The following is a 57,671-nucleotide window of genomic DNA, read 5'->3' as shown; positions in this document are numbered from 1 at the left end:
TGGTCGTCCTCGGCGCCGGGCTGGACACCCGCGCCTACCTGCTGAACCGGCGGGTCCGAATGCCGGTCTTCGAAGTGGACCTGCCGGTCAACATCGCCCGCAAGGCCAAGACCCTGCGGCGGGTTCTGGGCGGGCCACCACTCTCGGTTCGCTTGGTGGCCTTGGATTTTGAGCGCGATGACCTGCTCACCGCCCTGGCTGAGCACGGCTATCGCACCGACTACCGGGCCTTCTTCGTCTGCGAAGGCGTGACACAGTACCTCACCGAAGAGGGCGTGCGGCGAACGCTCGACGGATTGCGCGCCGCCGCTTCGGGCAGCCGGCTGGTGTTCACCTACGTCCGCCGCGACTTCATCGACGGGACGAATCGCTACGGCACCCGCACGTTGTATCGCACCGTGCGCCAGCGCAAACAACTTTGGCATTTCGGCCTGGAGCCCGACGAGGTCGCCGACTTCATCGCCGAATACGGCTGGCGGCTGGTCGAGCAGGCCGGACCCGACGAACTGGTCGCGCGTTACGTCGCACCCACCGGCCGCAAACTCAAAGCGTCACAACTGGAATGGTCGGCCTACGCCGAGAAGGTCTAACGCGTTTCGACGTGATCAGCGATCCAGAAGCTGTCGGTCGATACTCTTGCCCGCTTCGTCGTCGGCGCTTCCGTAAACGGCCTTCGCGGTGCGCAGCTTGCCGGCAAGCCCGGTCGACGCCTTGCTCATCGCGTCGGCCGTCTTCTTGCGCGCGGCAGCGGCTTTGGTGAAGGCAACGTTGGAGACCCCGCTGACGACACCGTGGGTGACCCACACGGCAACTTCTACATTGGAGCCCGCAGACCCCGCGATAGAGGCCTGGGTAGCCGCTTGGTCTTGCTTGGTCGCCAGTTTGTCGAGGTGTTCTGGTGTGACGGCTAGATCAGTCATGGTTACTTCTCCTTGAATCCTGATGAATCACGTTGGGCTGCAACGAATCACGCGCTGCGCTGGGACGGGCTCGGCACCTCCGCTGGTGCGGTAGCCGCGGGTGTCGCCCCGATCGGTGCGCGCTCGGTTCCCTGGGCCGCCCGACTCGCGCCCGCACCCTCGTCGGTGTGGACCTCGTTGACGGGCACCGCGGCGTCTTCCTGTGGGTCTTGCTGGGCAAGCTGGCGCACCTGCGCCCTGGCCTGGTTGGCCAGACTTTCGGGCTGGGACACCCGACCGGACAGGTTCGTGCCGGACATTGCGGCGGCCTGAACAAGCGTGGGCATGGTGCCCGTTGGCACGGACGCGGAGGCGTAAGCGGGCGCTGCCGGTGCCGCTGGCGCGGCGGGTGCCGCGGGTGCAGCCGGTGCCGCGACGTCACGCTGCACGCGTTGTTGCGCGCGATCGTCGGCCGCGCGGGCCGGCGGCGCGACTGCGGGCGCGGCGGCGCTGGCGGACGGCCCGGACAGGCCGGCCGAGATGGCCTCGAAGCTCGACACCGCGGAGTTGGACTGGCCGGCGACGGTCACCTTCGGCTGAGCGACCGAATCGTTTTGAACGATCCCTGCGACCAGCGCCGCGTAGCTTTCGGCCAACGCATCCGCCTTCTTGCCATTCTCGATCGAATAGCCGAGCAAAGTCCCCAGGAAGCCCACGGCGGCCGAAATCCCCAAACTCGCAACCGTGATCGCGAAGATCTTCGCCACGGCGGGGCCGGCCGGCGCCGGCACCGCCACCGTGAGAATCAGCTCGATGATCAGGGCCGTGGTGAGGAGACCGTTCAATATGCTGAAGGCCAATTGCATATGGGTGACCCACTCGCCCTGGTTTTTCACCAGGGCCGCCAGCTGGCCGTCGAGGTCGGCCATTTGCTGCGCCGCAGCCTGCAGCGCCTTGTCCAGGTCGGCATAGGCTTGCGACGCATCGCCCTGCCACTCGGTGTCGGGAAGTGCGGAATTGAGCTGCCCGGCGAGCGAGGTGAATTGTTGCGAACCGGTTTGCAGGGACGCGCCGTCATAAGGCGTTCCGAATCCGGTCGTCAGCTGCAAAAGCTGGACGGTGGTGATGGTCCAGGAGATGATGCTGGCCGCTTTGGCGAAGTCGTTAACGCCCTTTTGCCCGCCCATCCGGGCCTGCAGCTGGATCAGATCACCCTGAGACATGTTCTTGATGGACTGAGACATCACCTTGCCGCCGATAGCGGCCCCAATCGAGCCCAGGTCGGCCGCGGTGTTGGTCGCTGTCGTCGCATAGCCTTCAGCGCCCGGCGTAGAGCCGCTCCAGCCACTGAAATCGAGGCCGAGGCCGGCGCCTTGCTGACCCAGGTTGGCCAGGCTGGCGATGCACCTGGCGGCAGAAGCAAAGATGGACATCCGAGATTCCCTTCGTTTGAACGGCAACGTTGCACCTAGGCAACAGTTGCGCATACGAAACGTAACACGGCTCCGGGTGGGGTCAGCGCACCAATTTTCGGCGCATCGATTGCAATTGAAAATCAGATTCAGTCAAATAAATACCCGGTAAACATGTGCATTCGGAACGGAAAAGCCGATTTAAACTTGAGGAGATACTGGATCGAAGGCGTGACCAGTTCAGCCCCCGAAAATACTGTTCCTGACCAGGGAAGGACGGCAATGATGACCGCCCCCATGCACCCGCAGGTCGCTGACGCACTGCAATTAGCACAGCAGTTTCAGTCGATTCTCGACGACCATATCCATCGAACGAACACCGATACCTTCACGGTCTCCGATGAAACCGAAACCGTCAAAGTGACCGTCGACGCGCACCTGGTACTGACTCACCTCAGCATCGAGCCGGGCCTGCTCAGGCTGGGCGCCGAGGCGGTCGAGGAGCGCATCAACGACGCGCTGCGCAAAGCAGAGGCCGCCGCGACCGCGGCCGGCGACGCCGACGACGAGCGCCTGGTCGCGTCACTCGCTGACGTTACCGGTTCGCTGCATAGCATTTTGGGCTTGGCCTGACCGGCGCTGAAACCGGAAAGTATTGCGCCAGATTATCTTTCGCGTAGCCGCGTCACACTTCGATGACGGTCGGCACGATCATCGGCTGGCGGCGATAGGTTTCGCCCACCCACTTGCCGACGGTGCGCCGTACGCCTTGCGCGATCCGGATCGGGTCGGTGACGTTGTCGGTGACCAACGCTTCGAGCTCTTCGGTGACCTTGCGCACCGCGGGCTCGAGCGCCTTGGGATCCTCGGAGAATCCGCGCGAGTATAGGTGCGGCGGCGCCACCGGCCGTCCGGTGCCACGGGTTACCACCACGGTCACCGCGATGAAGCCTTCGGACAGAATCAGTCGCTCGCCCAAGGTGATATCGCCGACGTCGCCGGTGATCAGCCCGTCGACGAACATCTTGCCGACCGGCACCGCACCGGCGATCGACGCCCTGCCGCCGACCAGATCGACGCTGACGCCGTTCTCGGCCAACAGGATTGACTCCTCCGGCACCCCGGTGGAGGCGGCCAGCTTGGCGTTGGCGCGCAACATGCGCCAGGTGCCGTGCACCGGCATCACATTGCGCGGCCGCACCCCGTTGTAGAGGAAGAGCAGTTCGCCGGCGTAGGCGTGGCCCGAAACATGCACCCGGGCTTGGGCATTGGTGACCACTCGGGCACCGACCTTGGCCAGCGCGTCGATCACGCCGTAGACGGCCTCCTCGTTGCCCGGGATCAGCGACGACGACAGCACGACCAGGTCCCCCGCGGTCAGCGTGATACTGCGATGCTCGCCGCGCGACATCCGGGACAACGCCGCCATCGGCTCGCCCTGGGTGCCGGTGGTGATCAGCACCACCCGCTCGGGCGCCATCATCTCGGCCGCCCCGATGTCGATCAGGTCGGAGTCGTTGACCCGCAGGAATCCCAGGTCCCGGGCGATGCTCATGTTGCGTACCATCGACCGCCCGACGAACGACACTCGCCGGCCCAAAGCCACTGCGGCATCGATGATTTGCTGTACCCGGTCGACGTTGGAGGCAAAGCATGCCACGATCACGCGGCCTTCGGCACCCCGGATCAGCCGGTGCAGCGTCGGGCCCACCTCGCTCTCCGACGGCCCGACGCCGGGGATCTCGGAGTTGGTCGAGTCACACAGGAACAGATCCACACCGGCGCCGCCGAGCCGCGACATGCCGGGGAGGTCGGTGGGCCGGCCGTCCAGCGGTAGTTGGTCGAGCTTGATATCGCCGGTGTGCAAAACCGTTCCCGCGCCGGTGTACACCGCGATGGCCAGCGCGTCCGGGATGGAGTGGTTCACCGCGAAGTATTCGCACTCGAACACGCCGTGGCGGCTGCTCTGTCCCTCTTTGACTTCGACGAACACCGGCTTGATTCGGTGCTCGCGGCACTTCGCGGCAACCATCGCCAGGGTGAACTTGGAGCCGACGACCGGGATGTCGGGCCGCAGCCGCAGCAGGAACGGGATCGCGCCGATGTGGTCCTCGTGCGCATGGGTCAGGACCAGCGCCTCGATGTCGTCGAGCCGGTCTTCGATGTGGCGCAGGTCGGGCAGGATCAGGTCGACACCGGGCTCGTCGTGGGTGGGAAACATCACCCCGCAGTCGATGATCAGCAGCCGGCCCAGATGCTCGAAAACCGTCATATTGCGGCCGATTTCGCTGATGCCGCCGAGCGCAGTCACCCGCAACCCACCTGTGGTCAACGGACCTGGCGGGCTGAGGTCTACATCCACTTTCAGACCACCCTTTGGGTCACCGCAGTACCGAGGCCGCGCGCATGTCGGCGGCCAGCGCGTCGATCTGCTCCGGCGTCGCCGGCACCTGCGGCAGCCGGGGATCGCCGACGTCAATGCCCTGCAGGCGCAGACCCGCCTTGGACAGCGTCACTCCGCCCAGGCGGCCCATCGCGTTGCACAGCGGCGCGACCTCGACGTTGATCTTGCGGGCGGTCGCGATGTCCCCGGAACCGAAGGCGGACAACAACTCCCGAAGCTGGCTCGGGGCGAGGTGAGAAATCACGCTGATGAAGCCCGTCGCACCCATCGCCAGCCAGGGCAGGTTGAGCGCGTCGTCTCCGGAGTAGTAGGCCAAACCGGTTTCGGCGATGATCTGGCCGCCGCTGTGCAGATCGGCCTTGGCGTCCTTGATCCCGACGATGTTCGGGTGCGACGCCAGGACGCGGATCGTGTCGGACTCGATGGGGATCACCGACCGCGGCGGGATGTCATACAGCAGCACCGGCAGGTCCGTGGCGTCGGCGACGGCGGTGAAGTGCGCGATCAGCCCGCGCTGCGGCGGCCGCGAGTAGTACGGCGTGACCACCAGCAGCCCGTGTGCGCCCTCGGCCGCGCTGGCCTTGGCCAGCTTGATGCTGTGCGCGGTGTCGTAGGTGCCCGCTCCGGCGATGACACGCGCGCGGTCGCCCACGGCTTCCAGGACCGCGCGCAGCAGCTCGAGCTTCTCGTCGTCGGTGGTGGTGGGCGATTCACCAGTGGTTCCCGAGACGACCAGGCCGTCGCAACCGGCGTCCACCAGGTGGTTTGCCACGCGCGCCGCGGCGGCGGTGTCAAGCGAACCGTCGGCGCCAAACGGCGTCACCATTGCGGTCAGCAAGGTTCCCAGACGCGCGGGGGCGTCGAATCCGACAGAACTCACGGGTCCAAGATTACCTGGCGGTGCCAACCCGATTTCGCCGCCGCGCGGCTCGGGCTCCGGTGGCGGGCCCTCGATTGTGCGCTGGGGGTTTCGAGTGTGCGTTCGGGGCGGCGACACGCCGGACGATGCCGCCCGGGACGCGCACTCGACGGCGCGGGCGCCTCAGGCTTCGGTGGCCAGCGGACTGGTCGCGACCTCGGTGCCATCGGCCAGGGTAGAGATCTCGAAATCGGCGAACACCGCCGGCGCGACGTCGACGAGCTGACGCAGGCATTCGATGGCCAGCCGCCGGATCTCCACGTCGGCGTGCTCGCTGGCGCGCATCGCGACGAAGTGGCGCCAGGCCCGGTAGTTCCCAGTCACGACGATGCGGGTTTCGGTGGCGTTCGGTAGCACCGCGCGGGCCGCCTGGCGCGCCTGCTTGCGACGCAGTGCTCCCATTTTCTCGATGGGCTGGCCCGTTGCGAACTTGGCCTCGAGCTTGGCCAGCAGTTCGGTGTAGGTGGCGCGGCTGGCGTCGGCGGCCGCCGCCAGGATCTCCCGCAATTCGGGGTCGTCCGCCATGCCCGGCGGCACGACGATCTGCGACTGGACCTCAGGCACGTAGCGCTGCGAAAGCTGCGAGTAGGAGAAATGGCGGTGCCGGATCAGTTCGTGCGTGCACGACCGCGAGATCCCGGTGATGTAGAACGACACATTCGCGTGCTCGAGCACCGAAAAGTGACCGACGTCGATGATGTGTTTGATGTAACCGGCGTTGGTGGCGGTCTTGGGGTTGGGTTTCGACCAGCTCTGGTAGCAGGCGCGCCCGGCGAACTCGACCAGCGCCGGCCCGCCCTCGGCGTCGGTGGTCCACGGCACGTCCGGGGGCGCCAAGAACTCGGTCTTGGCGATCAGTTGCACGCGCAGCGGCGCGGTCTCGGCCACGGCGCCTACCTTAGCTGGGCCTTGCCCGACATCAGCAACGGCAGCAGGGCGTCGCGGAAACCGGCCAGCCGCAGGGATTCATTGCGCCGGGCATGACACAGCGCACCCGCAGCGGTGATCGTCTGTGCCGCATCGGCGGTCAGACGCCGGGTGTCGCGCACCTCGACATCCAACAGGTCTCGCGGCTGGATGCGCTGGCGGCTGGTCGAGGTTCCGGCGGCCTGCTGCTGCAGTCGCTGCGAGACGTCGGGTTGCCCTACCGCGGCCCACAGCGCCGAGGTATCGACGCCCTTGGGTGTGAGTACGGCGAATTCCGTACTCGCCACAGCCATTTCGCAGGGCAGTTGCGCGACATTCCAGATACGCGGAATCCGCGGGTTGAGCTTGGCGAACAGCACGCACGGTTGCGACAGCTCGAACTTGCCGCTTTTCACGGTCGCCCGCTCGACGAGCCGCGCGGTGGCGCCGTCGTCGAACGCCGGAAGACTGAAATGCGCGACGACGCCGTCGAATTGCCGCGGTTTGCGAACGGCCGTGGAGAGTCGCGCCAGGCTCGACAGCGGTACGTGGTCGCGGATCGGCTCGACGAGGCCCAGCATCAGCCGCTCGGCGGCCTCGATCACGCGTTGGTTGGCCGCCACCTTGTCGTCGAACGCGCCGAGTAGTGCGGCAATCCGTTGCCGCTGGCGTCCCGGGACGGTCCGCACCGAAACGTCGCGCAGAATCGCCTGATTGAGCAGCGGTTGGCCCGAGCCGGCCCGGTGATCGCCCAGCCGGCAGGTTTGCAGTGCGTAATACCAATAGCGGGTCTCGGCAGGATCTTTGGCCCGGCACACCAGCGCGTTGTCGGTGACCCACACATCGGAATCGCAGTAACGCAGGCTGCCGCAATACGATCCGACGCGACCGAGCACGATCAGCGGGCCACTCGCATTGGACTGTGCCGCATACCCGATCGCGCCGTTGGCACCATAGACGGGAAACCGCCCATCGGGCACCCGGGCCGGCGCACCACTTCCGGTGCGGAAGTCGAGGTACTCTCCCAGCGTTGCCGTCAGCACAACCGATGCACCTGCTCTCGCACCACCGCTTCCATTCGCGCGGATTCATCCAGCGCCGTCAGCAGGTCGGCGGTCAGCCGTGCGATCTTCTCGTCGGCCGGCTCCGCGTCCTGGGCGGCTGCCGGAGTACCGACGTAGCGCCCCGGTGTGAGCAGGTAACCGGCGGCGGCGATGTCATCCAACGATGCGGACTTACAGAACCCCGGAATGTCCTCATAGACAATACTTTTCGCCGACAGTGACCCGCACCAGGCGTGGTAGGTGTCGCTGATCCGGATGACCTCCTCGTCGGTCAGCGCGCGTTGCGCCCGATCGACGAGATAGCCCAGCCCGCGGGCGTCGATGAACAGCACCTGCCCCGAGCGATCGCCTTTATCCATCGCAAATAACCACAGGCACACCGGTATTCCGGTGCTGCGAAACAGCTGGGCGGGCAGTGCGATCATGCAGGAAACCAGGTCCGCGTCGACGATCCGGGCGCGAATGTCGCCCTCCCCGATCGCATTCGACGACATCGAGCCGTTGGCCATCACCACCCCGGCCCGACCGCCCGGTGCCAGCTTGGCCAGGATGTGCTGAATCCAGGCGAAGTTGGCGTTGCCGGCCGCGGGAGCACCGAAGCGCCAGCGTGGATCGTGCTCGTCGCGGGCCCAATCCTTGATGTTGAAAGGCGGATTGGCCATCACGTAGTCCATGCACACGCCCGAGTGCAGGTCGTCGACGAACGTGTCACCGTGGGCCACGCCCGCGTTGTCGATGCCGTGAATAGCGAGGTTCAGCTTCGCCATCCGCCAGGTCTGCTCGACGCCCTCCTGACCATAGATGCGGATGTCGTTGGGGTCGCCGTCGCGGGCGGCGATGAAATTCTCGGTCTGCACGAACATGCCGCCGGAGCCGCAGCACGGGTCGTACACCCGCCCGCGCGCCGGTTCCAGCACCTCCACGATCAGCCGCACCACGCTGGGCGGGGTGAAGAACTCACCGCCCCGTCTCCCTTCTGCGCGCGCGAAATTGCCGAGGAAGTACTCGTAGACCTCCCCCATCAGGTCCCGGGGGCCCGGCCCACCGAATCGCACGTTCTCCAACAACTCGACCAGTTCACCGAGCCGGCGCTGGTCGAGGTCTTCGTAGATCCGCGGCAGCAGTCCGGCCAGGGCCGGGTTTGCCCCCATCACCGCGCCCATCGCGTCGTCGACGAGCCGGCCGACGCCAGGGGATTTTGCGTTGTGCACCAAGGTATTCCAGTGCGACTCGGAGATGTACTTGAGGAACACCAGCCCGAGCACGACGTCCTTGTACTGACCTGCCGACAGGGATCCGCGCAACTTGTCGGCCGCTTTCCACAGCGTTGCTTTGAGCTCCTTGGACGGCGTCATCGGCCGACCCGCTTGGCGGCAGTGCGCAATTCCGTGGCCAAGTCGCCGCGGCCGGAGACGGTAACCCCGCCCAGGCCAAGCCATGACGCCATCGACTCCAGCTCGCCGGCCAGCGCGGCGGCCACCCGTGAGCGCGGCACTCGATCGGCTTCGGAGGGCTCGCCGAACGCGCCCACCACCCGCAGCGTGTCGGCCGCACGGTCGGCCTTGAGATCGACCCGCGCCACCAGCTGGCCGTCCACCAGCAGCGGCCACACGTAATAGCCGTACTGCCGGTTGGCCGCGGGGGTGTAGATCTCGATGCGGTAGTGGAAATTGAACAGCCGCTGCACCCGAGGCCGGAAAAAGATCAACGGGTCGAACGGACACAGCAGCGCGGTGCCTCGATCCAGCCGGGGCACGGTGCGTCCGGCGTGCAGATACGCGGGCGCGGACCACCCGTCGACTTGTACCCGCTCGATCTCGCCGGCCGCGACCAGCTCGGCGATCGCCGGTTTGACCTGCCGCGCGGACAACCGGAAGTAGTCGCGGATATCGGCCTCGGTGGCCACGCCCAGTGCGGTCGCCGCGCGCAGGCTGAGCTCGCGGATGGCTTCGGCGTCGTCGACCTCGCGGGCCAGCACGCTGGCCGGTAGCACCCGTTCCACCAGGTCGTAGTGGCGGGCGAACCCGACCCGGGTGGCCGTGGTGAGCACCCCGGCGGCGAACAGCGCCTCGGCCACCCATTTGGTGTCGCTGCGGCTGCCCCACCAGCTTCCCCGGGGCCCGGATGTTTCGGCCTCGAGATGGGCCTCGATTTGTCCGGCGGTGCTGGGCCCGAGTTCACCGACCGCGTCGACGATCTTGTCGGCGAGCTTCGGGTTGGCCTTGACGATGTGGGTGCCCCACCGGCCGTGCCGGTACTGGCGCATCCGCCAGCGCAGCAGCGGCCAGTCGTCGACGGCCATCAGCGCGGCCTCGTGCGCCCAGTACTCGGCCAGCAGCCGCGACGAGCGTGGGCCCCACGCGGCGCGGTCCAGCACGTCGCGGTCATAGGGACCGAGCCGGCTGAACACCGGAGCGTAGTGCGCCCGCACCGCCACGGAGACTGAATCCAGTTGCAGCACTTGAATTCTCGAAATCAACCGGCGCAGGTGGGCGCGGGTGATCCCGCCGCGGGGTCGCGGCTCGGTAAACCCTTGGGCCGCAACGGCTATCCGCCGGGCCTGCGCGGCGGTCAGCCTGCTGGTCGACACGCGCCGAGAATACCGGTCAACCGGTCCGCCTCAGCGAAGGCTCACCCCGCGCTGACCTTCTCCTCCGCCGGTGCCGCGGCGTCGGCCTTCGGCGGATTCTTCTGTTCGTGGTACGCCGCCTCGAGTGCGGCCGGAACCGTTCCCAGGTCGCGGTAGACGCCCATCAGTTGTTCCAGCACCTTGATCCGCTGGTCGCACGCGGCGTTCACGGCGCGCCGGGCCTGCTCGCGATCCCGGTCGGCTCGCTCCCTGGCGTCGGCAAGCAGCTGCTCACGCGCCTTCTGGGCGTCGTCGCGCATCCTGGCCAGGTCGGCCTCGAGCTTTTCCCTGGTTTCGCGGTACTCGGCTTCCATGGCCTTTTGCTGCGATGCCAAATCCGCCAACACCTCGCGGTGTTTTCGTTGCTCGGCCTCGATTTCCGCTTCGGCCGCGGCGATCAGCGCCTCCGCCTCGGCCCGTGCCTCGGCCTGCATCTCGGAAATCTCCTCGACGGCGCGGCTCAGCATCTTTGCCATCCGCTGTTGCATCGCGTGCGGCGCGGGTGAGGTGTCGGTGAGCGCCGCGACCTCCTTGCGCAGCGCGGCCGCTTGTTCGCCGGCGTCCTTCAGCCGGGCCCGCAGGCTCTCGACGTCGTTGAGCAGCAGATTCTGCTTGGTGGTCAACATCTCGATGTGCGCATCGACCGCGGCCGAGTCATAGCCCATCCACTTGCGGGTGAATGCCGTTGTGGGTTCGGTGATCACTGCCAATTTCCCCTCCCTGGAAACTCCGGAAACCGCCTGGCGCCGACCCCACCAACCCCGTCGAGTATGTCAGGTCCGGCCACTGGCGCAGCCACGGCGCCGAGGCGAACGCTCAGGACCGACGATAGCTGTGAAACCGATACCGCAGGCCCGAGCGGCTGACCTGCCATTCGCCCGTCTGGCCGGCCCACGTCTCGTCGAGCACCGGCGCCAGCGCGTCCTCGTCCTCGCGGATCAGGTCGATCTCGATCTCGGTGACCTCGCATCGCGCGGCGTGGGGCAGCGCGAGCTGGTAGACCTGGGCACCGCCGATCACCCAGGCTTCGGGGTCGGTCAGGGCCTTGTCCAGGGAGTCGACCACTTCGGCTCCGTCGGCGACGAAGTCGCTGCGGCGGGACAGCACGATATTGCGGCGGCCGGGCAGCGGCCGCACCCTGGCCGGCAACGAGTCCCAGGTCAGCCGGCCCATCACGACGGTGTGGCCCACGGTTACCTGCTTGAAGCGGGCCAGGTCTTCGGGCACGTTCCAGGGGATGTCGCCATTGCGGCCGATGACACCGGATGTGGACTGAGCCCACACCAAACCGAGGTGCGTCATACAGCGACGGGAGCTTTGATCGCCGGGTGCGGATCGTAGTTCTTCACGACGACGTCGTCGTAGGTGTAGTCGAAGATCGAATCCCGTTGGGCCAAAACAAGTTCCGGATACGGCCGCGGATCGCGACTGAGCTGCGTGCGCACCTGCTCGACGTGGTTGTCATAGATGTGGCAGTCGCCGCCGGTCCAGACGAACTCGCCGACACCCAGGCCGGACTGGGCCGCCATCATGTGGGTCAGCAGCGCATAGCTGGCGATGTTGAACGGCACGCCCAGGAACAGATCCGCGCTGCGCTGATAGAGCTGGCAACTGAGCCTGCCGTCGGCCACGTAGAACTGGAAGAACGCGTGACACGGCGGCAGGGCCATCTGCGGGATTTCGCCGACGTTCCAGGCCGAGACGATGTTGCGCCGGGAGTTCGGATCGGTGCGCAGCAATTCCAGCGCGGCACTGATCTGGTCGATGTGCTCACCCGACGGGGTCGGCCAGGATCGCCACTGCACGCCGTAGATGGGGCCGAGATCGCCTGTGTCGCTGGCCCATTCATCCCAGATCGTGACGCCGTGCTGCTGTAGCCAGCCGACATTGGAGTCGCCGCGCAGGAACCACAGCAACTCGTAGACCACCGATTTGAGGTGCACCTTCTTGGTGGTCAGCAGCGGGAAGCCGGACGACAGGTCGTAGCGCAACTGATGGCCGAACAGGCTGCGGGTGCCGGTGCCGGTGCGGTCCGGTTTGACCGAACCCGTCTCGAGGACCAGCCGCAGTAAGTCCTCGTAGGGCGTGGGGATCGGCACGCGAAAAGCTTAGCGGCGATCGTGAGCGCGGCGAAGGCGGGCGCGGCGGGCGACGCGAATTAATTTGCTCTTGGTCCCAGGAGTAGAACGGGTGCCATGCCGAACATCACCGACACCATCACCACCGCGGACGGGACCTGCACGGTCCATTTGTTCACCCCCGGAGGTCCGGACACCCAAGCCCCCCACCCCGGCGTGATCATGTATCCCGACGCCGGCGGCGTGCGCGACACCTTTCAGCAAATGGCGGCCAAACTGGCCGGATTCGGTTACACGGTGCTGCTGCCGGACGTGTACTACCGCAACCCCGGCTGGGCCCCGTTCGACATGGCCAACGTGTTCGGTGACGAACAGGAACGCAAGCGCCTGTTTTCGATGATCGGCAGCCTGACGCCGGACAAGATCACCAGCGACGGCCGCGCGTTCTTCGACTACCTGGCGGACCGCCCCGAGGTGTCCGGTGAACGCTTCGGCGTGTGCGGCTACTGCATGGGCGGGCGAATCTCGCTGATGGTGGCCGGCCGGATTCCCGACCGCGTCGCGGCGGCGGCGTCCTTCCACGGCGGCGGCCTGGTCTCAGACACCCCGGACAGCCCGCACCTGCTGGCCGAGAAGATGACCGCCACGGTCTACGTCGGCGGCGCCGAGAACGATGCGTCGTTCACCACCGACCACGCCGAACAGCTCGACAAGGCACTGACGGCGGCCGGCGTGCGGCACACCATCGAGTGGTACTCCGCGGCCCACGGCTTCGCGGTCCCGGACAACGCGCCCTATGACGAGGCCGCCGCCGAGCGGCACTGGCAGGCGATGACGGAGGTCTTCGCGTCGGCGCTGCCGCGCTAAGGCTTTCCCTGACTCACCGCGTCGAGCAACAACTTTGCGGCCACCGCCGCGCCGTCAGCGCGGGTCATGGCCGCCACCGCGTTCGCCCGGGCGCGAGTCTCGTCGGTCAGGACCATCTCGAGCGCGGCCGGCAGCGAGCCCGGGGGCGGAGTCGGGCCGTCGCACGCGGTACCGATGCCCAGCTCCGCCACCCGGCAGGCCCAGTACACCTGGTCGGCCCCCTGCGGCACGACGAGCTGGGGCACGCCGGCGCGTGCTGCCGTCGTCGTCGTGCCCGCGCCGCCGTGGTGCACGACGGCGGCCACCCGCCCGAACAGCGCTTGCTGGTTGACCTCACCGACGGCCATGCAGTCGTCGCGGTCGTCGATGGGGACCAGCTCGGCCCAGCCGTGCGACAGCAGCACGCGCCTGCCCTGGGCTCGGATGGCCTCGATCGCCATCGGGACGACGTCCTTGGAACCCCACAGCGGCATGCTGCCGAAGCCCAGATACACCGGCGGCGTGCCGGCGTCCAAGAAATCCTCCAGCTCGGCCGACAGGGGGCGTTCGTCGGGCAGCACCCAGGCGCCGGTCTGCACGACGTGCAGGTCCGCGAGCGGCTGCCACGGGCCCAGTGTCGGGTCGGCCGCCAGCCACGGCCGGTTGGTGTAGGCGTAGCCGCGCACGTCGTCCACCGGGGCCAGACCGATCGCCGCGCGGTGACTGTTGAGCGTCGGACCGAACAACATATTGGCGTTGTGGGCGTTGTGGTTCCACATCATCCGGTGGTCGATCTCGCTCGTCCCCATTCCCCGGCCGACATACTCCGGCGGCGGGTGATAAGGCGACGGCAGGTGGGTCGGGTGATAGCTGCCGTAGACGTAGTGGATGCCGAGTTTCTCGGCTACCGAGCGTGCGCCGGCCGCGGTCCAGACCAGGGCGGTCGCCACTATCGCGTCGCACCCCTGCGCCGCGGCAGCGACCGTGTCGAACTGCGCGGCGAGCAGACCCAGCACATGCGCGCGCACGTCCGCCTCCGAAGACTGCGCCGCCGCGGTCGTCATCGCGCGCACCGACGGACCGAATCCCACCAGCGCAATCCCGAAAGCGGCTGCCCGCTCACTGAATTCGTCGTCGGGCGGTGCGCACACCACGGCCTGTGCGCCGAGTGCCTGCAGCTGCACCGCGACTGCCAGCAGTGGTTCGACGCCACCGCGAGTGTCGTACGTCGACAACAGCACACGCATGGCGGTTACGAGACCGGCAAGTCGACCAGGGCGCCCAGCCGGGCCCGATGACGGTAGGCGGTGCCGAAGGCCAACTGATCGCTCTTGGCCCGCTTGAGGTACAGGTGGGCCGGATACTCCCACGTCATGCCGATGCCACCGTGCAGCTGCACGCACTCCTCGGCCGCGTGCACCGCGATACCGCTGCAGTAGGCCTGCGCCACGGCCACGGCGATGCTCGCGTCGGGATCTTCCCGGGCGCAGGTATCCGCGGCGTAGCGCGCCGCGGCCGTCGCCGACCCGACCTCGAACCACAGATCCGCCAACCGGTGTTTGATCGCCTGGTATGACCCGATCGCACGGCCGAATTGCTTGCGCTGCTTGGTATAAGCCAGGGTGGTCTCGAAACACCACTGCGCCAACCCGAGTTGCTCGGACGCCAACAGCGCGGCACCGGCTTCCAGCGCCGCGGTTACCGCCTCGCCCGCCGGCCCGACGCGGATTGACGACGCCGCCGAAAAATGGACATTTGCAAGGGGTCTCGTCATATCCAAGGCCAGCAGCGGTGACACTTCGACCCCGGCGGCGCTATTGCGGACGGTGTGCAACTCGAGGCCGCCGCTGCCCGCGACCGGCACCACCAACACATCGGCCTCGGCGGCGCCGGCCACGCTGCTGACCGTCCCGGTCAATCCGTCGGCGCCGGCGCTCACCCCCGCGATCGGATCGCCGGGAGCCGCGGACAGCGGGACCACCAGCGCGGCGGTCTGCTCGCCCTGGGCCAGCGCGGACAGCGTTTCGGTGTCGCCGGCACGCAAGAGCGCAACCGTGGCGAGCACCGCGCTGGACAGAAACGGCACCGGCGCGACCGCGCGGCCGATCTCCTCCATCACCACCGCGGCCTCGCGGGCACTGGCGCCCGCACCGCCGAGCGACTCCGGCACTAGCAGGCCCGCTACCCCCAGCTCACCGGCCAGCCGCCGCCACACATCGGAAAAGTCCTGTGGCGCTGGACCATAGGCCCGGGCCACCATCTCGGGTGGGCACCGGTCGGCGAACAGGTGACGAACGCTATCCCGCAGGGCGTCCTCGGTGTCGGAGTACAGCAGATCGCCGATGCTCATCGACTCAAATCCTGCCAAGCGACATCCTTGTCGACGCGGTGTTCGCCGGGCAGGCCGAGAATTCGCTCGGAGATGGTGTTGCGCAAGATCTCTGATGTGCCGCCCTCGATCGAGTTGCCCCGCGCGCGCAGATACCGGTAACCGGGTTCGCGACCGACCAGGTCGACCGTCTCGGGTCTGCGCATGGTCCAGTCGTCGTACTGCAGTCCCGCCTCGCCGTGCAGTTCGATCTCGAAGCCCGAGATCGCCTGCGCCAGCGTCGCAAAGGCGATCTTCATGCCCGCCCCCTCCGGCCCGGGCTGGCCGGTGCTGGCCTGCTGTCCCAACCGTTCGCCGGCGAGCCGCAGCACCTCCGCCTCGACCCACAGTCGCATCAGCTCGTCGTGCATCGCGGGATCACGCAGTGCGGGCTCGTTTCGCCACGCTGTGGCGACCTTGCCGATGTGGCCGCTTTCCCGTGGCACCCCGGAACGAGAGCCGATCGCGACCCGCTCGTTGTTCAGCGTTGTGGTCGCGACCCGCCAGCCACCGCCCACCGGGCCGAGCCGATTCGCGTCGGGCACCCGGACATCGGTCAGGAACACCTCGTTGAACTCGGCCTCACCGGTGATCTGGCGCAACGGCCTGATGTCGACGCCGGGTTGGGTCACGTCGCACAGAAAGTAAGTCAGGCCAGCGTGTTTGGGTACCGACGGGTCGGTGCGGGCGACCAGGATGGCCATCTGGGCGTTCTGCGCCTGCGACGTCCACACCTTCTGCCCGTTGACAATCCAGTCGTCCCCGTCGCGGACCGCGCGGGTGGCCACCCCGGCCAGGTCCGATCCGGCACCGGGCTCGCTGAACAACTGGCAATAGATCTGTTCACCGGTGAACAACGGACGCAAGAACTTTCGCTTCTGCTCGTCGGTGCCGAAGGCCGCGATCGTGGGCGCGGCCATGCCCATCCCGATGTAGTTCTTCACCGTGCCGCCCACCGGTGCACCGGCTGCGGCCAGCTTCGTGTCGACGTACTCCTGGGCCTTGCGTGGCAGGTCCAGGCCGCCGAAACCCTCCGGCAGGTGGACCCAGGCCAGCCCGGCATCGAATTGCGCGCCCAGGAAATCGCGCGGGTCGGTGGTCGCCGGGTCGTGCTCGTCCAACAGTGCCTTTACCCGTGCGTCCAGATCTTCGATACTCATTGGTTGTCCTCGGGCCGCATTTGGAAGCCCTGCGCGCCGCCCAGCAGTAGACCCCCGTCGATCACCATCGTCTCGCCGGTGATCCAGCTCGCCGCGTCGGAAACCAGGAACGCGACCGCGTTGGCCACGTCGACGGGCTCGCCGATGCGGCCGAGCGCGATCTGCGACGCCAGCGGATCCTCGTGGTCCTTCCACAGTGCCTCGGCCAATTTGGTGCGAACGACGCCCGGAGCGATGGCGTTGACTCGCACCCGCGGCGACAGCTCCAGGGCCAGTTGTTTGGTGACGTGGATCAGCGCTGCCTTGGTGGCGTTGTACATCCCCATCGCCGGCGATTGATGCAGCCCGCCGATGGACGCGGTGTTGACGATGGCGCCGCCGTGCTCGCCCATCCATGCCTTGACCACCAGCGATGTCCACAGCAACGGAGCCCAGAGATTGACGTCGAAGATCTTGCTGAACCGCGCGTGATCCTGGTCGATCAGCGGGCCGTAAGCCGGATTGGTACCCGCGTTGTTGATCAAAACGTCGACGCTGCCGAACTTTTCCAGGGTGAGCTGCACGCAGTTGCGCGCGGCGTCCTCGTCGACAGCGTGAGCGCCGACGCCCAACGCCCGTTCCCCCACTTCAGCCGCGGCCGCATCCGCCGCTTCCTGTTTGCGCGCGGTCAACACCACATTGGCGCCCGCGGCCGCCAGCTGCTGCGCAATAGCCAACCCGATTCCGCGCGAGGCCCCCGTGACAATCGCAGTACGGCCGGTCAGATCCAGTGTGGTCATCGTTGTACACCTTTTGTTTCGTGGGGCCCGGGTTCACCAGCGAAGAACGCCGATTGCGATCAATCTTTCGTAGAGAGGTTTTGTCCGCGCGCGTGCGTGGTATGCGAGTCGCATGTTAGCGAAATTGACCCTCCTGAAACCACTAGTCATCGGCGGCGCAGTTGCTGCTGCGATCGCCGCTGCACCGATGGCCGCGGCGGATAGTTTTGCGACCGCCCCGGCAATGACCAGCCCGGCCCCCACCCACGTCGTCTTCAAGGATGACCCGGGTGGCGGCGGTTGCGACGCCAACGGCAACTGCGGTTCCGGCGGCCAGAACAGCGGTCCGGGTGGCGGCCCGGGCGGCACCGGCTGCATCCCGGGTGTCGGCTGCGGCTCCGGTGGCCAGAACGCGGGCCCGGGTGGTGTTCCGGGCGGCACTGGCTGTCTGCCCGGCGTGGGCTGCGGATCCGGCCACGCCTGATTCCCCAATCCAGACACGACCCTTCAGACTTCCGCGAGCCTGGTGATCCAGGCCCGGGAGTCTGAAGGGTCGATTACGTCGTCCAGCTCGAACGTCGTGGCGGCCCGCAGTGCCTTGCCGTGTTGATAGGCCGCCGCCACCAGCTTTTCGAATAGTTGCTCACGCTCACCCGCATCGGCCGCCGCGGCCAGCTCCTTGCTGAAGCCCAGGCGCACCGCGCCTTCCAGGCCCATGCCGCCGATCTCCCCCGTCGGCCAGGCGACGGTGAATTGCGGGGCGTGAAAAGAACCGCCGGCCATCGCCATTGCGCCCAATCCATACCCCTTGCGCAAGATGATCATTCCGAGCGGCACGGTCAGCCGGGCACCCAGCACGAACATCCGGCCGAACCGGCGAACCGCGGCCTGCTTTTCCGCGTCCGGCCCGACCATGAACCCCGGTGTGTCGCATAACGAAATCACCGGCAGCCGAAACGATTCGCACAACGTGAGAAAGTCGCCGGCCTTGTCGGCGGCCTCGGCATCGATCGCGCCGCCCAGGTGATGACTGCTGTTGGCCAGCAGTCCATATGCCACACCCTGGACCCGGACGAGTGCGGTGACGATGCCGACGCCGTAGTCGGGGCGCAGCTCGAGGACAGAGCCGACGTCGACGATGGATTCGATCGCGCGCCGTACGTCGTAGGCGCGTAACCGGTTCTCCGGCACCACATGTCGGGCCAGGCGTGGCTCGGGGGCTGCCCAGTCGCCGATGCTGCCCTGAAAGTACGACAGATACTGCTTGGCCAGCGACACCGCGTGCGCCTCGTCCCGCGCGACCAGGCTCACCACCCCGTTGTGGCGCTGCACGTCGATCGGGCCGATCGCCTCGGGCGGGTACACGCCGAGCCCGCCGCCCTCGATCATCGCCGGCCCGCCCATTCCGATGTTGGCGTCCGGGGTCGCGATGATCACATCGCACACCCCTGCCAGTGCGGCGTTGCCGGCGAAGCAACGCCCGGACACGATGGACACCAACGGCACCCGACCACGCAACCCGGCGAGCACTCGAAACGTCGGCACGTCCAGCCCGGCCGCCCCACCGACGTCGGTGTCTCCGGGCCGCCCGCCGCCACCCTCGGCAAACAGCACCACTGGCAACCCTTTTCGAGAGGCCACATCGAACACCCGGTCCGTCTTGGCGTGGTTGCGCATGCCCTGCGTCCCGGCCAGCACGGTGTAGTCGTAGGACACCACGACCGCCTCGGCGGCAGCCCGCCCGAATCGGTCGGCACCGATGGTCGCCAAGCCGGCAACCAGACCGTCGGCCGGGGTGTTGGCAATCAGATCCTCGTCCGTGCGCCGGCTGCGTTGCGCGGCGATGGCCAGCGCGCCGTACTCGATGAAGCTGCCGTCGTCGATCAGGTCGACGATGTTCTCCCGGGCGGTGCGACGACCCTGCTTGTGCCGCTTGGCGACCGCCGGTTGGCGGCCCTCGTCAAGAGTGACGACGTGGCGCCGCCGGACCTCGTCCAGGTCGGCACGGGTCCGGTCGAGATCGACTGCGGCGCTGACAGTTTCGCTGCCCAGGCTCTCCCCGGTGGGTGCGACGACCACCAGTGGATCGCCGGTTCCGACGACCTGGCCGGGTGCCACGAGATTGCGGACTGTGCGCAGCGCATCCGGCGCGACGAGCACATGCTGCATTTTCATCGCTTCCAGCACGACCAGTTGATCACCGGGCGACGCCTCGGTGCCCTCGGGCGCCACCTCCACCACGGTGCCGGCCAGCTGGGCGCGCAGCGCTTCTTCACCGGGATACAGCTCGACGGAGGCCACCCGGGTGTCATGCTCGTGGATCAGCGCCGCGGCCGCCAGCTCGGATAGCTTCGCGTCGAGGAAGCTCGTCGCCACCACACCCGACTCAATCTGGCTGTCGGACAACAGCTCTTGCAGGAAATTGACGTTCGTCCGGACACCCTCGACCTCGAACTCGGCCAGCGCGGTCCGCGACTTACGCAGCGCCGCAGCGAACGAGGATCCGCGGACATGGGTGACGACCTTGGCCAGCAGCGAGTCGTATCGCGTGCTCAATTCCAAGCCGGTACGGCCGAAGGTATCCACCCGCACTCCCGGACCGCTCGGCGGCGAAAACACTGTCAAGACGCCCGCCGCGGGCACCACGACTCCGTCCGCCGTCAGGGTTTCCATATTGACCCGGGCTTGTATCGCGATGCCGCGCCGGGCAGCGGGCTCGCCGATGACTTCCTCACCGTCAGAGGCGATCCCGGACGGCAACCCCAACTGGTAGTAGGAGGCGCCGCCGGCGATGGCGAGCTGGGCGGCAACCAGATCCACCCCGGTGGTTTCCTCGGTGATCGTGTGTTCGACCTGAATGCGGGGGTTGATCTCGAGGAAGACGAATTCTTCACCGGCGACCAGGAATTCGACGGTGGCCAGGCCGCGCAGACCGGCCCGCCCGCACAACCGGGCCGCGGCCAGATGCAGCTCGCGGCGTAGCGCATCCGAAACCCCTTGTGCAGGAGCTATTTCAACGATCTTTTGGTAGCGCCGTTGGATGCTGCAATCACGGTCGCCCAGCGCAAGCGCATGCGTTCTCGGCCCGGCCGGCGCGGCGACGATCTGCACCTCGATATGCCGGGCGTCGTCGAGAAGCGCCTCGGCGAACACGGCCGGATCGCCGAATCCCAGTTGCGCCTCTGCCGCACACTGGCGGTAGGCATTGTCGATCTGATCCGCACTGTCCACGCGGCGCATCCCGCGTCCACCCCCGCCGGCCACCGCCTTGATCATGACCGCCCCGCCTCGACCGGCGAAGAATGCCCGGACATCCTCGACGCTGCTGGGCCCATTGGTCGCCGGCAGCACCGGCACACCCGCGGCCGTGGCGGCGGCGCGGGCCGAGGATTTATTGCCGACCGTCTCGAGCACATCGGCATCGGGACCCACGAACGTGCAACCGGCGGCCGCGCAGGCACGAGCGAAATCGGCGTTCTCGGCAAGGAAGCCATAACCCGGATGAATCAGCTGCGCGCCGGCGCTTTTCGCCACCGCCAGCATCGATGACTGGTCCAGATACGCGTCGGGCCCGCTGCCCGGCAGACCGATCGCTTCGTCGGCCGCATGCACGTGCGGGCTCTCGGCGTCGTCGGTGGCGTAGACCGCAACCGTCGGCATGCCCAATTCGGTTGCGGTGCGGATGATCCGAAGGGCGATCTCACCGCGGTTGGCGATCAGCAACGTCGCATTCATCGCAGCGGCTCGCCCCATTGCATCTCAGCGCGAAGCTTGGTTTTGAGCACCTTCCCACCGGCATTGCGTGGCAACGCTTCTGAGGCAATCGTGACGTACTGCGGGACCTTGAAGTCGGCGAGTTGTGCCCGGCAATGCTCGAGCACTGCCGACACGTCAATCTGCGCCTCGCCGCCGAACAGTACGGCTCCGACCTTTTCTCCCATCACCTCGTCGGGCACCGCCAGCACGCAGGCATCGGCGACGTTGGGTGCGGCCAGCAGCACCCCCTCAACCTCCACGCTGGAGATGTTCTCGCCGCCGCGGTTGATGATGTCCTTGAGCCGATCGATGATGTGCACGCGGCCCGCGGCATCGACCCGGACCACGTCGCCGGTGTGCAGCCACCCGTCGACGATGGTGGCCTCGGTGGCCTGCGGCCGGTTCCAGTAGCCGGCCGTGATGTTGGCCCCGCGCACCACCAATTCACCGACACCAGGATCGTCACCGCGGGGGATCACGCCGAGAGCCACCGACGGGACCGCGTAGCCGACCGAGTCGGCGTGCTCGATCGCGTACGAGTCGGGCAGCACGGTCATCAGCGAGGCCGACTCGGTCATGCCGTAGCCGTTGAACACCGTCGCCCGCGGGAACGCGTCCTTAATCGACCGCACCATTGAAGGCGCGGTGGGTGCACCACCGTAGCCCACCCAGCGGACGCCGGACACATCTGTATTGTCAAATTGCTTGTGCCGCAACATTAGAGAGTAGATAGCGGGAACAGTTACCATCTGTGAAATGCGCTCGGCGGCCACGGTGGCGATCAATTCGTCCAGGTTCAGCGCCGGCAAGATCACCGACGTTCCCCCCGCCCGGGTGGATACCAAAAGCTGTGTGTTGCAGCCGGTCACATGAAACAGCGGAACCGAGATCAGGGTGCGCATCGCCTCGCCGAGGTCCGGTGGAATTCCCGAGCACCGGATCGCATTCTCGGTGTTGGTGACGAACGCCTGGTGGGTGGTCGGCACTCCTTTGGGGTGCCCGGTGGTCCCTGAAGTGTAGAAGATTGCGGCCGGGTCGCCACGCGTGAGTCCTTCGGCCACATAGGGATGGCCGTCGGGCAGCGGCGTGCCCGCGGCCAGATCCACCCGTGCCCCGGAATCGGACAAAATGAAGTCGACCTCGGGCTGCGCCGAGCGCGTATTGACCGCCACCGCAATGCCGCCGGCCATCACCGTGCCCCAAAATGCCAACACCCAGTCGATGCCCGCGGGGTGGCGCACCGCGATACGGTCACCGCGTTGCACGCCGGCTGCCCGCAGCCCACCACCGACCCGCGCGGCGCGGTCCCAGAGCTGCCGATAGGTCAATCGCCCGGCGCCTACTTCGACGACGGCCTCGCTGTCGGGACGCTGGGCCACCTGCTCGGCCAGGATGTCGAGCAGCGTGGCCGGCAGATCGTCGTAGTGCGGGATACCGTCGCGATCGCGGGAGACGCCCGTCGTGGCGAACGGGTTGTGCTCGCGCGAAATTTCGATCACTGGAGGCATGCCCGGTCCTTACTATCCGGTGTCCTATCGTGATGCGGTGACGATCGACGATTCCGCCATCATGCCCGAGGCGTTCTTCACTGTCGACGGCGACTCCTACATTCCGGGCCGGCTGACGAAAGGCCCGTGGGGCGCGGCGATGGGCGGCCAGATCGTCGGAGGCCTGTTGGGTTGGGGCATAGAGCAATCGGGCATCGATCCCGACTTTCAACCGGCCCGACTGACCGTCGACCTGTTGCGACCCGTGCTACTGCGGCCGGTGCAGATTCAGACCTCGATACAGCGGGAAGGCCGCCGCATCAGGCTGATCGATGCCGCCCTGATTCAGGGTGGCGAGATCGTCGCACGGGCCAGCGCGCTGTTTCTGCGCCGCGGCGATCATCCCGACGGCCAGGTGTGGTCCTTCCCGGTGCAGATGCCCGAGCTGCCGACGTCCTACGACGGCTTCCCGGCCGACATGCCGTTTCTCATCTGGGGATACGGGGCCACCTTGGAAGGCAGTCCCGGCATCGCCGCGGGCGAATGGGAGCAGTCGCACGCCCAGAAGTTCGCCTGGGCGAGGCTATTTCGCCCGATGGTGCACGGCCACCCGCTGACGCCGTTTACCCGTCTGGCCTTCGCCGGCGATATCACCAGCTCGCTCACGCATTGGGGCACAGGCGGATTGCGCTACATCAATGCCGACTACACCGTGACCGCGAGCCGACTGCCCGACGGTGAGTTCCTCGGGCTCGCTGCCCAAAGCCACTACGGCACGGCCGGTGTGGCCACCGGCGCGGCGACCCTGTTCGACTGCCACGGCCCGATCGGCACCAGCTCCGCACTGGCCGTGGCCCAGCCTGCCGACGCGTTCAAACCGACCCACACGTAGTCGGTCCGCTTCACGCCGACTGCGCCAGCACTATTCGAGCATCGGCTGCCCACCAATCTGCTCGACCGTCGAAATCTCGCACGGTGTGCGGTGTTTGGGCTATGCTGACCATCCACCACCTGCAGAACGGAGCTGCACAGCCCCGCAGCGGGGGGGACCGTCACTGTGGTGGGTGGACATTTCCCTTGGAGGGGAGTGCCGTGTACGTGCACGTCAGCCTGCGATCCTCCCCCAGCGCCGTCCGGGGGACGGCGCCCGCCACGGTGTGCCCTGCGCCGTGACCACTCCGGTGCTCGACCTCGACGGCCGGGTGGTCGACCGACGGCGGGAGCTCACCGAACTGCGGACCGCGGTCGAAACGGCCGGACGGGTCAGCGGAGGATGCGTCCTGCTCAGCGGGGCGCCGGGAGTAGGCAAGTCGGCGCTCACGCAGGCCTTCGGCGTCGAGGTCTCCCGTCGCAACTGCGTATTCGCCTACGGCAGGTGCCGCGACGGCGCACCGGCTCCGTATTCGGCGTTGGCGGACGCACTCGGCTCGCTTGTCCGGACCATGGAAGCCACCGGCCCGGCCGAACGCGATGGTTGGCGCGCCGACCTGATCAGTGAGATGTCGGGGTTTGCGGGCATTCTCTGCGATCTCGTGCCGGAACTGGCGCCGGTGCTGGGCGAATCCTCCGATGATGCCGACCTCGATGCCGCGGATGCTCGGCGTCGCCTGCACCGCGCGGCCATCCGGCTGGTGTCGACCACGGCGTCCTACCGCCCGGTGGTGCTTGCGATCGACGACCTGCAGTGGGCGGACCGAGACACCCTGCTGCTGTTGTCCGAACTGCTGACGGTGTCGCTCCGCAACGTCTTGGTCGTCGGTGCGCACCGCGCGGGTGAATTCGATCCGGCCGCGGCGGGCATCGACTCGGACAGCCTCAACACCATTGCGCTGGAACCGCTGGGCCCCGACGATGTCGAGGAGCTGCTCGCCGTCGTGTGCGGCCAGAGCGTGGAGTTGGGCGACGTGGCCGCCGAGTTCCACCATCGCACCGGGGGCAATCCGCTGCAGGTCCGTCAGCTGCTGTACCGCGCGCAGCGCGAAGGCGCGCTCGTCCCGGTCGGCCCCGGTGGCCACCCGAGCTGGGACCTGCGCGTGCTCACCTCGATCGAGGTCTCCGCGACGGCCGCCGAGTTCCTCGGCCGCTATCTCGACCAACTTCGCCCCGGCGACCGGGAGGTGCTGAGTTCGCTGTCGTGCATCGGTGGCGAGTTCGACCTGGACGACGCCACGGCAGCGGCCGCACGGTCGCCCGACGTCGTGGCCCATGCGCTGTGGGCCTGCCTCGAGCTGCGGCTGATCGAGGCTCTCGACGGCGGCGGCCAACGGATCACCAACGCGATCAGCCGCGATGCCCGCTATCGGTTCAGCCACGACCGCGTGGCCGAGGCGGCGCGGGCGGCACTGTCCGCCGACGACATGCGTGCCATCCATCTGCGCGTCGGTCGTCGGCTGGTCACCCTTGGGGACGATCGGCTGTTCGAAGCCGCGCGCCATGTCGGCATCGGTGGCCTGGGGCTGGCCGACGACGTTGAGCGCACCCTGTTCGTCGAGGTGGTGCGACGGGCTGCGCGCAAGGCTCGGGCGCAGGCCTCGTTCCCGTTGGCATTCGGGTACTGCCGGAGTGCTTTGGACCTGCTCGGTGAGCAACGTTGGGCCACGCACTTCCCGCTGACCCGGGAGCTACAGCTCGACGCCGCCGACGCGGCACTGCTGGTCGGTGACGTGACGGTGCTCAACGCGCTGCTCGACGAGGCCGAAGCGTTCCTGCGCGAGCCCGCGGACCGCGCTCGAGTCGCTTACCTGCGGATGAAGGGCCGGGTCGCAGAGAACCATCTCCAGGAGGCGCTGGAGATCGGGCTTACGGCGCTCGACGAGCTCGGCGAAGGGGTGCCGAGCGACGCGGGCAAGCCACGCATGGTCAACGCGGTCCTCCGGATGATGATGACGACTCGCGGCTGGAGCACCGAGCGGCTGCTGCGGCTGACGCACTGCACCGACGAGCGGGTCATCGAGATCCACCGCATTCTTCTCGAACTGCGCAACATGTCGTACCTCGTCCGGCCCAACCTCATGCCGTTGCTGGTACGAAAGCAGCTCGATCTCACGTTGACCCACGGCCACACGCCGTACTCGCCGCTGGTCATTGGCGGCTACGGGGTGATCCGGGTGGTGCTCGGTGATCATGCGGGCGGCCAGCGCTTCGGCGAGGTGGCGATGATGCTTGCCGAGCGCCCGGAATTCCGGGAGGCCCGGCCGCAGACGGTGTTCACGCACCTGAACTTCATCCGGCACTGGCGCCACCCACTGCGAGACGGCTTGGGCGAGCTTCGTGACGCCGTCGAAGAGGCACTCGACCAAGGCGATCAGGAATACGCCGGATTTCTGCTGGCGTGCCTGCTGGCCCAGATGTTCTGGGCCGGTCGTCCGCCCGCGGAGATCGACGCCCTCGCCCGCTCGCTGATCCCCCACATCCGTTCCCAGCCCGTGCCGAGCGCGCTTTGCCAAGGGATGCAGCAGCTTTGCCTGAACCTGATGGGCCGCAGCGCCGATCCCTTCCTGCTCGCCGGCGAGAGCGGCTACGACGAACGCGAGGTGCTGCCGGCGGCCCGCCTTGAGGGCGACGAGGTCGCCCTGGGCGTCGCGGCGGCGATGAAGCAGGGACTGCACTTCTGGTGTGGCGACCACGCCGGCGCGTTCGCCGCCACGCCGGAGGCAATCGAGAATCTCGGCGGGCTGGCCGGCACCCCGGCATCACAACTTGTCTATCTGGTCGGCGCCCTCAGCATGATCGAGTGCGCACCGCGGGACTCCTCGACGGCCCGTTTCGTGCGCCAGACCCTGGCCTCACACCGCAAGTGGGCGGCGGGCGCACCGGAAAACTACGCGGCGCCGTATGCCCTGATCCAGGGAGCCTGGGCGCGCGTGCGCGGGCACCACGCCACGGCGGAACGCCACCTTCACCAAGCGATTGAGCTCGCCGAGCAAAACCAACTTCCGACGATCAGTGCGCGCGCCCACGAGGAGGCCGCCGCCCTCTACGCCGAGACCGGGCGGACGACGCTGCGCGAGCACATGCTGCGTTCGGCGTATCAACGTTGGCTGAACCTGGGTTTCGCGGTGCGCACGGACTGGCTCGCGCGGGAGCATCCCTGGCTCCTGCGACGCGATCTCAAAACGGATTCCGCTGGCATCGACCCGGTCGGCGCGCACCAGCTGCTGCACGCGCTGTCGGGGGCACGGACCCCCGACGTGCTGGCGAATATCGTTTTGGGCTCGGTCGCGGACACGACCGGCGCCGGCCGCGTGCTGTTCGTCATCGGCGATGCGGAGAATCCGACGGTCCGAGCCATCAATGACCACGGCGACATTTCGATTGTGGACGGGCCATGGATCGAAGTGGACTACGACAGGAACCTGGTGCGCCGCGTGATGGACGCCGGCACCCCGGTGATCGCCGCCGCCGATCATCGGGCAGCGACTCCGTCGACCCTCGTCGTTCCGATAACGTTGCAGGACAGGGTAATCGGCGTTATTTATGCCGAACGGGACCAGGCCGGCGGCAACTTCGTCGCCGACCACGAACAAGCGGTCGCCTTCCTGTGCGCCCAGGCCGCCGCTCCCCTGTGGAACTTCCACCTCGAGGAACGACTACGGGCCGCCGACGAGTACCGACAGTCGCTGATGGACGTGCAATCGAGATTTGTGCCCAACGAATTGCTGCGCATCCTCGACATCGACGACCTTCGCCGGGTCCGCAGCGGCTACCGGGTGGAACGCGAAATGACGGTGCTTATCAGCGATATCCGGGGCTACACGACCATGATCGAGGACATGAACGTCGCCGAGGCGGGCAACTTGGCGATGGGCTTCCTGCGAGCGGTCGAGCTCCCGATCATCAGCTACCACGGCATGATTCAAGATGTGCGCGGGGACGAGATCGTCGCCGTCTTCGAGTCCGAGGCCGATGCGGTCCGCGCGGGACTGGCCATGCTGCGCTCGTTGGCCGAGCACAACCAGGAACGCAAGGCGCTGGGCTCCGAGGAGCTGCGGGCGGGCATCGGCATCAATACCGGCGCGGTGGCCGTTGGGCTCGTCGGTGGAGTAAACCGCATGGTGCTCACCATCATCGGCGACGCGGTGAACCTCGCCGCGCGCATCGAGAGCACCAACAAGCGCTACGGCTCCGCTCTGCTCATCTCCGATCGCACGTATAAGCGCCTCGCTGCGTCGGAGGAGTTCGACGTTCGGCGCATGGAGCGCGTCATGGTGGTCAACCGACGTCGACCGGTGACGATTTATGAAGTGTACGACGAGGATTCGGCTTCACTTCGCGAGGCGAAGCGCGCGGCGCAGTCCGCATTCGACGAGGCCTTCGCGTTGTTCGACGCGGGCGACGTCGACGGCGCCCGCGCCGCGTTCGAACGATGCCGCGAGTTGCTGCCCGACGATCCCGTCGCACCGTTGCACTTATCGCACTGCGACGCGGTGGCCCGCGGCGAAATGACCCCTGGTCAAGACGTTGCGCTTTTGAACAAGTAGTGGACTACTCCACTTCAGTAACTTCGGCGAATCAATTGCTTACGTGCCGAATTTGTCTCATGATTTGTACCGACAGCCGGGGGCCCGCGAGGAGTGGCAGCCATGTACCTGAGTGCGGAGCGGTTGGCCCTGGCCAATCACACGATCAAAGAGACATTCGAGCACACCAGCATTGCCTGGCAGGCGATTCCGCACTGGGATACCGGCGATCCGGGCCAGAGCAGGGTGCCCGACGACGTCGTCAACAACCCGGGATTCCTGAATCTCGATCTTGATCACAAAGATTTTCAAGTCACGCTGGTCCAGACGGTCGCTCCGACGCCCGACTCACTCATCGCCGAAGTCAACCTCGCGACAACACAACTCGCCCAAAGTTTCGACCAGACCGTGCTGTGGACGCTTGCTCTTTGGGCATTTTTCAACCACACCGTCCCGTACCATGCGTTGCCGCCCTCTTCGCTGCTCAGCGCGCTCATCGAGGCGCGGGCCCACGTCGAGGATCAAGGGTATCGAGCGCCGTCGTGCCTCGTCACGAACACCCAAGGACTCAAGGACCTCAGTGACTTGAGCGCCGGCTATCCCGTCACCGATCAACTGTTGGCCGCCGCGCACGTCAACTCTTTGCACAGGACGTCGCTGTACGACTTTGCCAACATTCAGGCGGTCCACCCGAACGACGACCCCGCCGTGGACCCGGGCGGCGTTGCGATCCTCAAACCGCCGACCGTGATGGTCATGGTGGGCCGACGCCAGCTCATTGCCCACGGCGGCGCGTGCTACGCCTCGCCCGGGGAGGAACCGGTGGACATCGCCGTCAGCGTGCTCCCGAGTCTGGAGGTGGTCGGGGAGACCGTGAACTCGCAAGTCGAGCTCTCCGTCCGAATCCGCTTCGCTCTGCGCGTCAAAGATCCGACGCCGCTTGTTCTTCTCTACGGGACACCAGTGGTATTTCCGTGATACGACATGACGTCGACCGTCCCTAGGGCTCGTTCAAGCCCGATCGCTGTGAACCCGCTCGACGACTATCTCGCCCTGTGCAAGCAAGCTTGTGACGGGGAGATCGCGCGGCTGTACGGTTCGGATGAGCGCGGGTCGAACAGTCTCTACGATCTGATCCTCGACTACCCCCTGCGCGGCGGGAAGGCGCTGCGACCGGCACTGTGCATCGCGACCTGCCTCGGACTCGGCGGCCACCTCGAGGCAATACTGCCGACCGCCGCCACGCTTGAGCTGTACCACAACGCGTTTCTCATCCACGACGACATCGAGGACGAATCCTGGTGGCGGCGAGGCAAACCCACGCTGCACATCGACCACGGCGTGCCGATTGCCGTCAATGTCGGTGACGCCATGCTGTCTTTGTCGTTGCAACCACTGCTGGACAACGTCGAACGGATCGGGCTCGGGCCGGCCCTGCGCATCCTGCGCGCCGTCGCCAAGATGACCCGGCTCACCGTCGACGGCCAGGCGCTGGAGCTCGAATGGGTCCGGTCCAACCGCTGGCGGCTCGACGATGACGACTACCTCACCATGGTCGAGCTCAAGACCAGCTGGTACACGTTCATCACCCCGCTACAGGCCGGCGCGATCGCCGCCGGGGCCGCACCCGAGCGGATGGCCCCTCTGGAGTCACTCGGCCGGCATCTGGGAGCGGCCTTCCAGATCACCGACGATCTGCTGAACTTGCGGGCCGATCCGCAGGAGTACGGCAAAGAGATCGGCGGCGACCTCTGGGAGGGCAAGCGAACCCTGATGCTGCTGCACGCATTGCGATGCGCCGAACCGAAGGACCGGGAACGCGCCGTGGCGATTCTGGCCAAGCGCCGCCCGGGCTCGGATGGCGAGTTGGAACTGATCGAGCTGTTGGATCGCCTCGCCGCCTGCGGACAACTGTCCGCGGCGGGCCGGACCGAAATTGCGGCTCGGCTGCACGGACAGCATCTCCCAGAGTCGAAGATAATCAACGACATTCAATGGCTCTACGAACTGATGCAACGGGTAGGTTCACTCAGGCACGCTCGAGGCGTCGCCGCCGGGCATGCCCAGAAGGCGGCCACCGTCCTCGCAAGCCTTGACTGGTTCCCGCGCAGTCGCCATCGAGACATGCTGGCCGACCTCGTGGACTATGTGCACGGGCGGACCCGATGAACCCCGAAGCCCTGCTCGCCATGCTGGCCGAACTCGAGCGCATCCGCGAGCTCACTCTCGACGTCATCGACCGGGAAACCCCGCAGTTGCGCCCCAAGCCGCCACAAGAGGCCGACGGCACGGAGCGGACCGCGTTCGACCTACTTGTCGGCGTGCGCCGCGCGGTGCTGGGTAATCCCGCGGCGGCGCGCGGGTTGCACGACCTTCTCGTCGCCGAAGGCCGCCGCTATGCGGACACCCCGCGCGGGGCGCGGCTGCGCGACGGGCTGGTCGCCTCCGAAGCAGTGGAGAACCTTCGACGAGTCTGGGAAATGGTGAGCCTCAACGTTCTCGACGGTCCCGCCGCACCCAACGCCGCCCCCGACGCCTGGGCGGACCTGCTGGCCGACGCCGTCATCGGGCACGGCCTCGACGACTCCGTCCTGGCTCGCCTGCGGCCCGAGGGATTCGCATGACGCTCACCGATCCTCGTGAAGCGCTGGCCGACCAGAGCAATTTCATCGGCTACCTGGTTGGTGTCGCCGGGGTGGCCCGGCTGGTTCACGCCCTGGCCGAGGACGACCGCCGAGCCGGGCCGCCCATCGAACCGGATGACTTCGTGCATGCGCTGCTCGGACTGGCGAGCCTCGGTGCCGCGGTCGGACGGCTCGCCAATTCCGCTACGGCGCAACAGAATACAGATTTTGAGGCGGCAGAGCCGTCGCCCGAACCGATTACGCGGTGGCTACGATGAGCACGCTGCTCGCCCGCAACGACTTCCTGCGCGCCCCGGTGCTGGCGACCGCCAGGCCGGCGGACTACAAGGAGTGGCACCACTTCGTGGTCCACGGGCGAGGCGTGCGGCTCCTGATCAACTTCAGCCTCAACCATGAAGCCTTCGGCGCCGATGGGGCCAGGCTTGCGCCACGCGTCATCGTGATCGCTCACGACCAGGACTGGACCGGCGCGATCGAGCGGTTCGACGGGAGCGCCCTGAACGTCTCGGCCGATCTGGGTGAACTGAGCATCGGCGCTAATCGGATGACCGTACTGCCCGACGGATACCGGGTAGTAATCGACCTGCCCGGCAAGGACATTCGGGGCGAGTTGCATTTCACCTCGGCAAGCCGGCCGTTCGTCGTCCGCAACCAGCCGCTTGGCGACGGCCGGATCAGCTGGCTGTTCGTACCGCGGCTGCGCGCCAACGGACTGCTCTGTATCGGCGGCCACCAGCACCGGATGGAGGACGACCTCGCCTATCACGACCACAACTGGGGCCGGTTCCGGTGGGGCGACGACTTCGGCTGGATATGGGGCACCATTTTGCCCACCGAACCCGGCAACCCGTGGTCGATGGTTTTCCTGCAGACGACCGACCGGAGCCGGCTGCGCTGCCTGTCCCAAGCGCTCTACGTCTGGCACCACGACGAGCCGGCCGCGATATTCCGGCACGCGGCGGTGCAGACGCGCTCGCAAGGCCGGCTCGCCCGCGCCGCCGACTGCACCTTGCCGCCTCCGATGCGGCTGCTGCTGGACGGCGAGGTGCCGGGCGTGCCGGACCGGATGGACATCACGGCGACGCGAGCGGGCGACAGCGTTCATGCCGAGTTCCACTCGCATTCTTATGCCCGCCTGGCGCAGCCCAGCGAAGCATTCCTCGACCGTTCGACCGTGCTCTGCGAGACGAGCGGCACCACCCGAGCGAGCGGCACAATCAACGGCGAGGACTTCGACCTAGTCGGCACTGGCGTATTCGAGTTCCTCTATGGCTGAACCGATTTCGTCGCTATTGCGGCGCTCGATCGAGCACCTCGAAGACGAGGTGCCCGACAGTTACCGATTGATCGTCGCCGAGCTGGGCCCGATGGTGGTCGAACTCCACGTCGACGGCGAGGTGTTTTCACTGCGCGGTGGCGGTGGTCGACTTCAGGTATCCAACGGTGCGGTGCCGATGGCCGGCACCCGCATCGTTGCCTCGCGAGCCACCATCCTCGACCTGCTCGATGCGCGGATGGGGCTGGGCGAGGCCGTGGAGACGGGGACGGTGGGCGTGCGAGGGACGCTCGACGACGTCCAGTGTGCGCACGACGCCCTGCTGGCGTACGTCCACGCCGCGGTCCGGGCCTCGTCGCAGCCCACGCTGCTGTCCGAACTCCGGGCGGGGACGCCATGACCGAGCGCATCACGACCCCGGGCTCCCGCGACCGACGCCCCACGGTGACGGTGCTCGGTGCCGGCATCGCCGGCCTTACCGCCGCGCACGAACTCGCCGAGCGCGGCTTCGTGGTCACGGTGTACGAGTCACGACAGGACGAACGCAACGGGTTGGGATCCGAGCCGGCCGGCACCTACCCGCCGGTCAAGCTCGGCGGCCTTGCCGCCTCGCAGTTTTCGACGGTGGGCACGCACGACGGGAGCCAAGCCGAGCTGCGGCCCTTCCCGGGGCGACCGGGCAGCCCGCGTGAGCCGCGGCAAGCGGTTCCGGGTGAACACGGCTTCCGCTTCTTTCCGGCGTTCTACCTACACATCTGGGACCTGTTCCAGCGCATCCCGGTCTATCAGCTCACGCCGACGGCGGGCGGTGCCGCCGGCTGGACAGCGACTTCACGCACCGTCTATGACAACGTCCGGCGGGTCGTCACCAAGGGCGTCACGGTGCACGGTCAGCCGTCGCTCGTCTTTCCCAGCGAACTCCCACGCAGCCCGGCTGAGTTTCTCGGAATCCTCAGCGAACTCGCGATATTGGGCTTCACCCCTGCCGACGTGGGGACCTACCTGAGCAGGCTGCTGCGTTACCTCGCCACCAGTCCGTTGCGTCGCGCGCGAGAACTGCAGAACATGTCCGCCTACGATTTCCTGGTCGGATACGACCGCAAGACCGGGATGAACCAGTACGTCTACTCACCGACGTGCGACAAGCTGTTGCGCCAAATGCCAAGAATCCTGGTTGCTCTCGATTCGATCTGGGGCGACGCGCGGACCAACATGAGCACCTATCTACAGCTGTACCTGAATATGGACCGCCGCGACAACAAGGCCGATGGGGTGCTCAACGGTCCCACCACCGAGTCGTGGTTAGACCACTGGTACCGCCACCTCGTCGCGCTCGGCGTCCGCTTCGTCCACAATGCGGCGACCCGCCTGGACCCTCCGGCGCCGCACCCGACGCAGCCACCCCATCTGCGGCCCCGCGTCCAGACCACGTTCGCCGACGGCACCCGGGTGAGTTCGGACTACACGGTCGTCGCCGTCGACGCTCCGGGAGCCGAATACATCACCACCGCGTTGCGCGCGGCCGGCACCGGCGGAACCGTGGCCGGGCTGGACGGATTCACCACCATCGCTCCCCCGCCGGACGGCCCGCTGCAACCCGATTCGACCCGGCCCCGGCAGCGGCGCAACCCGTACTCGATGGATGAGATGGGCCGGGTCCCATGGGATCGTTTCCAAACGCTGTGCGGTATCCAGTACTACTTCGACACGGAATTTCAGCTGTTGTTCGGACATCTGTTGCTGACCGGCACGGAGTGGGCGCTGTCGTCGATCAACCAGTCTGGATTGTGGGAGAAGCGACCGATTCTGGACCGTGACGGCTGCACCTCGGTGCTCTCGGTCGACATCGGGGATTTCAATACCCCCTCGGGTCATCTGCTCGACGAGTCCGGTCGGGGAAAGGCGGCCCGCGAGTGCACAGCCGACGAAATCGCCGTAGAGGTGTGGCGCCAGCTCATTTCCGCGCTCAGCAGCAATCCGGAATCCGTCGGCGAAGAGGTCGTGCCGTGGCCCGTGTGGTACGCGCTCGATCGCGGCCTGGTCATGGCTGCCGGGCCCGGTCAGGGCCATGGCCGCGTGGTCCGCAACGAGTCACCGTATCTGGTTCCCATCGTCGGAGACTGGGACAATCGGCCCGGCAGCGACCCGTGGAACCCGCACGGAACGTCCTATACGAGAACACCGCCAGAAGACGAGTGGCTGAAAGATCTTGAGCAGCACAATGTCTGGCAGGCTCGCCATGGCGGCTATCAGGTGCACAACAATTCGGTGGTCTTCGCGGGCACGTGGAACAAGACGTTCACCCGGGTGACGTCGATGGAGTCCGCGTGCGAATCGGGACGCCATGCCGTCAATGCCATTCTCGACCACTACATCTGGGTCGAATCGGGTGGTCTCGATCGCCGCGAAAAGGCCCCGGCGCTCGACTGGGAGTTCCCCTACGGCTTCCTCGACCAAAGTATGTCAAGCCCGATTCGGATGCCGACACCCGCGGGTGACTACTGCTACGTGTTCGACATCGAAAACCGCGAGCCGGCCGACACCCGCACGCTTCGCACGGTCGACTCGCAACTCTGCGAGCAGTCGCTGCCGCATCCGCTGGACCCACCGGCCGCGTTGTCGTTCGGTGCCCCAACGTCTCCCATCCCGCACTAGCTGGAGGTCAACAAATGTCCATGCCTGCAACCGATTACAACCAGCAGTTGCTCTGCTACCTGCAGAACTGGCGACAGCTTCTCGAGCAGTGGGCGGCCATGGCGGCCCGGTCACCATTGCTGACCGGCCCGGCGGGAGGGCCGTTGATGCCGCCGTTCATGCCGTTCATGCAATCCATGCCTCCGATGCCGCCCATGCCGATGGGGCCGATGGCGCCGCCCATGGCTCCGGTGTCACCGGCACCGCCCGCGCCGGCCGACTACGCCCAGCAACTCTTCAGCTATCTTCAGGCGTGGCGGCAGTACCTCGAGCAGGCGACGGGCGCGGCGCCGGTACCGACGCAGGCGTGGACCGCGTGGCAGCCGCCCGCGGGACCCGCCGGCGACGCCGGCAAAGCCGGTTCCCAGCCCTCCCCGGATGCTCCGGTTCCCCCCGGCGACGGCTACGCGAGCAAGGGCGCCCCACAGAGCGATGACGAAAATAGCTCGACCTCAACATGGCCGCCGAAGCTCGTGTATCGAGAGCCTGGCAAGTACTACCAGAGCCAACTCACTGCGGTCAGCTCCGACCCGGCCGCGACCCCGTTTGACGGCCCGCACGTTGACCGCCCACACGAGCAATTCCAGATGGCGGACCCTGCCACGCTCGCTGCTCGTCCCGCAGCCTCGCGCCCTGTCTCGCAGGCGACCGCGCGCCCCGAAGTCGGATCGGCCTTCCTCCGCACGATCAACAGCGTCGGGCCCATTGCGTCAGCGCCGGTCGCGCGATCGCTGTTCTCCGCTCCGAGCGCTTCGGCACAACTAAGAGACGCCGGCGAAACGCGTTCGCCCTGAACGGGTTTCACTCCATCAACGCAGCCGCGACGGTCGCCCCGAGGTTCCAGCACGCCTCGACGTCGTCCTTGCTGGGTTTACCTGAAACCGTAACGGTCGCTGCGGCTTTCACCCACCCCAGGCCCGTCGTGATGGCATCGACGGCGCGCTCGGCGCCCTCGGTGCCCTCGTTTCCGTGCAGGTACAAACCGAACGGACGTCCCTGCGTCGAATCGAGCAATTGGTAATAGGCGCAATCGAATGCGTGCTTGAGAGCGCCCGAGATGTAGCCGAGGTTGGCAGGCGTGCCGAGTAGGTAACCGTCGGCGTCGAGCATCTCGACGGGCGAGACCGTCAGCGCCGCCCGACGCACGACATCCACACCTTCGATCTCGGGGTCGGTCGCCCCCGCCACCACCGCCTCGAACATCTCCTGGCAGTGCGGTGACGGCGTGTGATGCACGATCAGCAGCATCTTGCTCACGGGCGGCCCTCCAATTCGACCGCCGTCTTCATGGCTTCCCGGGCGCGACGGCGATCCCCCGCATAGTCGTAGGCCCGGGCCAGCCGGTACCAATGCCGCCAGTCGTCGGGGTGAGCCTGCACTTCGGTGCGCACGGTGGCGAACAGCGCGTCGGCCGCGTCGCGCTGGATGCGACCCGACGCCCGCCGAGGCAGTCCGCTGGCATCGAGTTCCATTCCCTGCTCGGCGATCAGCCGGGCCAGCTTCTGGTGGGCGAATCCGGCGCGCAGCGTGGTGATCATCGCCCACAGCCCGATCACCGGCATGATCAACACCGCCAGCCCGAGGCCGACGGCGGGGGGCCGGCCCGACGCGATCATCGCGACGGCCAACCGCCCCAGCAGCACGAAGTACAACAACATCGCCGCGCACAGGAACGCGATCAGCAGTTGCGTGCGCAACAACCTGCTCATCGCAGGTTGAGCAGGGGCTCCAGCCCCACCGTCAGCCCGGGGTGTTCCTTGATGCGGCGCACCGCCAGCAGCACACCCGGCACGAACGAGGTGCGATCCAGGCTGTCGTGGCGGATGGTCAGTGTCTCCCCCTCGGTGCCGAACAGCACTTCCTGATGGGCGACCAGCCCGGCCAGCCGCACCGAGTGCACCGGGATTCCGTCGACGTCGGCGCCACGCGCTCCGGGCAGGCCGGTGCTGGTGGCATCGGGGTTGGGCGGCAGCCCTTTTCGAGATTCGGCGATAAGCTTGGCGGTTCGGGTCGCCGTACCCGACGGCGCGTCAGCCTTGTGCGGGTGATGCAGCTCGACGACCTCAGCCGAGTCGAAGAAGGGCGCGGCCTGCTTCGCGAAATGCATGGACAGCACCGCGCCGATCGCGAAATTCGGCGCGATCAGCACGGAAGTTCTTGGGCTGTCGGCCAGCCAGGCCTGCACCTGTTGCAGCCGCTCGGCGGTGAAGCCGGTGGTACCGACCACCGCGTGAATTCCGTTGCCGATCAAAAACTCCAGGTTGCCCATCACCACGTCGGGGTGGGTGAAGTCGATCACGACCTCGGTGTCGTGATCGGTCAGCAGACTCATCGGGTCGCCGGCGTCGACCTCGGCGGACAACGTCAGATCGTCAGCGGCCTGCACACCGGCCACCATCGCCGACCCGACCTTGCCCTTGGCTCCCAGCACTCCTACCCGCATGGTCTTCACCCTAGACGGGCCGTCGTGCCGGCCTCGTCCACAGTTGGGCGCTTGTCCACAGGCGGCGCCCTTCGGCGTGGCATCAGGGTTTGGGGAGCCATAGAATTCGAACATGCATTCGATCGAAGTTGACGCGGAGGTGACAGCCGCCCTGGACACGCTGGACGCCGGCGACGCCGCGATCCGCGGCTTGAACATCGATGTATTGAGCCCCATCGTCCGGCTGCGAGTGCTCGAACGGATGGAAGCCTCGCGCCGACGGCAGATCGCTTCGGGCCACGACGTCATCGCGAGCCTGGCCAAGGAGGAGCCGGCCGCCGTGGGTGGCCCGATCCACATGGTGATTGCCGATCGCCTGCGGATCAGTTACGCCGAAGCCCGCCGCCGGGTTCGGGATGCTGAACAGCTCTCTGCGCGTGTGACTCTCACCGGCCAGGAGTTGCCACCGGAGCTGCCGGCCACCGCGACGGCCTGGCGAGAGGGCGCGCTCGACGCGCAACACCTGCGCGTGATTCAGACCTTCGTCCGCAACCTCCCCGACGCGACACCCGCAGATACCGTCGAGGACGCCGAATGTTTTCTTGCCAAGCAGGCGACCAAGCTGCGTCCCGATCAGCTGGAAAGGGCCGCGCATCGGATGGCGCTGCATATCAATCCCGACGGGAAGTTCTCCGACTCCGACCGCGCACGTCAACGCGGCTTCACTTGGTGCGGTCAGCGCAGCGACGGCATGAGCATCGGAAAGCTCATTGCGTCACCAGAATTGCGTGCCAACCTCGACGCGTGGCTCGCTCGATTCGCCGCACCCGGCATGTGCAACCCGGATGACGAATACCCTTGCACCACTGGCGAACCCGCCGATGATTTGATTAGTCGTGATGCGCGAACGCCGGGACAGCGGCGGCACGACGCGCTCAATGCCTTAGTCCGCGGTCAGTTGGGCGACCCGAAGCTCGGTCAGCACAACGGCTTGCCGGTCAGCGTCATTGTGTCGACCACGCTGCAGGAGCTGACGACGGGCGCGGGCCGAGCGGTGACGGGTGGCGGAACGCTGCTGCCCATGCGGGATGTGATCCGGATGGCCGGCCACGCCTACCACTATCTCGCCGTATTCGACGAGCATCAAAGCCGGCCACTGTATCTCGGCCGATCACGCCGAGTTGCCACACCGGATCAACGCGTGGTCCTATACGCCAAGGACCGCGGCTGCACGCACCCGGGCTGCGACGCGCCCGGCTATTGGTGCGAAGTCCACCACGTCGACGAGTGGGCTGCCGGCGGCGCGACCGACGTCGACAACCTCACGTTCGCATGTAGGGCCCACCACAAACTCGCCGGAATAGGTTGGCGAACAGGGAAATTGGCGAACGGGCGCACCGAGTGGATCCCTCCGCCGCAGTTTGACGCCGGCGCGCGCACCAACGACTATCACCATCCGGAACGGCTCCTGGGCGACGGCGAAGCGGGCTGAGGCTAGAGCTTGAACCGCCCGGCGAACCCGCGCAGCGGAAGGTCCGCACTGGTGATCAGCCCCGGGGGCGCCGCCACCACAGACCTGATCGAGGCCAGGGCGGGCATGCCGGTCACAGTCATGCCGATGGAGGCGAAGTTCTCCGGGTTGGACAGGTCGACGCCGGGCTTGGGAAAGATCATGTGCTTGTTATAGACGCAGGGGTCGCCCTTGATCTGGGTGATGTAGCAGCCCTTGATATCCCAGTGCGGATCGGTGTGCGGGGTCATCTGCCATTCCAGGTGCGTCTCCACCCGGGGCACCCCGTCCACCATGCCCTGGTACTTGAGGTAATTGCCGCCCAGCGAACCCTTGGGCAGGACGTACCAGCCCAGGTCGACATCCTTGGTGCACGCGCCCAACTCGTAGCTGAACTTGACCTCGTCGAGTTTGACGTCGAAGCAGTCGGCCATCATCAACACGCTGTCGGCGAACACCCGGGTGTACTTCTCCAGCTTGGCCGGGATCGACGGATCATTAACCGGCAGGCCGTAGCCCACCTCGATCCAGGTGTCCTTGGAGTGGTGACACGACACGTCGACGGACTCGATCGTGGTGACGTTTTCTATGTCGGCGACGTCGGCCGAGCACACCACACCGAGAATCTGGTTGAGCCCCGGGTTCATTCCGGTGCCATAGAACGTCGCACCGCCCTTTTCGCACGCCTCGGCCAGCAACTGGGTTACCGGCTTGCCGGACGGGTGCGGGTGGTTGGTGTCGCGGTGCCATCCGGTGATCCAGTCGGCGGTGGTGACGATATCGATGCCCGCCTCCAGCACAGCGACGTAGAGGTCCTCGTCGGGGAACACGCCGTGGAACGTCAGCACGTCGGGCTTGGCGGCGATGATCTCATCGATGCTCCCGGTGAACTTCACCCCGTTGGCCCCCACGCCGGCGAACTCGCCGGTGTCCTTTCCGACCTTCTCCGGCGAATAGGCATGCACACCAATGAGTTCGAGATCAGGCTGGGTCGCGATCCGCCTGATCATCTCCGACCCGACGTTTCCACTTCCAACTTGGAAGACGCGAATTGGTCCAGCGGGTGCGTTCATTGCATTCAGCCTTTCTGGGATGCTGCGTAGACTTCGGCGGCGCTGCCACCGATGCCGTCGGGATAGAACTGCTTGGCCCACTTGCGGATTGCCGTGAATCCTTCGTACTCGTCGGTGGCGAGCGCGGGCGGATCCGAATACCGCTGGTGCTGCCAGATTTCGATGTCCTGTTCGAACTGCCGGATGACTTCTCGGCCGAATTCCTGGGCCTTCATCTCGGTGCGGACCGGATCCTTGTGCGGCGTGCGGCCGATGTACACCATGAACCGGACATCGGATGTGCACTCGTCGACCGGGGTGATCGCCGAGATGGTGCGGTTGTCGACCATGCCCCAGCTCTTGGTCACCGCGATGCCCAGACCGCCGTTGATCGCCTCGACGCCGCTGTTGACGTCCTCGATCCGCTGCCCGTCGTCGCCCTCGAAGGTGATGGTGAAGTCCACGAAAGATACCGGCTCGCCGAAGTCGTGGCGAGTGAACACCGGCACGATCGGCGTGTTGTGCACGTACTTGAAGTGCGCGAAGTCCACCCCGTTTTCCAGCACGTACTGCGGATGCAACTCCAGGCCGGCGCGGTACAACCGCTGCTGCGGGTAATAGCCGTCGGGACTGCTGCCGTCGCCGAACGAGGCGAACACGTCCGGAGCGTCGAAGAACGGTTCGCGACGGTCGACGTCGTGCCAGATGTAGACCGACTCGTTGCGCTCCACCACGGGATAGGTGCGCACCCGGCGGCCGCGATTGGGGAGGTCCTGATACGGAATGCACACGTTGCGGCCCTCGTTGCTCCACTGCCAGCCGTGGAAAGGACACTGCAGCACCTCGCCGACGACCTTGCCGCCGTACCCCAGATGCGCACCCAGGTGTTCGCAATAGGCGTTCATCACGGTGAGCTGACCGGAGTCGGCCCGCCAGGCGACCATTTCCTGGTCGAAGTACTTCATCTTGTGGACGTCCCCGACGCCGATCTCCTCGGACCAGGCGACCTGGAACCATCCGGTCGGTTTCATCGACAACGGCGGCTTAGCCATCGAACTCAACCATCAGAGCTGCCCTCCTCGCAACGAATGATAGCGGCGCCGGCCAACAATCAAAGTACCCTCTATGAAAATGTAGTTCGCTCCGCGGCTGCGTGCAAACAATCGATTAGGATCGGCCGATGGCGCAGCGGGCTACCAGGCACGTTTCGGAGGCCGGCATCGTGGGCCGGCGGCCGAACCGGCGCGGCAGCGCAACTCGCGAGAACATGCTCGAGGCCGCACTGCGGTCGCTGGGCTCGGGCGAGCCGGGGTCGGTGTCGGCCAATCGCATCGCCAAGGACATCGGCGCCACCTGGGGCGCGGTGCAGTATCAGTTCGGCGACACCGACGGCTTCTGGGCGGCCGTGCTGCACCGGACCGCCGAGCGACGGGCGGCGACCTTCTCGTCGCTGTCGACACCGGTCCAACCGAATGCACCGCTGCGCGAGCGTGTCAGCGCCATCATCGAAACCTTGTACCGCGGTCTGGCGTCGCCGGATTCGCGCGCGATCGAAAATCTGCGCGCCGCCCTCCCCCGCGACCCCGACGAGCTGGAGCGCCTGTACCCGCGCACCGCCGCCGAGCTGTTCTCCTGGGGCAAGAGCTGGCTGGAAACCTGTCAGAACGCCTTCGCCGGGCTCGACGTCGACCCGGACCGCGTTCGCGAAGTGGCCGCGCTGATCCCGGGCGCGATGCGCGGCCTGGTGTCCGAGCGTCAACTGGGCTCCTATGCCGACCTGGACATGGCGCGGCGAGGTCTGATCAATGCCCTGGTCGCCTATCTCGAGCATTCCCGGCCGGATTGACCTTAAGGTGGCCCTGTGAAATCGAAGGACGTCAAGATCCGTAGGGCCGGACCAGGCGATTTCGAGAAGGTCGCGGCGATGCACTATCCGGTGTGGCGGCGGTCCTTCGCCGGAATCCTGGAAGATCACCTGCTCGACGTGATCGCGACGCCGAAGTTGTGGGCCACGGTGAAGTACCGCGAAGCACTGAATCAGCCGGGATGGGGTATGTGGGTTGCCGAGGCCCGCGGCAAGATATTGGGGATGACGGTCTTCGGGCCCGCTTCCACCAGTAGCGATGACCTGCAAATCGACGCCCTCTACACCGCAGACGAAGCCAAGGGACTCGGGGTCGGTGTACGCCTGCTGAACAAGGCCGTGAACGCCAATCCGTCGGGCGATGTGGTTCTGTGGTGTGCAGAAAAGAATGAATCGGCGCGACAATTCTACGAGGACAACGATTTTCAACTTGACGACCGTGCGCTCGTCTGGGAGCCGCTGCCCGGCGTAACGGTGCGCCACGTCGGCTACCGACGTCATCGATCGGCGGCCGAAGACTGAGCGCTCAGGCGTCGATGACGAGCCGCCGGGCTTTAGCCCGCGACACGCAGACCAGCATCTCGTCGTCGCCGACCGCCGTGCGCCCGCGGTGATCGACTTGTCCGGCAAGGACTTTGACCTTACATGTCCCGCAGAAGCCCTGCTGGCAGGAGTACGGGGTGCTCGGTTCAAGGTCTCGCATCACGTCCAGCGCGGACCGATTGGCCGGAACATCGAGCAGCCGCTGTGACCGCGCGAGCTCGAGCTCGAATGCAACGCCGTCGACGACCGGTGGCGGACTGAATCGCTCGTAATGCAAAGCCGCGTCAGCATGTTCGTTGCGGGCTACGCGAACCCCCTCGAGCATCCCGGTCGGGCCGCACACGTAAACGGCCGTCGCCGGTCCGGCGCCGGCGAGCAGGTCATCGACGGCGGCACAGCGGCCGTGTTCGTCGTCGGCCCAGATGGTGACCCGGCCCGGGGCCACCGCCATCACTTCGTCGAGCAACGGCATGTATTCCCTGCTGCGCCCGGCATAGATTGCACGCCAATTGATTCCGCGTTGCTGGGCAACCTGGATCATCGGCAGAATCGGCGTCACACCAATGCCGCCGATCACGAACAACACGTCGCGCTCGGCCGAGCCGAGATAAAAGGCGTTACGCGGGCCTTCGAACTCACATGTGGATCCGACGTGGAACGCGTCGTGCATTTCGATCGAACCGCCTCCGCCGCCGGCGATCCGGCGTACGGCGATGCGGTAGTCGGTGCGCCGCCCGGGCGGACCGCACAGCGAGTACTGGCGGCGCCGCCCCGAAGGGAGCACCACGTCGATGTGCCCGCCGGGCGTCCAGGACGGGAGCAACCCGCCGTCCGGGTCGGCCAGCGTCAGCGCGACGACATCGGGCGCGACGAGTTCACGCTTGGTCACGACGGCGGCCCGGGTGCGCCGCACCGGCTTGATCCGCGACGGCTCCCACCGCGACACCGAGTTGAATCCGTCGAACAACAACCGGATCCCCGACAGCACCGTGCCGAGACGGTCGCGGTCGCGCCGGCCGTAAAGGTCGTCGGGCCTACTGGTCCAGATACTATCCCGCACAGGCAAATCCCCCACCACGCTTACGTCGGCCGAATGTCCAACCGCGCGAGCAGCCGCACCGCCCCCGGGCTGATCCGGCGCATCGCGTAGCCGATTCTGGACTCGGCGGCGACCGGTAACACCGCGGGGCCGGTCTTGATGGCCCTGACGATCGCCTCGGCCACGGCTTCCGGGGTGTAGTTACGGCGCCGGTAAGCGGCGTCGGCCTTGTCCCGGGCCCGCTCCTGCTCGGCGTCCGACATCCCCGCATAGACAGTGCTTTTGGCGATATCGGTGTTGACGAATCCGGGGCACACCGCGGTCACGGCAATACCCTCGTCGGCGAAATCGGCACGCAGCGATTCGCTGAACCCCAGCACCGCCGCCTTCGTGGTGCTGTAGGCGACCATGGATTTCGACGGCAGGTACGCCGACGCCGACGCCACGTTGATGATCGTCCCGCCCTCGCCACGCTCGACCATCTGCGCGCCGAAAGCCCGGCTGCCGGTGATGACACCGCGCAGGTTGACCCCGATGATGTCCTCCCAGTTCCCGGAGCTGGTCTCCAGGAACCGGCCCGCCATGCCGATACCAGCGTTGTTCACCAGGATGTCGACCACACCGTGGTCGTTAAGCACTTGGGCGGCAAGGTCGTTCATCGACTCTTCGTCGCTGACATCGGCTTGGTACACCACGGCCTCGGCGCACGCGGCGCGAACGGCGTCCGCGGTTTCGTTGGCGGCGTCAAGGTTTCGATCGACGATGATCACCTTGCGAGCACCGTGACGGGCCAGTTCCACCGCGGTGGCCCGGCCGATCCCGGCACCGGCGCCGGTGATCAACGCGAGCTTGCCCGGTATCTCGTGCGGGCCGCCCTGCACCGCAGGTTCGCCCGCGGGGGCCGCGCCGGCGACGCTGCGATCGATCCACTCGCTGGTGAGCCGGGCCACCACATCGGGACGAGACGTCACCACCCAGTGACCGCCCTCGATCGAAACCACCCTGCCCCCAGCGGGAATCGCGCCGGTAAAGCGCTGTAGCGCGGGAGTCACGAAGAGGTCCATGCGCGGTACCAGCACCTGGACCGCGACGTTGGTCTTCGGTAGTTCGCGCCCCGGCAACAACATCGGCGCAGGCATGTTGGCCCGGTACAGGTTCAGTCCGTTGACATAGTCCGCGGTCGAGCGCGGCGTCGCACGACGCTGACTGCGCGTGCTCGATCGGCCGATGCGTTCTATGGCCTCAACGACTTTGACGCCGATTCCGGAATGAAACGCCGCTTCCGGCACGCCGGGGCACAGGAAGAAGCCGATGTAGGTCGAAGCCATCAGCTGGCCTGCGACCTGGGCCAGCCCCCGCGGGTTGCGCGCCGACCGCAAGAACCTGCCCGCGTACTGCAGATGCGGTCCCGAGATCGAGGTGAACGAGGCGATCTTGTCCATCATCGATTCGTCCGTGATGGCCGCCCAGGCCTGGATCGAACCCCAGTCGTGGGCCAGCAGGTGGACCTTCTCGCCCCCCAGGCTGTCGATCACCGCCCCGAGATCGGACACCAGATGCTCGAAGGCATACCCGGATTGCTTTGCCGGACGCGACGATTCGCCGGCGCCGCGGACGTCGTAGGCGACGAAGTTGTATCGGCCGGCGTAGTTCTGCGCGAATTCCTCGGCGATCGGGTCCCAGACGTGATGGTTATCGGGCCAGCCGTGAATGGCAAGGATCGTCGGGCGTTGCGGGTCGATTTCGGTGTAACGATGGACGGCCAGGGCCACACCGTTGGATGCGGTGAATCCGAAGTCAATGGTCATAGATCAGTGCGATGCCCTCGCTGCAGGAGAGACGGCCAGATAGTCGACTGCCTGCCCAAGCCCGCCCAATTGCGAGGGGTGGAAGCCCGGCCGGTAGTAATCGGCGATACCACGCAGGAATCGTAGCGGGCCGGGCAACAGGCCGCGGCGGGCCGCGTTGACGTAGTCGCGCCAGCGCGGCTTGGTGCCCGGCGACAACAGCGGGTCCACCGAATAGAGGTAACGCACGCCGCGGATCCACAGCAGCAACATCGCCGGCGAGACGACCAGATGCGCGCGCACCTGCCGCCAATACCCGGCCTGCAGATGTTTCATCGTGTCGAAGGCCACCGCCTTGTGCTCGACTTCTTCGGCGCCGTGCCAGCGCAGCATGTCCAGCATCACCGGATCGGTGCCGATCGCATCGTGCGCCGGGGTGTTCAGAATCCACTCGCCCAAGATCGCGGTGTAGTGCTCGATTGCGGAGACGAACGAGACCTGCTCGAGCAGCCAGCTGTCCCGGCGCCGCTTACTCCACCCGGGTCTGGACCCCAGCAGCTTCTCGAACATCCACCTGATCTGGCCGGTGTAGGGCGTCACGTCGATGCCCTGGGCGTCGAACCGGGCGAGCACGCCCGAGTGCGCCTGCGAATGCACCGCCTCCTGGCCGATGAAACCCTGGACATCCAGCCGCAGCTGGTCGTCCCGGATCAGCGGTAGCGCTCGCTTGAACACCTCGACGAAGAACTCCTCACCCGCGGGGAGCAGCAGGTGCAAGACGTTGAGCATGTGCGTGGTGAACGGTTCGTTGGGCACGTAGTGCACCGGTAGGTTCGCCCAGTCGAAAGCCACATCACGCGCCTCGAGCACCAGGCGCTCATGGTCGAGCGATGCCCCCAGCCTTCCTGAGCGTGAACCCGCGGCCTGATCGTCGACGGTGAACATATGGCCCCCTACCTGCGTTTACCCCGACCAGAAGTCGTCTCGGTGAACATCGGGCATGGCCAGTATAAGTTTGCCGCGCGAATATGCGAAACCACCGGTACCGGGTTTCTCGCGAAGTCCCTGGCTAGCCGGCTTCGGCGCGCTGCTTGAGGCGTTGAAGCGTGAGCTCGATGTTCTTGGTGTTGGCGGCCACCCGGTCGGTGACGCCGGTGGCCCTGCCGGAGAGCTTGCGGAACCAGCCGGGACGGCGGTCCCAGGTGCTTTCGGTGACCAGGCAGCCGCCGTCGGAGGCGACGATGTCGTATTGCCAGCGCGCGATCGGAAAGACCGTGTGCCGCACGTCGAACGCGAACCGCCGGCCCGGCTCGGCGTCGGTGACGGTGCACTTCGTGTTCCACCGCTTGCTGCCGTTCTCGTTGCGGCCGGCGAATACCGCCCCCGAACACGCCGCATCGCCCTTGCACCACTGCATCGCGACCGCCTCTTCGGCCAGCGAGGTCAACGTCGGCAGGTCGGTGATCAGCGAATAGACCACGTCGGGGCGCGCTTCGATCTGGACAGTGGCCGACACGCACGGGTCGCTCATCGGCAGATAATAAGCCTAGATCGGCGCGGCTCCACGGAGATGTTCGAAGATCAACGAGGTCTGAGTGCCGGCGACGTCGGCGTCGGCGTTGAGATTCTCCACCACGAACGAACGCAGGTCCTCGGTGTCGCGGGCAGCGACATGCAGGATGAAATCGTCTGCCCCCGCGAGGAAGTAGACGTCCATCACCTGGCGGCGTGCCCGGATCTGGTGGATGAAGCTGCGGATCTTGCCGCGCGCGTTGGATTGCAGGGTCACCGAGATCATCGCCTGCAGCGGCATGCCCACCTCGACCGGATCGATGTCGGTGAAGAAACCGCGGATCACGCCGAGGTCGACCAGCCGCCGTACCCGCCCGTGACACGTGGACGCCGCGATGCCGACCGCCTCGGCCAGCGCATTGTTGGTAATACGTGCGTCGGCGTGCAGCAGGCCCAGGATTTTGCGGTCCACGGCATCGAGATCGGCCGACCGAACATCCTTCGGCCTGACACCCGGCGCACCCACAAGATCCGTTGACTTGTCGGTCATGTCCCGATCTTATGGAATTAACATCAGCCTGTTTGCCGCTTCATCGAACTTTCTTCACACTTGTGGCATGCGAGTCGGCATTCCCACCGAGACCAAAAACAACGAGTTCAGGGTGGCCATTACCCCGGCAGGCGTCGCCGAATTGACGCACCGCGGCCACGAGGTGCTGGTGCAAGCCGGCGCCGGAGAGGGGTCGGCAATCACCGATATGGAGTTCAAGGCCGCGGGCGCGCAGCTCCTCAGCTCCGCCGAGCAGCTGTGGACCGAGGCCGACCTGCTGCTCAAGGTCAAGGAACCGATGCCCGCCGAGTATGCGCTGTTGCGCGGCGGGCAGGTCCTGTTCACCTATCTGCATCTGGCGGCGTCGAGTGCCTGCACCGACGCGCTATTGACTTCGGGCACAACGTCGATCGCCTACGAGACCGTGCAGACCGCCGACGGCGCGCTGCCGCTGCTGGCCCCGATGAGCGAAGTCGCCGGCCGGTTGTCGGCTCAGATCGGGGCGTATCACCTGATGCGGACGCAGGGCGGACGCGGCGCGTTGATGGGCGGGGTGCCGGGCGTCAAGCCCGCCGACGTCGTGGTCATCGGCGCCGGCACCGCCGGCTATAACGCGGCCCGGGTGGCCAGTGGCATGGGGGCCAGTGTCCGGGTGCTCGACCTCAACATCGACAAGTTGCGACTGCTCGATGCCGAGTTCACCGGCCGCATCCAGACTCGCCACTCGTCCACCTACGAGCTCGAGGGCGCGGTCAGGCACGCCGATCTGGTGATCGGGGCCGTGCTGGTGCCCGGCTCCAAGGCACCGAGGTTGATCTCGAATTCGCTTGTCGCACAGATGAAACCAGGCGCTGTGCTGGTGGACATCTCCATCGATCAGGGCGGGTGCTTCGAGGATTCGCGGCCCACCACCCACGACGACCCGACGTTCACGGTGCACGATGCGCTGTTCTACTGCGTGGCCAACATGCCCAGCGCGGTCCCGAAGACCTCGACCTACGCGCTGACCAACGCGACGATGCCGTACGTGCTCCGGCTCGCCGACCAGGGCTGGCGGCAGGCCTGCCGGTCGGATCCGGCTCTGGCAAAAGGTCTTTCGACACACGAAGGCGCGCTGCTGTCCGAACGGGTGGCCGCCGACCTGAGCTTGCCGTTCACCGACCCGGCCGGCGTGCTGGCCTAGCACTCAGCCCTGCGCGGTCAGCCATCCCAGCACCGATTTCGTCACCTCGACGATCAGCGGACGCAGGGCATCGGCGCCGGGGGTCGCCGACTGCGAGCGCGTCATCAACGACAGCACCACGCGCTCCCCGGCCGGCCCGTAGACCATGCCGATGTCGTTGGTGCTGCCATAGTCCCCGCTGCCGGTCTTGTCGGCGCTGGTCCACCCCGGCGGCAGACCCGCCCGCATGCTCGAGGTCACATTGTCGCGCATCCACTGTTCCAGCTGGCTGCGCTGCGCGTCACCGAGAACCGTTCCGGTGAGCAGGTTTTGGACTCCGGTGCCAAGCGCCCGCGGGGTGCTGGTATCGCGCGGGTCGCCGGGGATCGCGGTGTTCAATTCGATCTCCCACCGATCGAGCCGGGTGCGCTCGTCTCCGATGGAGCGAGCGAAGTCGGTGATGGCCGACGGTCCGCCGATCTGCGCCAGCAGCAGGTTGGCGGCCACATTGTCGCTGCGCTGCAACGCGGCCGCGCACAGCTGCGCGAGCGGCATGGTGTGGCCGGCCTGCGGCGCGGTCACCGGTGAGTTGGGCAGCAACGCGGCGGGATCGATGAAGATCGACTGCCGCAAGTCTAATTCGCCGCGCTGCGCCTTCTGCAACACCCGCGCCGCGGCATAGGCCTTGAACGTCGAGCACATCGCGAAGGGGTCGTCGTCGCGATGTGCGCACGTGCGCCCCGACCCGAGATCTGCGGCGAAAAGCCCGATGTAGGCGTTGTATTGGCGCTCGAGCTCGGCAAGGCGGCCGTAGACCTGCGGCGGATCGGCGTGCGCGGTCGCGCGGGTGCTCAGCGCCGGGACCGCCATCGCGGCCACCAACAACCGCCGGCGGGTGAGTTCTGGCACGCCGGGCTAGTCGTTGGGGGTGAGACTCGCGACGATGTCGGCCACCGGACCCGCCTGCGCCTCGCGAAAAGACGTTCCCGCCCAGAGGTTCATGCCCTGCGGATCTTCCCGCTCGGTCGCCGCCTCCCGAATCGGCAGCGTCATCTGGTTCACCTCGGGATAGCCCAGTGGCGCCACATTGTCGAACAGGCGAATGAATTCGTTCTCCAGGCTGCGCGCATACCGGCCCGAGAAGGCCCGCGTGACGATGGTCTTGGAAAAGAGTTGATTCTTCATGGCGACGCGTTGCCCGGTGCTGGTGCCGGCTTCGTCACTGAGCAGCAGCGCGGTGCCCACCTGCGCGGCCACCGCTCCCCGGCGCAGCACACCCGCGACGTCCTCGGCGGTGCCCAGGCCACCCGCGGCGATGATCGGGACGTCGCGATGTGCCCGGTGGATGCGGTCGATCAGCTGATGCAGCGACTCGCTGCCGGGATCCATATCGGGTGCGAAGGTGGCGCGGTTCCCGCCGGCATTCGGACCCTGGACCACCAGGCTGTCCGCACCGGCGGCGACGGCCACCCCGGCCTCGTAAAGCGACGTCACCGTGACCATCACCAACAGCCCGAGAGCACCGAACCGCCGGATCACATCCGGCGACGGCACTCCGTAGGTGAACGACACCAGTTCCGGACGCAGGTCGGCGACGACTTCGAGCTTGCGCGCCCAGTCGTCGTCGTGCCCGAATTCGGGCCGGCCCACATAAACCTGGTAGTGCTCAGCGATCCCTTCGAGGGCTTCCGCGTAGTAGTCCAGCGCCACCCAGTCGGCGACACTGGGTTGCGGCACAAGCAGGTTCACACCGAGCGGACCGGTGGTGGCCGCGCGCGCCGCGGCGACATCCTGCGCAAACTGGTCGGCGCTCACGTATCCGGCCGGGACGAAACCGAGTCCGCCCGCGTTGGACACCGCCGCCGCCAACGCCGGGCTGCCGGGTCCGCCCGACATCGGTGCGCCCACGATGGGCACCGCGATATCCCAAAAACCCAGCACCATCTGGCTAATCCGGCGACGGCGAGCGCCGGCACGGCGCGAGTAAGGAGGCGGACATTGCGCTAATTTACCATCGCCCGAAGTTGTTGCGGCAGTGCTCGTTTCGAAGTATACGGGCCCAGCACCGCGGCGCCGTAGCGCTTGGTCAGCAGCTGGCCGGCCACCGCGTTGACCTCGTCGACAGTGACGTCGTCGATCTTCCGCAGGGTGTGCTCGATGCTGCGGTGCTTGCCATAGTTCAATTCGCTACGACCGATCCGGCTCATACGAGAACTGGAGTCTTCCAGGCCGAGCACGATCCCGCCACGCATGGAGCCCTTGGCGATGCGGCACTCCGCCTCGGTGATGCCGTCGCGGGCCACCGATTCGAGCACCTCGGTGGTCACCCGCATCACCTCGGCGAACCGCTCGGGCAGGCAGGCGGCATAGACCGACAGCGCACCGCTGTCGGAGAACATGTCGACCGAGGAGTAGACCGAGTAGGCCAGCCCGCGTAGCTCGCGAACCTCTTGGAACAGCCGGGAGCTCAGCCCGCCACCCAGCGCGGTGTGCAGCACCGACAGCGCCCACCGATGTTCCCAATTGCGCCCGGGAGTGCGCACGCCCAGCAAGACGTGGGTCTGCTCGGCGTCGCGTTTGGCCACCGAGAATCCCGGTTGGCCGTTCACGCGTCCGGTGCCCTTGCGCGGCGAAATGGGCTGGCGCCCACGCACCAAACGGGATCCGAAGTGCTGGCGCACCAAGGCGACCACCTCGTCGTGATCGACGTTGCCGGCCACCGCGACCACCATCCGTTCGGGCGTATAGCGCCGCATGTGGAAGGAGTGCAGCTGCGCGCGGGTCATCGCCGACACCGAGTGCGCGGTACCGATGACCGGGCGCCCCACCGGATGATCGCCGAACAGTGCCGAGAGGAACATATCTCCCAGCGCGTCTTCGGGGTCGTCGTCGCGCATCGCGATCTCCTCGAGGACGACGTCGCGTTCGAGCTCGACGTCGTCGACGGCGCAGCGGCCGTTGAGGACCACGTCGGCCACCAGGTCGACAGCCAGCTCGAGATCGCTGTCGAGCACGTGCGCGTAGTAGCAGGTGTGCTCCTTGGCAGTGAACGCGTTCAGCTCGCCGCCGACGGCGTCCATCGCCTGGGCGATGTCGACGGCGGTGCGCGTCGGCGTCGACTTGAACAGCAGATGCTCGAGGAAGTGCGCCGCACCGGCAACGGTCGCACCTTCGTCCCGCGATCCGACACCGACCCACACCCCGACGGACGCGGAACGCACCGCGGGCAGGTATTCGGTGACCACCCGCAGGCCACCCGGCAACGTGGTGCGGCGCAAGGTGGCCTGCAGCGCAGGTTCAGCCTCGGGGCCGTGCTTGCCCCGCCGCAGGGCACCCACTCGACCGGGGCGCGCCCCGGGTACGTCAGCTACTGGCTGTCGCGGCATCGGCTGGCGCGGTCTCCGGGGAATCGGCAGCGGGTGCTGCGGTGTCTTCCTCGACCACGACCAGCGAGATCTTGCCCCGCTTGTCGATGTCGGCGATCTCCACGCGCAGCTTGTCGCCGACGTTCACCACGTCCTCGACCTTGGCGATGCGCTTGCCCCTACCGAGCTTGGAGATGTGCACCAGACCGTCGCGGCCCGGCAGCAGCGACACGAAAGCACCGAAATCCGTTGTCTTGACCACGGTCCCGAGGAATCGCTCGCCCACCGTCGGCAGCTGCGGGTTGGCAATGGCGTTGATCCGGTCGATCGCGGCCTGCGCCGAGGGACCGTTGGTGGCACCGACGAACACGGTGCCGTCGTCCTCGATGGAGATCTGCGCGCCGGTCTCCTCGGTGATGGAATTGATCATCTTGCCCTTGGGGCCGATGACCTCACCGATCTTGTCCACTGGGACCTTGATGGTGGTCACCACCGGCGCGTACGGGCTCATCTGGTCGGGCTCGTCGATGGCCTCGGCCATCACCTCGAGGATCGTCAGCCGCGCGTCCTTGGCTTGGGCCAGCGCACCCGCGAGCACCTGCGACGGGATCCCGTCGAGCTTGGTGTCCAGCTGCAGCGCGGTGACGTAGTCCTTGGTGCCGGCGCACTTGAAGTCCATGTCGCCGAACGCGTCCTCGGCACCCAGGATGTCGGTCAGGGTGACGAAACGGCGTTCGGTGGATTTTGTGCCGTCTCCCGCCTCGATTTCTACGTCGTCGGAGACCAGGCCCATCGCGATACCGGCCACCGGCGCCTTCAGCGGAACCCCGGCGTTCAGCAGCGCCAGCGTGGACGCGCAGACCGATCCCATCGACGTTGAACCGTTGGAGCCCAACGCTTCCGACACCTGGCGGATCGCGTAGGGGAATTCCTCGACGCTGGGCAGCACCGGGATCAGCGCCCGCTCGGCCAGCGCGCCGTGCCCGATCTCACGCCGCTTCGGCGAACCGACGCGGCCCGTCTCACCGGTGGAGAACGGCGGGAAGTTGTAGTGGTGCATGTACCGCTTGGAGGTTTCCGGCCCCAGCGAGTCGATCTGCTGGGCCATCTTGACCATGTCCAGTGTGGTGACACCCAGGATCTGGGTCTCGCCCCGCTCGAACAGCGCGCTGCCGTGCGCCCGCGGCACGACGGCTACCTCGGCCGACAGCGCGCGGATATCGGTGATGCCGCGGCCGTCGATGCGGAAGTGGTCGGTCAGGATGCGCTGGCGCACCAGCTTCTTGGTCAACGATCGGAATGCGGCGCTGACCTCTTTCTCGCGGCCCTCGTAGGTCGCAGAGGGCCCAGTGAGCCGCTCGGCCACCTCGGCCTTGAGTTCGTCGGTGCGCGCGTCGCGCTCGGCCTTGCCGCCGATGGTCAGCGCCTTGGCCAGCTCGTCGGTGGCCACCGAGGCGACCGCGTAGTAGACGTCTTCGCCGTAGTCCGGGAACGTCGGGTACTCACCGACGGGCTTGGCGACCGCGTCGGCCAGCTCCTGCTGAGCGGTGCACAGCGCGGCGATGAACGGCTTGGCGGCCTCCAGGCCTTCGGCCACAACGGTTTCCGTGGGCGCCTGGGCGCCGCCCTCGACGAGCTCGATGAGGTTTTCGGTGGCCTCGGCCTCGACCATCATGATGGCCACGTCTTTTTGGTCGCCTTCGCCGACCGTGCGGCCGGCCACGACCATGTCGAACACGGCCCGTTCGAGCTGCTCGACGGTCGGGAACGCGACCCACTGGCCGTCGATCAGCGCGACGCGCACGCCCCCGATGGGGCCGGAGAACGGCAGCCCGCTGATCTGGGTGGATGCCGACGCGGCGTTGATCGCCAGCACGTCGTACAGGTCGTTGGGGTCCAGGCTCAGGATCGTGACGACGACCTGGATCTCGTTGCGCAGGCCGGAGATGAACGACGGCCGCAGCGGACGGTCGATGAGCCGGCAGGTCAGGATCGCGTCGGTGGAGGGGCGGCCCTCACGACGGAAGAACGAACCGGGGATGCGCCCGGCGGCGTACATCCGCTCCTCGACGTCGACCGTCAGCGGGAAGAAGTCGAAGTGTTCCTTGGGTGACTTGCTGGCGGTGGTCGCCGACAGCAGCATGTTCTCGTCGTCGAGGTAGGCGACGACGGCACCGGCGGCCTGCTGGGCCAGCCGACCGGTCTCGAAACGAATGGTCCGGGATCCAAAGGTCCCGTTGTCGATTGTGGCGGTCGTCTCGAACACGCCTTCATCAATTTGAGCTACAGACATAGGTGTCCGTACAGCCTCTCTGGGTTATTCAGCTTTTTCGCGTCGTCACACGCAACCCGCAGAGGGTTCGGAGCAACCCTCGCGAAACTAAAGTCTGAATGCGGCTACGGCCATCGATCGAAGCGGCCGACCTGCCCCAGATCCGGAGAGCCCGGCTGCCACTACCGAAGACCGCCCGATACAGACCGGGGTGCTTCCGTCGTGACACGCTGGAACGGCACACACGGATCTGTGCGTACCGCACCGTTTGTTCAGGCCAGACTGGCCCAGAACGCCCCCACTCTACACCGGCGAATTTGGCCCGCCGGGGTGGCGTGGGATGGACTCTGCGTCAGCGACGCAGGCCCAGCCGATCGATCAGCGAGCGGTAGCGCTCGACGTCGATCTGCGAGATGTACTTGATCAGCCGGCGCCGGCGACCGACCAGCAGCAGCAAGCCGCGCCGCGAGTGGTGGTCGTGCTTGTGCACCTTGAGGTGCTCGGTAAGGTCGGCGATCCGCTTGGTCAGCAGCGCGATCTGCGCCTCCGGCGATCCGGTGTCGGTGTCGTGCAGGCCGTATTGGCCCAGAATTTCTTTTTTCTGCTCGGCAGTAAGCGCCACGAAATTAACTCCATCAATCGGTCCGCGAATGTTCACAGTCAGGCACGGCCGCCGCGAACCGCAGCACGCGCCGATGTCGTCCGGGAGTTTAGCAGCCATGAGCTGCCCGGACCGAATCGTCGGAGTGCGGCCTGCCGCGGGTCAGTCGCCGAGCAGCGTGCGCGTTCGGTTGGTGTCGACGCCGATCTCGGCCACCAGTTCCTTCACCGAATCGAACTTGTGCTGTCCGCGAATGCGGGCGACGAAGTCCAGGGCGACATGTTGTCCGTACAGGTCAGCGGTCGTATCGAGGACGAACGCCTCGACGGTGCGGGTGCGCCCGGAGAAGGTCGGGTTGGTGCCGACGGAGACCGCGGCCTGATAGCGCTCCCCCGGGACGACGGTGCCGGTCACCGGTCCGTGCCCCAGCACGGTGAACCAGGCGGCGTACACGCCGTCGGCCGGGATCGCCGAGTACATCGGCGGGGCGACGTTCGCGGTCGGAAAGCCCAACTCGGCGCCCCGCCCGTGACCCCGCACGACGACGCCTTCGACGCGGTGCGGGCGGCCCAGCGCCTCGGTGGCCGCCACCATGTCGCCGGCGTCGACGCAGGAGCGGATGTAGGTCGACGAGAACGTCACGGTCTCGTTGCTGTGATGCTCGGACAGCAGCGACATCGATTCCACCGCGAATCCGAACCGGTCACCGGCCTTGCGCAAGGTGTCGACCGAGCCGAGCGCCTTCTTGCCGAAGGTGAAGTTCTCCCCCACCACGACCTCGACCACATGCAGCTTCTCCACCAGCAGCTCGTGGACGTAGCGCTCCGGAGTGAGCTTCATGAAGTCCGTGGTGAACGGCATAACGAGGAAGACGTCGACACCCAACTCCTCGACGAGCTCGGCGCGCCGGGTCAGCGTGGTCAGCTGCGCCGGGTGACTGCCCGGATAGACCACTTCCATTGGATGCGGATCGAACGTCATCAGCACGGCCGGCACGTTGCGTGCCCGCCCGGCTTTCACCGCGTGCGCAATCAATTCCGCATGACCGCGGTGCACACCGTCGAACACCCCGATCGTGAGCACGCATCGGCCCCAGTCAGTGGGGATCTCGTCTTGGCCGCGCCACCGCTGCACGATGGCAAGCCTACGGTGCGCTCCGGCCCGACGCGCCGTAGGTTCCCGATTCCGCAGCACCGGGGCCGGTGTTTTCGGCACGGCCACACCCGCCGGGCCGGTCAGCACGCCAGACCAGCCCTAGATTGCCTAAACTTTTCGTTTGTGAGGGCTGACGAAGAGGCCGGCGGTCTCACCGCGGTTGGCCAGGACTATCTCAAGGTCATTTGGAATGCCCAGGAGTGGTCGGTGGAAAAGGTCAGCACCAAGATGCTGGCCGACCGAATCGGCGTGTCGGCCAGCACGGCGTCGGAATCGATCCGCAAGCTCGCCGAGCAGGGCCTGGTCGACCACGCGAAGTACGGCGCCGTGACCCTGACCGAAGCGGGCCGGCGCGCGGCGCTCGAAGTGGTGCGCCGGCACCGGCTGCTGGAGACCTTCCTGGTCAGCGAGCTCGGCTACGGCTGGGACGAGGTGCACGACGAGGCCGAGGTGCTCGAGCACGCGGTATCGGACCGGCTGGTGGACCGCATCGACGCCAAACTGGGCTTCCCGCGCCGCGACCCGCACGGCGACCCCATCCCGGCTTCCGACGGCCAGGTGCCCACCCGGCCGGTGCGCCAGCTGTGGGCGTGCGGCGAGGACGAAACCATCACGGTGGCCCGCATCTCCGACAAGGACCCGGAGATGCTGCGGTATTTCGACAGCGTCGGGATCAACCTCGACTCGCAGGTGCGGGTGGTGACCCGCCGCGAATTCGCCGGGATGATCTCGGTCGCGATCGAAGCCGCCGACGGCGCCGAGACCACCGTCGATCTGGGCAGTCCCGCCGCCCGGGCGATCTGGGTCGTGCCTTAACCGGTCAGCAGACCCTTGGCGATGTGAGTGACCTGAACCTCGTTGCTGCCGGCGTAAATCATCAGCGACTTGGCGTCGCGGGCCAGCTGCTCGACGCGGTACTCGGCCATATAGCCGTTGCCACCGAACAACTGCACGGCCTCCATCGCCACCTCGGTGGCCGTCTCCGAGGAGTACAGCTTGACGGCCGACGCCTCGGCCAGCGTCAGCGGTTTACCGGCCTGTTGCCGCTCGATCGTCATGAATACCATGTTCTGCACGTTCATCCGGGCGATTTCCATCTTCGCCAGCTTGAGCTGGATCAGCTGGAACTGCCCTATGTTCTTGCCCCACAGCGTGCGGGTCTTCGCGTAATCCACACAGAGCCGGTGACATTCGTCGATGATGCCCAGCGCCATCATCGCGATCCCGATCCGCTCGGCGGCGAAATTGTCGCGCGCGCTTTCGCGGCCGTCGCCGCTGGCGTGCTGTTCGCTCTCGCCGAGCAGCCGGTCCGGGCTCAGCCGCACGTTGTCGAAGAACAGCTCCCCGGTCGGCGAGGACATCATGCCCATCTTCTTGAACGGCTTGCCCTGCGTCAGGCCTTCCATCCCGGCGTCGAGCACGAACACCAGCACCGGGCGGTTGCGCTTGTCCACCTTCTTGTCCGGGGCCGCGTCGCCCTCGTCGAGCTTGGCGTACACGACCAGCACGTCGGCGTACGGCCCGTTGGTGATGAATGTCTTCTGCCCGTTGAGGATGTAGTCCGCGCCGTCGCGCTTGACGTAGGTCTTCATGCCACCGAACGCATCCGAGCCGGAATCCGGCTCGGTAATCGCCCACGCCGCAATCTTTTCCAGCGTCATCAGCTCGGGCAGCCAGCGCTCTTTCTGGGCCAGCGTGCCGCGGCTCATGATCGTCGCCGCGCCCAGACCGAGGCTGACCGATGCGGTGCTCAGCAATCCGATGCTGACCCGCGCGATTTCGGAGACCAGCACCGCAACCATCGACTGCTGTCCGCCCAGGCCACCGGAATCGTCCGCACCGTCCCGCTTTTCACCCTTGGGTTCACCGTTGGCCTTGGCGCGCTCACGGTCCAGCATCTTCTTGACCGACTCTGCGGCCATCGCGTCGAGGCCGAACTGGCTGAAGAACTTCCGCGCGATCGGATACGGCGACAGCGCACCGGTTTCCAGTTCGTCGATATGCGGGCGGATCTCCTTGTCCACGAACTGACGAACGGCATCCCGCATCATCAGATCGGTCTCGGACCACTCGATCA

General features: G+C 66.7%; 53 protein-coding genes (2 of these 53 only partly in view). 19 read left to right on the top strand and 34 right to left on the bottom strand.

Annotated elements, in window-relative coordinates; all coding sequences use genetic code 11:
- Nucleotides 1–590, top strand: partial view of an SAM-dependent methyltransferase gene (locus tag SKC41_RS24460; RefSeq protein ID WP_330980281.1) — the 3' portion only. 283 nt of this gene lie to the left of the window's left edge; only the last 590 of its 873 coding nucleotides appear in the window; its start codon lies off the left edge, out of view; it ends in the stop codon at nt 588–590.
- A gap of 15 nt (nt 591–605) precedes the next feature.
- Here the strand turns inward: SKC41_RS24460 and SKC41_RS24455 are convergent, their stop codons facing one another.
- Both SKC41_RS24455 and SKC41_RS24450 read right to left on the bottom strand, forming a co-directional pair.
- Nucleotides 606–920: a type VII secretion target gene (locus SKC41_RS24455; protein WP_330980280.1), complete on the bottom strand. Its 315-nt coding sequence runs from the start codon at nt 918–920 to the stop codon at nt 606–608.
- Between the two features lie 47 nt (nt 921–967).
- Entirely contained in the window at nt 968–2,332 is a 1,365-nt protein-coding gene (locus SKC41_RS24450; RefSeq protein WP_330980279.1) for an EspA/EspE family type VII secretion system effector, read from the bottom strand.
- A 264-nt stretch (nt 2,333–2,596) separates the two neighbouring features.
- Between SKC41_RS24450 and SKC41_RS24445 the strand changes: the two genes are divergently transcribed.
- Nucleotides 2,597–2,944 (top strand): YbaB/EbfC family nucleoid-associated protein, encoded by a 348-nt coding sequence (locus SKC41_RS24445; protein ID WP_330980278.1) that lies wholly within the window; start codon nt 2,597–2,599, stop codon nt 2,942–2,944.
- Nucleotides 2,945–2,996: 52 nt separating this feature from the next.
- Here SKC41_RS24445 and SKC41_RS24440 read toward each other — a convergent pair whose 3' ends face one another.
- The 9 genes from SKC41_RS24440 to SKC41_RS24400 all read right to left on the bottom strand — a co-directional run bounded on the left by SKC41_RS24440 (nt 2,997) and on the right by SKC41_RS24400 (nt 12,332).
- Nucleotides 2,997–4,673, bottom strand: a complete 1,677-nt coding sequence (locus tag SKC41_RS24440; protein ID WP_330980277.1) for a ribonuclease J — start codon at nt 4,671–4,673, stop codon at nt 2,997–2,999.
- 19 nt (nt 4,674–4,692) lie between these two features.
- The gene (gene dapA, locus SKC41_RS24435) at nt 4,693–5,595 is read right to left on the bottom strand and encodes a 4-hydroxy-tetrahydrodipicolinate synthase (protein ID WP_330980276.1); all 903 of its coding nucleotides are present in this window, start codon (nt 5,593–5,595) and stop codon (nt 4,693–4,695) included.
- 162 nt (nt 5,596–5,757) lie between these two features.
- A complete protein-coding gene (thyX, locus tag SKC41_RS24430) occupies nt 5,758–6,522 on the bottom strand; it encodes an FAD-dependent thymidylate synthase (protein WP_330980275.1) in 765 nt (254 codons plus the stop codon).
- Nucleotides 6,523–6,527: 5 nt separating this feature from the next.
- Nucleotides 6,528–7,580 (bottom strand): restriction endonuclease subunit S, encoded by a 1,053-nt coding sequence (locus tag SKC41_RS24425; protein WP_330980596.1) that lies wholly within the window; start codon nt 7,578–7,580, stop codon nt 6,528–6,530.
- Nucleotides 7,577–8,959 carry a class I SAM-dependent DNA methyltransferase gene (locus tag SKC41_RS24420; protein WP_330980274.1) on the bottom strand — a complete coding sequence of 461 codons (1,383 nt, stop codon included), beginning with the start codon at nt 8,957–8,959 and terminating at the stop codon, nt 7,577–7,579. Before SKC41_RS24420 ends, SKC41_RS24425 begins: the two co-directional genes overlap by 4 nt.
- Complete coding sequence (locus SKC41_RS24415; protein WP_330980273.1) at nt 8,956–10,194, bottom strand: winged helix-turn-helix domain-containing protein; 1,239 nt, start codon at nt 10,192–10,194, stop codon at nt 8,956–8,958. Before SKC41_RS24415 ends, SKC41_RS24420 begins: the two co-directional genes overlap by 4 nt.
- 41 nt (nt 10,195–10,235) lie before the next feature.
- Nucleotides 10,236–10,937 carry a cell division protein DivIVA gene (locus SKC41_RS24410; protein WP_330980272.1) on the bottom strand — a complete coding sequence of 234 codons (702 nt, stop codon included), beginning with the start codon at nt 10,935–10,937 and terminating at the stop codon, nt 10,236–10,238.
- Between the two features lie 112 nt (nt 10,938–11,049).
- Nucleotides 11,050–11,535: a dihydrofolate reductase gene (locus SKC41_RS24405; protein ID WP_330980271.1), complete on the bottom strand. Its 486-nt coding sequence runs from the start codon at nt 11,533–11,535 to the stop codon at nt 11,050–11,052.
- The gene (locus tag SKC41_RS24400) at nt 11,532–12,332 is read right to left on the bottom strand and encodes a thymidylate synthase (protein ID WP_330980270.1); all 801 of its coding nucleotides are present in this window, start codon (nt 12,330–12,332) and stop codon (nt 11,532–11,534) included. Before SKC41_RS24400 ends, SKC41_RS24405 begins: the two co-directional genes overlap by 4 nt.
- A 96-nt stretch (nt 12,333–12,428) precedes the next feature.
- Here SKC41_RS24400 and SKC41_RS24395 point away from each other — a divergent pair, with 96 nt between their 5' ends.
- Nucleotides 12,429–13,178 (top strand): alpha/beta fold hydrolase, encoded by a 750-nt coding sequence (locus SKC41_RS24395; protein WP_330980269.1) that lies wholly within the window; start codon nt 12,429–12,431, stop codon nt 13,176–13,178.
- On the opposite strand, the gene SKC41_RS24390 is transcribed toward SKC41_RS24395, so the two are convergent.
- Genes SKC41_RS24390 through SKC41_RS24375 form a run of 4 tightly spaced genes read right to left on the bottom strand, consistent with a single transcriptional unit; the run spans nt 13,175 to nt 17,464 of the window.
- Nucleotides 13,175–14,404 (bottom strand): glycosyltransferase, encoded by a 1,230-nt coding sequence (locus tag SKC41_RS24390; RefSeq protein WP_330980268.1) that lies wholly within the window; start codon nt 14,402–14,404, stop codon nt 13,175–13,177. The genes SKC41_RS24395 and SKC41_RS24390 overlap by 4 nt on opposite strands.
- Nucleotides 14,405–14,409: 5 nt before the next feature.
- Nucleotides 14,410–15,507: an acyl-CoA dehydrogenase family protein gene (locus SKC41_RS24385; RefSeq protein WP_330980595.1), complete on the bottom strand. Its 1,098-nt coding sequence runs from the start codon at nt 15,505–15,507 to the stop codon at nt 14,410–14,412.
- Nucleotides 15,504–16,685 (bottom strand): acyl-CoA dehydrogenase family protein, encoded by a 1,182-nt coding sequence (locus tag SKC41_RS24380; protein WP_330980267.1) that lies wholly within the window; start codon nt 16,683–16,685, stop codon nt 15,504–15,506. The genes SKC41_RS24385 and SKC41_RS24380 overlap by 4 nt, the downstream gene beginning before the upstream one ends.
- Entirely contained in the window at nt 16,682–17,464 is a 783-nt protein-coding gene (locus tag SKC41_RS24375) for an SDR family oxidoreductase (protein WP_330980266.1), read from the bottom strand. Before SKC41_RS24375 ends, SKC41_RS24380 begins: the two co-directional genes overlap by 4 nt.
- 133 nt (nt 17,465–17,597) lie before the next feature.
- On the opposite strand from SKC41_RS24375, the gene SKC41_RS24370 reads away from it, so the two are divergent.
- The gene (locus tag SKC41_RS24370) at nt 17,598–17,927 is read left to right on the top strand and encodes a PE-PGRS family protein (protein WP_090608712.1); all 330 of its coding nucleotides are present in this window, start codon (nt 17,598–17,600) and stop codon (nt 17,925–17,927) included.
- 23 nt (nt 17,928–17,950) lie between these two features.
- Here the strand turns inward: SKC41_RS24370 and SKC41_RS24365 are convergent, their stop codons facing one another.
- Together SKC41_RS24365 and SKC41_RS24360 are read right to left on the bottom strand one after the other, a co-directional pair.
- Nucleotides 17,951–21,178, bottom strand: coding sequence for an acetyl-CoA carboxylase family protein (locus tag SKC41_RS24365; protein WP_330980265.1), 3,228 nt, complete (start codon nt 21,176–21,178; stop codon nt 17,951–17,953).
- Nucleotides 21,175–22,707, bottom strand: coding sequence for a class I adenylate-forming enzyme family protein (locus SKC41_RS24360; protein ID WP_330980264.1), 1,533 nt, complete (start codon nt 22,705–22,707; stop codon nt 21,175–21,177). The genes SKC41_RS24365 and SKC41_RS24360 overlap by 4 nt, the downstream gene beginning before the upstream one ends.
- A 37-nt stretch (nt 22,708–22,744) precedes the next feature.
- On the opposite strand from SKC41_RS24360, the gene SKC41_RS24355 reads away from it, so the two are divergent.
- From SKC41_RS24355 to SKC41_RS24310, 10 genes are all read left to right on the top strand, one after another.
- Entirely contained in the window at nt 22,745–23,578 is an 834-nt protein-coding gene (locus tag SKC41_RS24355; protein ID WP_330980263.1) for a thioesterase family protein, read from the top strand.
- 289 nt (nt 23,579–23,867) lie between these two features.
- On the top strand, nt 23,868–28,166 hold the full coding sequence (locus SKC41_RS24350; RefSeq protein WP_330980594.1) for an AAA family ATPase: 4,299 nt from the start codon (nt 23,868–23,870) through the stop codon (nt 28,164–28,166).
- A gap of 102 nt (nt 28,167–28,268) precedes the next feature.
- Complete coding sequence (locus tag SKC41_RS24345; RefSeq protein WP_330980262.1) at nt 28,269–29,123, top strand: hypothetical protein; 855 nt, start codon at nt 28,269–28,271, stop codon at nt 29,121–29,123.
- 6 nt (nt 29,124–29,129) lie between these two features.
- The gene (locus SKC41_RS24340; RefSeq protein ID WP_330980261.1) at nt 29,130–30,314 is read left to right on the top strand and encodes a polyprenyl synthetase family protein; all 1,185 of its coding nucleotides are present in this window, start codon (nt 29,130–29,132) and stop codon (nt 30,312–30,314) included.
- On the top strand, nt 30,311–30,769 hold the full coding sequence (locus SKC41_RS24335) for a hypothetical protein (RefSeq protein WP_330980260.1): 459 nt from the start codon (nt 30,311–30,313) through the stop codon (nt 30,767–30,769). Before SKC41_RS24340 ends, SKC41_RS24335 begins: the two co-directional genes overlap by 4 nt.
- Nucleotides 30,766–31,047 (top strand): hypothetical protein, encoded by a 282-nt coding sequence (locus SKC41_RS24330; RefSeq protein ID WP_330980259.1) that lies wholly within the window; start codon nt 30,766–30,768, stop codon nt 31,045–31,047. The genes SKC41_RS24335 and SKC41_RS24330 overlap by 4 nt, the downstream gene beginning before the upstream one ends.
- A complete protein-coding gene (locus SKC41_RS24325; protein ID WP_330980258.1) occupies nt 31,044–32,066 on the top strand; it encodes a hypothetical protein in 1,023 nt (340 codons plus the stop codon). The genes SKC41_RS24330 and SKC41_RS24325 overlap by 4 nt, the downstream gene beginning before the upstream one ends.
- Nucleotides 32,059–32,466, top strand: a complete 408-nt coding sequence (locus SKC41_RS24320; RefSeq protein ID WP_330980257.1) for an SCP-2 sterol transfer family protein — start codon at nt 32,059–32,061, stop codon at nt 32,464–32,466. The genes SKC41_RS24325 and SKC41_RS24320 overlap by 8 nt, the downstream gene beginning before the upstream one ends.
- A complete protein-coding gene (locus SKC41_RS24315) occupies nt 32,463–34,721 on the top strand; it encodes an NAD(P)-binding protein (RefSeq protein ID WP_330980256.1) in 2,259 nt (752 codons plus the stop codon). The genes SKC41_RS24320 and SKC41_RS24315 overlap by 4 nt, the downstream gene beginning before the upstream one ends.
- A 20-nt stretch (nt 34,722–34,741) precedes the next feature.
- A complete protein-coding gene (locus SKC41_RS24310; protein ID WP_330980255.1) occupies nt 34,742–35,554 on the top strand; it encodes a hypothetical protein in 813 nt (270 codons plus the stop codon).
- Between the two features lie 7 nt (nt 35,555–35,561).
- On the opposite strand, the gene SKC41_RS24305 is transcribed toward SKC41_RS24310, so the two are convergent.
- From SKC41_RS24305 to dapB, 3 genes are read right to left on the bottom strand one after another with little or no spacing between them, the layout of a single operon-like run.
- Nucleotides 35,562–36,008, bottom strand: coding sequence for a flavodoxin family protein (locus tag SKC41_RS24305; RefSeq protein WP_330980593.1), 447 nt, complete (start codon nt 36,006–36,008; stop codon nt 35,562–35,564).
- A gap of 5 nt (nt 36,009–36,013) precedes the next feature.
- Nucleotides 36,014–36,469, bottom strand: coding sequence for a hypothetical protein (locus SKC41_RS24300; protein ID WP_330980254.1), 456 nt, complete (start codon nt 36,467–36,469; stop codon nt 36,014–36,016).
- Entirely contained in the window at nt 36,466–37,203 is a 738-nt protein-coding gene (gene dapB / locus SKC41_RS24295; RefSeq protein ID WP_330980253.1) for a 4-hydroxy-tetrahydrodipicolinate reductase, read from the bottom strand. The genes SKC41_RS24300 and dapB overlap by 4 nt, the downstream gene beginning before the upstream one ends.
- A 112-nt stretch (nt 37,204–37,315) precedes the next feature.
- Here dapB and SKC41_RS24290 point away from each other — a divergent pair, with 112 nt between their 5' ends.
- Nucleotides 37,316–38,674 carry an HNH endonuclease signature motif containing protein gene (locus SKC41_RS24290; RefSeq protein ID WP_330980252.1) on the top strand — a complete coding sequence of 453 codons (1,359 nt, stop codon included), beginning with the start codon at nt 37,316–37,318 and terminating at the stop codon, nt 38,672–38,674.
- A gap of 2 nt (nt 38,675–38,676) precedes the next feature.
- On the opposite strand, the gene SKC41_RS24285 is transcribed toward SKC41_RS24290, so the two are convergent.
- Both SKC41_RS24285 and SKC41_RS24280 read right to left on the bottom strand, forming a co-directional pair.
- The gene (locus SKC41_RS24285; RefSeq protein ID WP_330980251.1) at nt 38,677–39,765 is read right to left on the bottom strand and encodes an NAD(P)H-dependent amine dehydrogenase family protein; all 1,089 of its coding nucleotides are present in this window, start codon (nt 39,763–39,765) and stop codon (nt 38,677–38,679) included.
- 5 nt (nt 39,766–39,770) lie between these two features.
- Entirely contained in the window at nt 39,771–40,796 is a 1,026-nt protein-coding gene (locus tag SKC41_RS24280) for a Rieske 2Fe-2S domain-containing protein (RefSeq protein WP_330980250.1), read from the bottom strand.
- A gap of 215 nt (nt 40,797–41,011) precedes the next feature.
- Here SKC41_RS24280 and SKC41_RS24275 point away from each other — a divergent pair, with 215 nt between their 5' ends.
- Nucleotides 41,012–41,590, top strand: coding sequence for a TetR/AcrR family transcriptional regulator (locus SKC41_RS24275; protein WP_330980592.1), 579 nt, complete (start codon nt 41,012–41,014; stop codon nt 41,588–41,590).
- A 15-nt stretch (nt 41,591–41,605) separates the two neighbouring features.
- Nucleotides 41,606–42,130 (top strand): GNAT family N-acetyltransferase, encoded by a 525-nt coding sequence (locus SKC41_RS24270; RefSeq protein ID WP_330980249.1) that lies wholly within the window; start codon nt 41,606–41,608, stop codon nt 42,128–42,130.
- Nucleotides 42,131–42,134: 4 nt separating this feature from the next.
- On the opposite strand, the gene SKC41_RS24265 is transcribed toward SKC41_RS24270, so the two are convergent.
- From SKC41_RS24265 to SKC41_RS24245, 5 genes are all read right to left on the bottom strand, one after another.
- Nucleotides 42,135–43,217: a PDR/VanB family oxidoreductase gene (locus SKC41_RS24265; protein WP_330980248.1), complete on the bottom strand. Its 1,083-nt coding sequence runs from the start codon at nt 43,215–43,217 to the stop codon at nt 42,135–42,137.
- A gap of 14 nt (nt 43,218–43,231) precedes the next feature.
- A complete protein-coding gene (locus SKC41_RS24260) occupies nt 43,232–44,998 on the bottom strand; it encodes an SDR family oxidoreductase (protein ID WP_330980247.1) in 1,767 nt (588 codons plus the stop codon).
- A gap of 3 nt (nt 44,999–45,001) precedes the next feature.
- On the bottom strand, nt 45,002–45,922 hold the full coding sequence (locus SKC41_RS24255; RefSeq protein WP_330980246.1) for a metal-dependent hydrolase: 921 nt from the start codon (nt 45,920–45,922) through the stop codon (nt 45,002–45,004).
- Between the two features lie 124 nt (nt 45,923–46,046).
- Nucleotides 46,047–46,508, bottom strand: coding sequence for an SRPBCC family protein (locus tag SKC41_RS24250; RefSeq protein WP_330980245.1), 462 nt, complete (start codon nt 46,506–46,508; stop codon nt 46,047–46,049).
- Nucleotides 46,509–46,523: 15 nt separating this feature from the next.
- Nucleotides 46,524–47,039: an Lrp/AsnC family transcriptional regulator gene (locus tag SKC41_RS24245; protein WP_330980244.1), complete on the bottom strand. Its 516-nt coding sequence runs from the start codon at nt 47,037–47,039 to the stop codon at nt 46,524–46,526.
- Between the two features lie 67 nt (nt 47,040–47,106).
- Between SKC41_RS24245 and ald the strand changes: the two genes are divergently transcribed.
- Nucleotides 47,107–48,222 (top strand): alanine dehydrogenase, encoded by a 1,116-nt coding sequence (gene ald / locus SKC41_RS24240; protein ID WP_330980243.1) that lies wholly within the window; start codon nt 47,107–47,109, stop codon nt 48,220–48,222.
- A 3-nt stretch (nt 48,223–48,225) separates the two neighbouring features.
- Here ald and bla read toward each other — a convergent pair whose 3' ends face one another.
- The 6 genes from bla to SKC41_RS24210 all read right to left on the bottom strand — a co-directional run bounded on the left by bla (nt 48,226) and on the right by SKC41_RS24210 (nt 55,573).
- Nucleotides 48,226–49,110 carry a class A beta-lactamase gene (gene bla / locus SKC41_RS24235; RefSeq protein ID WP_330980242.1) on the bottom strand — a complete coding sequence of 295 codons (885 nt, stop codon included), beginning with the start codon at nt 49,108–49,110 and terminating at the stop codon, nt 48,226–48,228.
- Between the two features lie 6 nt (nt 49,111–49,116).
- Entirely contained in the window at nt 49,117–50,145 is a 1,029-nt protein-coding gene (locus tag SKC41_RS24230) for a nitronate monooxygenase (protein WP_330980241.1), read from the bottom strand.
- A gap of 59 nt (nt 50,146–50,204) precedes the next feature.
- Entirely contained in the window at nt 50,205–51,587 is a 1,383-nt protein-coding gene (locus tag SKC41_RS24225; RefSeq protein ID WP_330980240.1) for a M16 family metallopeptidase, read from the bottom strand.
- On the bottom strand, nt 51,565–53,859 hold the full coding sequence (locus tag SKC41_RS24220; protein WP_330980239.1) for a polyribonucleotide nucleotidyltransferase: 2,295 nt from the start codon (nt 53,857–53,859) through the stop codon (nt 51,565–51,567). Before SKC41_RS24220 ends, SKC41_RS24225 begins: the two co-directional genes overlap by 23 nt.
- A 331-nt stretch (nt 53,860–54,190) precedes the next feature.
- Entirely contained in the window at nt 54,191–54,460 is a 270-nt protein-coding gene (gene rpsO, locus SKC41_RS24215; RefSeq protein WP_036468159.1) for a 30S ribosomal protein S15, read from the bottom strand.
- 141 nt (nt 54,461–54,601) lie between these two features.
- Entirely contained in the window at nt 54,602–55,573 is a 972-nt protein-coding gene (locus SKC41_RS24210) for a bifunctional riboflavin kinase/FAD synthetase (RefSeq protein ID WP_330980238.1), read from the bottom strand.
- 144 nt (nt 55,574–55,717) lie between these two features.
- Between SKC41_RS24210 and mntR the strand changes: the two genes are divergently transcribed.
- Nucleotides 55,718–56,410, top strand: a complete 693-nt coding sequence (mntR, locus tag SKC41_RS24205) for a manganese-binding transcriptional regulator MntR (RefSeq protein WP_330980237.1) — start codon at nt 55,718–55,720, stop codon at nt 56,408–56,410.
- On the opposite strand, the gene SKC41_RS24200 is transcribed toward mntR, so the two are convergent.
- On the bottom strand, nt 56,407–57,671 hold the 3' portion of the coding sequence (locus SKC41_RS24200; RefSeq protein WP_330980236.1) for an acyl-CoA dehydrogenase family protein. It continues 1 nt past the right edge of the window; the window shows 1,265 of its 1,266 coding nt (coding positions 2–1,266); the start codon is cut by the window's right edge — 2 of its three bases fall inside, at nt 57,670–57,671; the stop codon is at nt 56,407–56,409. The two genes, mntR and SKC41_RS24200, sit on opposite strands and share 4 nt — an antisense overlap.

The sequence above is a fragment of the Mycobacterium sp. 050128 genome, assembly GCF_036409155.1.
In the GTDB taxonomy this organism is placed as follows: domain Bacteria; phylum Actinomycetota; class Actinomycetes; order Mycobacteriales; family Mycobacteriaceae; genus Mycobacterium.
Note: the sequence above shows the minus strand (reverse complement) of the source record. Positions and strands in the feature narration are given on the sequence as shown.

Excerpts from the sequence above, each read along its gene's own strand:
- SKC41_RS24225 (WP_330980240.1), bottom strand. The coding sequence starts at position 51,587 with ATGCCGCGACAGCCAGTAGCTGACGTACCCGGGGCGCGCCCCGGTCGA.
- SKC41_RS24285 (WP_330980251.1), bottom strand. The coding sequence starts at position 39,765 with ATGAACGCACCCGCTGGACCAATTCGCGTCTTCCAAGTTGGAAGTGGA.
- SKC41_RS24395 (WP_330980269.1), top strand. The coding sequence starts at position 12,429 with ATGCCGAACATCACCGACACCATCACCACCGCGGACGGGACCTGCACG.
- SKC41_RS24245 (WP_330980244.1), bottom strand. The coding sequence starts at position 47,039 with ATGACCGACAAGTCAACGGATCTTGTGGGTGCGCCGGGTGTCAGGCCG.
- SKC41_RS24260 (WP_330980247.1), bottom strand. The coding sequence starts at position 44,998 with ATGACCATTGACTTCGGATTCACCGCATCCAACGGTGTGGCCCTGGCC.
- SKC41_RS24360 (WP_330980264.1), bottom strand. The coding sequence starts at position 22,707 with ATGCCTCCAGTGATCGAAATTTCGCGCGAGCACAACCCGTTCGCCACG.
- SKC41_RS24340 (WP_330980261.1), top strand. The coding sequence starts at position 29,130 with ATGACGTCGACCGTCCCTAGGGCTCGTTCAAGCCCGATCGCTGTGAAC.
- SKC41_RS24255 (WP_330980246.1), bottom strand. The coding sequence starts at position 45,922 with ATGTTCACCGTCGACGATCAGGCCGCGGGTTCACGCTCAGGAAGGCTG.
- SKC41_RS24390 (WP_330980268.1), bottom strand. The coding sequence starts at position 14,404 with ATGCGTGTGCTGTTGTCGACGTACGACACTCGCGGTGGCGTCGAACCA.
- SKC41_RS24250 (WP_330980245.1), bottom strand. The coding sequence starts at position 46,508 with ATGAGCGACCCGTGCGTGTCGGCCACTGTCCAGATCGAAGCGCGCCCC.
- SKC41_RS24325 (WP_330980258.1), top strand. The coding sequence starts at position 31,044 with ATGAGCACGCTGCTCGCCCGCAACGACTTCCTGCGCGCCCCGGTGCTG.
- SKC41_RS24290 (WP_330980252.1), top strand. The coding sequence starts at position 37,316 with ATGCATTCGATCGAAGTTGACGCGGAGGTGACAGCCGCCCTGGACACG.
- SKC41_RS24445 (WP_330980278.1), top strand. The coding sequence starts at position 2,597 with ATGACCGCCCCCATGCACCCGCAGGTCGCTGACGCACTGCAATTAGCA.
- SKC41_RS24380 (WP_330980267.1), bottom strand. The coding sequence starts at position 16,685 with ATGAGTATCGAAGATCTGGACGCACGGGTAAAGGCACTGTTGGACGAG.
- SKC41_RS24405 (WP_330980271.1), bottom strand. The coding sequence starts at position 11,535 with ATGACGCACCTCGGTTTGGTGTGGGCTCAGTCCACATCCGGTGTCATC.
- SKC41_RS24220 (WP_330980239.1), bottom strand. The coding sequence starts at position 53,859 with ATGTCTGTAGCTCAAATTGATGAAGGCGTGTTCGAGACGACCGCCACA.
- ald (WP_330980243.1), top strand. The coding sequence starts at position 47,107 with ATGCGAGTCGGCATTCCCACCGAGACCAAAAACAACGAGTTCAGGGTG.
- SKC41_RS24330 (WP_330980259.1), top strand. The coding sequence starts at position 30,766 with ATGACGCTCACCGATCCTCGTGAAGCGCTGGCCGACCAGAGCAATTTC.
- SKC41_RS24280 (WP_330980250.1), bottom strand. The coding sequence starts at position 40,796 with ATGGCTAAGCCGCCGTTGTCGATGAAACCGACCGGATGGTTCCAGGTC.
- SKC41_RS24275 (WP_330980592.1), top strand. The coding sequence starts at position 41,012 with ATGCTCGAGGCCGCACTGCGGTCGCTGGGCTCGGGCGAGCCGGGGTCG.
- SKC41_RS24335 (WP_330980260.1), top strand. The coding sequence starts at position 30,311 with ATGAACCCCGAAGCCCTGCTCGCCATGCTGGCCGAACTCGAGCGCATC.
- SKC41_RS24345 (WP_330980262.1), top strand. The coding sequence starts at position 28,269 with ATGTACCTGAGTGCGGAGCGGTTGGCCCTGGCCAATCACACGATCAAA.
- SKC41_RS24315 (WP_330980256.1), top strand. The coding sequence starts at position 32,463 with ATGACCGAGCGCATCACGACCCCGGGCTCCCGCGACCGACGCCCCACG.
- SKC41_RS24305 (WP_330980593.1), bottom strand. The coding sequence starts at position 36,008 with ATGCTGCTGATCGTGCATCACACGCCGTCACCGCACTGCCAGGAGATG.
- SKC41_RS24455 (WP_330980280.1), bottom strand. The coding sequence starts at position 920 with ATGACTGATCTAGCCGTCACACCAGAACACCTCGACAAACTGGCGACC.
- SKC41_RS24300 (WP_330980254.1), bottom strand. The coding sequence starts at position 36,469 with ATGAGCAGGTTGTTGCGCACGCAACTGCTGATCGCGTTCCTGTGCGCG.
- SKC41_RS24420 (WP_330980274.1), bottom strand. The coding sequence starts at position 8,959 with ATGACGCCGTCCAAGGAGCTCAAAGCAACGCTGTGGAAAGCGGCCGAC.
- SKC41_RS24310 (WP_330980255.1), top strand. The coding sequence starts at position 34,742 with ATGCCTGCAACCGATTACAACCAGCAGTTGCTCTGCTACCTGCAGAAC.
- dapB (WP_330980253.1), bottom strand. The coding sequence starts at position 37,203 with ATGCGGGTAGGAGTGCTGGGAGCCAAGGGCAAGGTCGGGTCGGCGATG.
- SKC41_RS24320 (WP_330980257.1), top strand. The coding sequence starts at position 32,059 with ATGGCTGAACCGATTTCGTCGCTATTGCGGCGCTCGATCGAGCACCTC.
- SKC41_RS24230 (WP_330980241.1), bottom strand. The coding sequence starts at position 50,145 with ATGGTGCTGGGTTTTTGGGATATCGCGGTGCCCATCGTGGGCGCACCG.
- SKC41_RS24385 (WP_330980595.1), bottom strand. The coding sequence starts at position 15,507 with ATGAGCATCGGCGATCTGCTGTACTCCGACACCGAGGACGCCCTGCGG.
- SKC41_RS24450 (WP_330980279.1), bottom strand. The coding sequence starts at position 2,332 with ATGTCCATCTTTGCTTCTGCCGCCAGGTGCATCGCCAGCCTGGCCAAC.
- SKC41_RS24375 (WP_330980266.1), bottom strand. The coding sequence starts at position 17,464 with ATGACCACACTGGATCTGACCGGCCGTACTGCGATTGTCACGGGGGCC.
- SKC41_RS24365 (WP_330980265.1), bottom strand. The coding sequence starts at position 21,178 with ATGAATGCGACGTTGCTGATCGCCAACCGCGGTGAGATCGCCCTTCGG.